This window comes from Geodermatophilus sp. SYSU D01036, assembly GCF_054050435.1.
Genome location: NZ_JBJGZJ010000003.1, coordinates 113,904 through 169,888 on the forward strand (window position 1 = coordinate 113,904; position 55,985 = coordinate 169,888).

Annotated in this window: 57 protein-coding genes (1 of these 57 only partly in view); 29 read left to right on the forward strand and 28 right to left on the reverse strand. The window is 76.2% G+C overall.

The genetic code is table 11. The features are described 5' to 3' along the window. From ACI8AR_RS05065 to ACI8AR_RS05080, 4 genes are all read left to right on the forward strand, one after another. Positions 1 to 1,174, forward strand: partial view of a sugar transferase gene (locus tag ACI8AR_RS05065; RefSeq protein WP_457050001.1) — the 3' portion only. It extends 185 nt beyond the left edge of the window; the window shows 1,174 of its 1,359 coding nt (coding positions 186–1,359); the start codon falls outside the window, past its left edge; the stop codon is at positions 1,172 to 1,174. A 76-nt stretch (positions 1,175 to 1,250) separates the two neighbouring features. Then, positions 1,251 to 2,510 (forward strand): hypothetical protein, encoded by a 1,260-nt coding sequence (locus tag ACI8AR_RS05070; RefSeq protein ID WP_457050002.1) that lies wholly within the window; start codon positions 1,251 to 1,253, stop codon positions 2,508 to 2,510. 114 nt (positions 2,511 to 2,624) lie between these two features. After that, positions 2,625 to 3,857 carry an O-antigen ligase family protein gene (locus ACI8AR_RS05075; RefSeq protein WP_457050003.1) on the forward strand — a complete coding sequence of 411 codons (1,233 nt, stop codon included), beginning with the start codon at positions 2,625 to 2,627 and terminating at the stop codon, positions 3,855 to 3,857. A gap of 103 nt (positions 3,858 to 3,960) precedes the next feature. Beyond that, positions 3,961 to 5,376, forward strand: a complete 1,416-nt coding sequence (locus ACI8AR_RS05080) for a flippase (RefSeq protein ID WP_457050004.1) — start codon at positions 3,961 to 3,963, stop codon at positions 5,374 to 5,376. On the opposite strand, the gene ACI8AR_RS05085 is transcribed toward ACI8AR_RS05080, so the two are convergent. Next, entirely contained in the window at positions 5,360 to 6,526 is a 1,167-nt protein-coding gene (locus tag ACI8AR_RS05085; RefSeq protein ID WP_457050005.1) for a glycosyltransferase, read from the reverse strand. The two genes, ACI8AR_RS05080 and ACI8AR_RS05085, sit on opposite strands and share 17 nt — an antisense overlap. Positions 6,527 to 6,895: 369 nt before the next feature. On the opposite strand from ACI8AR_RS05085, the gene ACI8AR_RS05090 reads away from it, so the two are divergent. Further along, positions 6,896 to 8,671 (forward strand): PKD domain-containing protein, encoded by a 1,776-nt coding sequence (locus ACI8AR_RS05090; RefSeq protein WP_457050006.1) that lies wholly within the window; start codon positions 6,896 to 6,898, stop codon positions 8,669 to 8,671. A gap of 98 nt (positions 8,672 to 8,769) precedes the next feature. On the opposite strand, the gene ACI8AR_RS05095 is transcribed toward ACI8AR_RS05090, so the two are convergent. The 3 genes from ACI8AR_RS05095 to ACI8AR_RS05105 are packed head-to-tail and all read right to left on the reverse strand — an operon-like array spanning position 8,770 to position 12,333. Then, positions 8,770 to 9,519 carry a hypothetical protein gene (locus tag ACI8AR_RS05095; RefSeq protein ID WP_457050007.1) on the reverse strand — a complete coding sequence of 250 codons (750 nt, stop codon included), beginning with the start codon at positions 9,517 to 9,519 and terminating at the stop codon, positions 8,770 to 8,772. Next, positions 9,516 to 11,042: a hypothetical protein gene (locus ACI8AR_RS05100; protein WP_457050008.1), complete on the reverse strand. Its 1,527-nt coding sequence runs from the start codon at positions 11,040 to 11,042 to the stop codon at positions 9,516 to 9,518. Before ACI8AR_RS05100 ends, ACI8AR_RS05095 begins: the two co-directional genes overlap by 4 nt. A 19-nt stretch (positions 11,043 to 11,061) precedes the next feature. Beyond that, a complete protein-coding gene (locus tag ACI8AR_RS05105; protein ID WP_457050009.1) occupies positions 11,062 to 12,333 on the reverse strand; it encodes a hypothetical protein in 1,272 nt (423 codons plus the stop codon). Positions 12,334 to 12,603: 270 nt separating this feature from the next. Here ACI8AR_RS05105 and ACI8AR_RS05110 point away from each other — a divergent pair, with 270 nt between their 5' ends. The 5 genes from ACI8AR_RS05110 (at position 12,604) to ACI8AR_RS05130 (ending at position 15,489) form a co-directional block, all read left to right on the forward strand. After that, the gene (locus ACI8AR_RS05110) at positions 12,604 to 12,855 is read left to right on the forward strand and encodes a hypothetical protein (protein ID WP_457050010.1); all 252 of its coding nucleotides are present in this window, start codon (positions 12,604 to 12,606) and stop codon (positions 12,853 to 12,855) included. Positions 12,856 to 12,925: 70 nt separating this feature from the next. Then, positions 12,926 to 13,429, forward strand: coding sequence for a copper chaperone PCu(A)C (locus ACI8AR_RS05115; RefSeq protein WP_457050011.1), 504 nt, complete (start codon positions 12,926 to 12,928; stop codon positions 13,427 to 13,429). 90 nt (positions 13,430 to 13,519) lie between these two features. After that, positions 13,520 to 14,488 carry an NADPH:quinone oxidoreductase family protein gene (locus ACI8AR_RS05120; RefSeq protein ID WP_457050012.1) on the forward strand — a complete coding sequence of 323 codons (969 nt, stop codon included), beginning with the start codon at positions 13,520 to 13,522 and terminating at the stop codon, positions 14,486 to 14,488. Positions 14,489 to 14,594: 106 nt separating this feature from the next. Beyond that, positions 14,595 to 15,050 (forward strand): RDD family protein, encoded by a 456-nt coding sequence (locus ACI8AR_RS05125; RefSeq protein ID WP_457050013.1) that lies wholly within the window; start codon positions 14,595 to 14,597, stop codon positions 15,048 to 15,050. A 19-nt stretch (positions 15,051 to 15,069) separates the two neighbouring features. After that, positions 15,070 to 15,489 carry a hypothetical protein gene (locus tag ACI8AR_RS05130; protein ID WP_457050014.1) on the forward strand — a complete coding sequence of 140 codons (420 nt, stop codon included), beginning with the start codon at positions 15,070 to 15,072 and terminating at the stop codon, positions 15,487 to 15,489. Here ACI8AR_RS05130 and ACI8AR_RS05135 read toward each other — a convergent pair. From ACI8AR_RS05135 to ACI8AR_RS05145, 3 genes are all read right to left on the reverse strand, one after another. After that, a complete protein-coding gene (locus tag ACI8AR_RS05135) occupies positions 15,443 to 16,273 on the reverse strand; it encodes an MBL fold metallo-hydrolase (RefSeq protein WP_457050015.1) in 831 nt (276 codons plus the stop codon). The two genes, ACI8AR_RS05130 and ACI8AR_RS05135, sit on opposite strands and share 47 nt — an antisense overlap. Then, positions 16,270 to 16,986, reverse strand: coding sequence for a hypothetical protein (locus tag ACI8AR_RS05140; protein ID WP_457050016.1), 717 nt, complete (start codon positions 16,984 to 16,986; stop codon positions 16,270 to 16,272). The genes ACI8AR_RS05135 and ACI8AR_RS05140 overlap by 4 nt, the downstream gene beginning before the upstream one ends. Positions 16,987 to 17,073: 87 nt before the next feature. Further along, on the reverse strand, positions 17,074 to 17,772 hold the full coding sequence (locus ACI8AR_RS05145; RefSeq protein WP_457050017.1) for a hypothetical protein: 699 nt from the start codon (positions 17,770 to 17,772) through the stop codon (positions 17,074 to 17,076). A gap of 196 nt (positions 17,773 to 17,968) precedes the next feature. Here ACI8AR_RS05145 and ACI8AR_RS05150 point away from each other — a divergent pair, with 196 nt between their 5' ends. Next, positions 17,969 to 18,220 (forward strand): lipopolysaccharide assembly protein LapA domain-containing protein, encoded by a 252-nt coding sequence (locus ACI8AR_RS05150; protein WP_457050018.1) that lies wholly within the window; start codon positions 17,969 to 17,971, stop codon positions 18,218 to 18,220. A gap of 7 nt (positions 18,221 to 18,227) precedes the next feature. Next, positions 18,228 to 18,656, forward strand: a complete 429-nt coding sequence (locus ACI8AR_RS05155) for an ester cyclase (RefSeq protein WP_457050019.1) — start codon at positions 18,228 to 18,230, stop codon at positions 18,654 to 18,656. 10 nt (positions 18,657 to 18,666) lie between these two features. Here ACI8AR_RS05155 and ACI8AR_RS05160 read toward each other — a convergent pair whose 3' ends face one another. Both ACI8AR_RS05160 and ACI8AR_RS05165 read right to left on the reverse strand, forming a co-directional pair. Continuing rightward, positions 18,667 to 19,347: a response regulator gene (locus ACI8AR_RS05160; RefSeq protein WP_457050020.1), complete on the reverse strand. Its 681-nt coding sequence runs from the start codon at positions 19,345 to 19,347 to the stop codon at positions 18,667 to 18,669. Further along, positions 19,344 to 20,516 (reverse strand): sensor histidine kinase, encoded by a 1,173-nt coding sequence (locus ACI8AR_RS05165; protein WP_457050021.1) that lies wholly within the window; start codon positions 20,514 to 20,516, stop codon positions 19,344 to 19,346. Before ACI8AR_RS05165 ends, ACI8AR_RS05160 begins: the two co-directional genes overlap by 4 nt. 202 nt (positions 20,517 to 20,718) lie before the next feature. On the opposite strand from ACI8AR_RS05165, the gene ACI8AR_RS05170 reads away from it, so the two are divergent. From ACI8AR_RS05170 to ACI8AR_RS05225, 12 genes are all read left to right on the forward strand, one after another. Then, complete coding sequence (locus tag ACI8AR_RS05170) at positions 20,719 to 21,552, forward strand: hypothetical protein (RefSeq protein ID WP_457050022.1); 834 nt, start codon at positions 20,719 to 20,721, stop codon at positions 21,550 to 21,552. Between the two features lie 134 nt (positions 21,553 to 21,686). Next, the gene (locus tag ACI8AR_RS05175; RefSeq protein WP_457050023.1) at positions 21,687 to 22,523 is read left to right on the forward strand and encodes an MEDS domain-containing protein; all 837 of its coding nucleotides are present in this window, start codon (positions 21,687 to 21,689) and stop codon (positions 22,521 to 22,523) included. Beyond that, positions 22,520 to 23,455 carry an anti-sigma factor RsbA family regulatory protein gene (locus ACI8AR_RS05180; RefSeq protein ID WP_457050024.1) on the forward strand — a complete coding sequence of 312 codons (936 nt, stop codon included), beginning with the start codon at positions 22,520 to 22,522 and terminating at the stop codon, positions 23,453 to 23,455. The genes ACI8AR_RS05175 and ACI8AR_RS05180 overlap by 4 nt, the downstream gene beginning before the upstream one ends. Positions 23,456 to 23,561: 106 nt before the next feature. Beyond that, entirely contained in the window at positions 23,562 to 24,779 is a 1,218-nt protein-coding gene (locus ACI8AR_RS05185) for a Gfo/Idh/MocA family protein (RefSeq protein WP_457050025.1), read from the forward strand. Positions 24,780 to 24,912: 133 nt separating this feature from the next. Continuing rightward, complete coding sequence (locus ACI8AR_RS05190) at positions 24,913 to 25,887, forward strand: substrate-binding domain-containing protein (RefSeq protein ID WP_457050026.1); 975 nt, start codon at positions 24,913 to 24,915, stop codon at positions 25,885 to 25,887. 62 nt (positions 25,888 to 25,949) lie between these two features. Beyond that, complete coding sequence (locus tag ACI8AR_RS05195) at positions 25,950 to 27,014, forward strand: ABC transporter permease (RefSeq protein WP_457050027.1); 1,065 nt, start codon at positions 25,950 to 25,952, stop codon at positions 27,012 to 27,014. 5 nt (positions 27,015 to 27,019) lie between these two features. After that, positions 27,020 to 27,835 carry an ATP-binding cassette domain-containing protein gene (locus ACI8AR_RS05200; protein ID WP_456928826.1) on the forward strand — a complete coding sequence of 272 codons (816 nt, stop codon included), beginning with the start codon at positions 27,020 to 27,022 and terminating at the stop codon, positions 27,833 to 27,835. 187 nt (positions 27,836 to 28,022) lie between these two features. Continuing rightward, the gene (locus ACI8AR_RS05205; RefSeq protein WP_457050189.1) at positions 28,023 to 28,226 is read left to right on the forward strand and encodes a hypothetical protein; all 204 of its coding nucleotides are present in this window, start codon (positions 28,023 to 28,025) and stop codon (positions 28,224 to 28,226) included. Further along, a complete protein-coding gene (locus ACI8AR_RS05210) occupies positions 28,223 to 29,242 on the forward strand; it encodes a Gfo/Idh/MocA family oxidoreductase (protein WP_457050028.1) in 1,020 nt (339 codons plus the stop codon). Before ACI8AR_RS05205 ends, ACI8AR_RS05210 begins: the two co-directional genes overlap by 4 nt. Continuing rightward, positions 29,239 to 30,015 carry a TIM barrel protein gene (locus ACI8AR_RS05215; protein WP_457050029.1) on the forward strand — a complete coding sequence of 259 codons (777 nt, stop codon included), beginning with the start codon at positions 29,239 to 29,241 and terminating at the stop codon, positions 30,013 to 30,015. Before ACI8AR_RS05210 ends, ACI8AR_RS05215 begins: the two co-directional genes overlap by 4 nt. Positions 30,016 to 30,155: 140 nt before the next feature. After that, positions 30,156 to 30,884, forward strand: coding sequence for a GntR family transcriptional regulator (locus tag ACI8AR_RS05220; protein WP_456936042.1), 729 nt, complete (start codon positions 30,156 to 30,158; stop codon positions 30,882 to 30,884). Positions 30,885 to 31,013: 129 nt separating this feature from the next. Then, complete coding sequence (locus tag ACI8AR_RS05225; protein WP_457050030.1) at positions 31,014 to 31,217, forward strand: hypothetical protein; 204 nt, start codon at positions 31,014 to 31,016, stop codon at positions 31,215 to 31,217. 9 nt (positions 31,218 to 31,226) lie between these two features. Here the strand turns inward: ACI8AR_RS05225 and ACI8AR_RS05230 are convergent, their stop codons facing one another. Together ACI8AR_RS05230 and ACI8AR_RS05235 are read right to left on the reverse strand one after the other, a co-directional pair. Next, positions 31,227 to 31,820: a hypothetical protein gene (locus ACI8AR_RS05230; RefSeq protein WP_457050031.1), complete on the reverse strand. Its 594-nt coding sequence runs from the start codon at positions 31,818 to 31,820 to the stop codon at positions 31,227 to 31,229. Between the two features lie 74 nt (positions 31,821 to 31,894). Continuing rightward, complete coding sequence (locus tag ACI8AR_RS05235) at positions 31,895 to 32,155, reverse strand: hypothetical protein (RefSeq protein ID WP_456928833.1); 261 nt, start codon at positions 32,153 to 32,155, stop codon at positions 31,895 to 31,897. Between the two features lie 97 nt (positions 32,156 to 32,252). Between ACI8AR_RS05235 and ACI8AR_RS05240 the strand changes: the two genes are divergently transcribed. Together ACI8AR_RS05240 and ACI8AR_RS05245 are read left to right on the forward strand one after the other, a co-directional pair. Then, complete coding sequence (locus tag ACI8AR_RS05240; protein ID WP_457050032.1) at positions 32,253 to 33,008, forward strand: MBL fold metallo-hydrolase; 756 nt, start codon at positions 32,253 to 32,255, stop codon at positions 33,006 to 33,008. Between the two features lie 78 nt (positions 33,009 to 33,086). Continuing rightward, positions 33,087 to 33,902, forward strand: a complete 816-nt coding sequence (locus ACI8AR_RS05245) for a DUF899 family protein (protein WP_457050033.1) — start codon at positions 33,087 to 33,089, stop codon at positions 33,900 to 33,902. A 12-nt stretch (positions 33,903 to 33,914) separates the two neighbouring features. On the opposite strand, the gene ACI8AR_RS05250 is transcribed toward ACI8AR_RS05245, so the two are convergent. The 12 genes from ACI8AR_RS05250 to ACI8AR_RS05305 all read right to left on the reverse strand — a co-directional run bounded on the left by ACI8AR_RS05250 (position 33,915) and on the right by ACI8AR_RS05305 (position 46,294). After that, positions 33,915 to 35,408: a CoA-acylating methylmalonate-semialdehyde dehydrogenase gene (locus ACI8AR_RS05250; protein ID WP_457050034.1), complete on the reverse strand. Its 1,494-nt coding sequence runs from the start codon at positions 35,406 to 35,408 to the stop codon at positions 33,915 to 33,917. A 27-nt stretch (positions 35,409 to 35,435) separates the two neighbouring features. Next, a complete protein-coding gene (locus tag ACI8AR_RS05255) occupies positions 35,436 to 36,311 on the reverse strand; it encodes a sugar phosphate isomerase/epimerase family protein (RefSeq protein ID WP_457050035.1) in 876 nt (291 codons plus the stop codon). Further along, positions 36,308 to 37,381 (reverse strand): Gfo/Idh/MocA family protein, encoded by a 1,074-nt coding sequence (locus ACI8AR_RS05260; protein WP_457050036.1) that lies wholly within the window; start codon positions 37,379 to 37,381, stop codon positions 36,308 to 36,310. The genes ACI8AR_RS05255 and ACI8AR_RS05260 overlap by 4 nt, the downstream gene beginning before the upstream one ends. Beyond that, positions 37,378 to 38,340, reverse strand: a complete 963-nt coding sequence (locus ACI8AR_RS05265) for a sugar phosphate isomerase/epimerase family protein (RefSeq protein WP_457050037.1) — start codon at positions 38,338 to 38,340, stop codon at positions 37,378 to 37,380. Before ACI8AR_RS05265 ends, ACI8AR_RS05260 begins: the two co-directional genes overlap by 4 nt. 22 nt (positions 38,341 to 38,362) lie before the next feature. Beyond that, entirely contained in the window at positions 38,363 to 40,294 is a 1,932-nt protein-coding gene (gene iolD, locus ACI8AR_RS05270; RefSeq protein WP_457050038.1) for a 3D-(3,5/4)-trihydroxycyclohexane-1,2-dione acylhydrolase (decyclizing), read from the reverse strand. Beyond that, the gene (gene iolB, locus ACI8AR_RS05275) at positions 40,291 to 41,283 is read right to left on the reverse strand and encodes a 5-deoxy-glucuronate isomerase (protein ID WP_457050039.1); all 993 of its coding nucleotides are present in this window, start codon (positions 41,281 to 41,283) and stop codon (positions 40,291 to 40,293) included. The genes iolD and iolB overlap by 4 nt, the downstream gene beginning before the upstream one ends. Then, entirely contained in the window at positions 41,280 to 42,215 is a 936-nt protein-coding gene (locus tag ACI8AR_RS05280) for a class I fructose-bisphosphate aldolase (protein ID WP_457050040.1), read from the reverse strand. The genes iolB and ACI8AR_RS05280 overlap by 4 nt, the downstream gene beginning before the upstream one ends. Further along, positions 42,208 to 43,209 carry a 5-dehydro-2-deoxygluconokinase gene (gene iolC, locus ACI8AR_RS05285; protein WP_457050041.1) on the reverse strand — a complete coding sequence of 334 codons (1,002 nt, stop codon included), beginning with the start codon at positions 43,207 to 43,209 and terminating at the stop codon, positions 42,208 to 42,210. Before iolC ends, ACI8AR_RS05280 begins: the two co-directional genes overlap by 8 nt. A gap of 129 nt (positions 43,210 to 43,338) precedes the next feature. Next, positions 43,339 to 43,731, reverse strand: coding sequence for a hypothetical protein (locus ACI8AR_RS05290; protein ID WP_457050042.1), 393 nt, complete (start codon positions 43,729 to 43,731; stop codon positions 43,339 to 43,341). A 192-nt stretch (positions 43,732 to 43,923) separates the two neighbouring features. Further along, entirely contained in the window at positions 43,924 to 45,123 is a 1,200-nt protein-coding gene (locus ACI8AR_RS05295; protein WP_457050043.1) for an MFS transporter, read from the reverse strand. 29 nt (positions 45,124 to 45,152) lie between these two features. After that, entirely contained in the window at positions 45,153 to 45,707 is a 555-nt protein-coding gene (locus tag ACI8AR_RS05300; RefSeq protein ID WP_457050044.1) for a TetR/AcrR family transcriptional regulator, read from the reverse strand. Next, positions 45,704 to 46,294: a sugar O-acetyltransferase gene (locus tag ACI8AR_RS05305; RefSeq protein ID WP_457050045.1), complete on the reverse strand. Its 591-nt coding sequence runs from the start codon at positions 46,292 to 46,294 to the stop codon at positions 45,704 to 45,706. The genes ACI8AR_RS05300 and ACI8AR_RS05305 overlap by 4 nt, the downstream gene beginning before the upstream one ends. A 118-nt stretch (positions 46,295 to 46,412) precedes the next feature. On the opposite strand from ACI8AR_RS05305, the gene ACI8AR_RS05310 reads away from it, so the two are divergent. Next, complete coding sequence (locus ACI8AR_RS05310; RefSeq protein WP_457050046.1) at positions 46,413 to 47,291, forward strand: alpha/beta fold hydrolase; 879 nt, start codon at positions 46,413 to 46,415, stop codon at positions 47,289 to 47,291. A gap of 86 nt (positions 47,292 to 47,377) precedes the next feature. Further along, entirely contained in the window at positions 47,378 to 47,575 is a 198-nt protein-coding gene (locus ACI8AR_RS05315; RefSeq protein ID WP_457050047.1) for a DUF1918 domain-containing protein, read from the forward strand. A gap of 327 nt (positions 47,576 to 47,902) precedes the next feature. Here the strand turns inward: ACI8AR_RS05315 and ACI8AR_RS05320 are convergent, their stop codons facing one another. The 3 genes from ACI8AR_RS05320 to ACI8AR_RS05330 form a co-directional block, all read right to left on the reverse strand. Beyond that, on the reverse strand, positions 47,903 to 48,664 hold the full coding sequence (locus ACI8AR_RS05320; protein ID WP_457050048.1) for a PadR family transcriptional regulator: 762 nt from the start codon (positions 48,662 to 48,664) through the stop codon (positions 47,903 to 47,905). A gap of 56 nt (positions 48,665 to 48,720) precedes the next feature. Then, positions 48,721 to 49,176 (reverse strand): hypothetical protein, encoded by a 456-nt coding sequence (locus ACI8AR_RS05325; RefSeq protein WP_457050049.1) that lies wholly within the window; start codon positions 49,174 to 49,176, stop codon positions 48,721 to 48,723. A 64-nt stretch (positions 49,177 to 49,240) separates the two neighbouring features. Then, positions 49,241 to 50,233, reverse strand: a complete 993-nt coding sequence (locus ACI8AR_RS05330) for a serine hydrolase (protein ID WP_457050050.1) — start codon at positions 50,231 to 50,233, stop codon at positions 49,241 to 49,243. A gap of 44 nt (positions 50,234 to 50,277) precedes the next feature. Here ACI8AR_RS05330 and ACI8AR_RS05335 point away from each other — a divergent pair, with 44 nt between their 5' ends. Then, complete coding sequence (locus ACI8AR_RS05335) at positions 50,278 to 50,637, forward strand: hypothetical protein (protein ID WP_457050051.1); 360 nt, start codon at positions 50,278 to 50,280, stop codon at positions 50,635 to 50,637. Positions 50,638 to 51,155: 518 nt separating this feature from the next. Here the strand turns inward: ACI8AR_RS05335 and ACI8AR_RS05340 are convergent. Together ACI8AR_RS05340 and ACI8AR_RS05345 are read right to left on the reverse strand one after the other, a co-directional pair. Further along, entirely contained in the window at positions 51,156 to 53,021 is a 1,866-nt protein-coding gene (locus tag ACI8AR_RS05340; protein ID WP_457050052.1) for a PAS domain-containing protein, read from the reverse strand. 638 nt (positions 53,022 to 53,659) lie between these two features. Beyond that, the gene (locus ACI8AR_RS05345; RefSeq protein WP_457050053.1) at positions 53,660 to 55,900 is read right to left on the reverse strand and encodes a PKD domain-containing protein; all 2,241 of its coding nucleotides are present in this window, start codon (positions 55,898 to 55,900) and stop codon (positions 53,660 to 53,662) included. Positions 55,901 to 55,985 lie beyond the last annotated feature (85 nt).

The window sequence follows — 55,985 nt, forward strand, 5'->3', positions numbered from 1 at the left end:
GCCGGGCCTGTCGCTGTCGGTCCTCGACGACATGCCCGCGCTGGTCGGGCGGTCCCTGGCCGCGGGGGCCGGCGCGATGGTCCTCGGCGGGCTCGGTGACGGCGTGGCGGGCACAGCCCGGCTGGGGACGGCGGCCCTCTTCGCCGGCCTGTGCACGGGTGGGCGTGCGGTCGCCTACGCCGGGATCCGCTTCGCGCGCCGCCGTCGCCGGCTGCAGCAGCGGGTCCTGCTCCTCGGAGCCGGCGCGGTGGCGGGGACCCTGGCGCAGAACCTGCTCGACCACCCCGAGTACGGGCTGCGCCCCGTGGGTCTGCTCGACGACGAGCCGCTGCTGTGTCTGGAGGAGCGGCCCGTGCCGGTGCTCGGCCGGTACGCCGACCTCAGCCGGGTGCTGGTCGAGGAGTCCGTCGACGTCGTGATCGTGTCCTACGGCCGGGTCCGCGAGCCCCTGATGGTGGACATGCTCCGGGCCTGCGACCACCTGGCGTGCGAGATCTACTTCGTCCCGCGGCTGTACGAGCTGCACGCCGTGACCAAGGACACCGAGGTCCTCTGGGGCGTGCCGCTGGTGCGCCTGCGGCGGGCCCCGTTCCGCAGCGTGACCTGGGCGGTCAAGCGGCTCACCGACGTGGTCCTCGCCGCCGTCGCCCTCGTGGTCCTCCTGCCCGTCCTCGTGCTGTGCGCGCTGCTCGTGCGCTGGGAGACCGGAACGGTGTTGTTCCGGCAGATCCGCATCGGGCTCGACGGCCGTCCGTTCACCCTGCTGAAGTTCTGCTCGATGCGACCGGCCGGGGAGACGGAGTCCGGCACCCGCTGGAACATCGCCGACGACGAGCGGCTCGGTCCGGTCGGCAAGCTCCTGCGGCGTACCTCCCTGGACGAGATCCCGCAGCTGTGGAACGTCCTGCGGGGGGACATGAGCCTGGTGGGACCCCGGCCGGAGCGCCCGTTCTTCGTCGGCGAGTTCACCCGCCAGTTCCCCTGGTACATGGCCCGGCACCGCGTGCCCGTGGGGCTGACCGGATGGGCGCAGATCCACGGGCTGCGCGGCAACACGTCGATCGCCGACCGGGCGCGCTTCGACAACTTCTACATCGAGAACTGGTCGATCTGGGGCGACGTCAAGATCATGATCCGCACCGTCGGCCAGGTGCTGTCGGCGGGTGGCCGGTGAACACCGGTCGCCGGCGGACGGCGTCCCGCACCCGGGTCGCGGACGCGGCCCGGCACGGAGGAACAGGACGACGAACGTGGACTTGAACCTGGTTGCCCAGCGCATCCTCCGGCGGCACTGGGCGGTGATCCTGCTGCTCGTGCTCGTCGGGATCTCCGTGCCGGTGGCGCTCGACCGCATGCAGGAACCGAGATACGAGGCCAGCGCCCGTTTCACCATCGGCTCCTGGGACGCCCGGGACGCCCAGGAAGCGAGCGCCCTGGCCGACACGGCCCTGGCGCTGGCCACCAGCCCCGAGGCGGTGGAGCGCTCCCTCGCGCAGGTCGGCATCGTCCGCGACCCGGTCGCCGTCGTCGAGGCGGTCCAGGTCGCCCCGGTGGGGACCTCCGGCGTGCTGCAGCTGACCGCGACCGACGCCGACGCCACGGCGTCCGCGGTCATCACCAACGCCCTCGCCGCCGAGGTCGTGCGCAGCCGGGACGAGGCCATCCTCGGCGACACCCGGCAGGCGATCACCCGGGTCGACGAGCAGATCGCCGCGCTGTCGCAGGAGATCGTCCGGATCGAGGACCAGGCGGACAGGACCGTGGCGAGGTTGGCGAGCGTCGAGGCCCTCGCCCTGCGACACTCCGAGGCGGTCGAGCAGCGGACCCGGCTGGAGAACCAGCGCCAGGAACTGGCCAGCATCCTGTCGGCCACCGAGGCGCCGCGCATCATCGACGCCTCGGCGACCCGCGGCCTGCCCGTCCCCACGGCCCTGCCCACCCGGCTGGTGATCGGCGCGCTGCTGGGCCTGGTCCTCGGCGTCGCCCTGGCCGCGACGCTGGAGTCGTGGCGGCCGACGCTCACCGGTCCCGGCATCGCCCACCACCTCGGCGCCCCCCTGCTCGACCGGCTGCCGAGTCCGCCTCGGCACGACACCGAGCTGCAGAACCCCTGGCTGGTCAACTACCTGACCCTCGCCGCCGACGCCGCCGGCGTGCGGTCGGTCCAGATGGTGCCGGTCCGCCGCGACATCGACGTCTCGGGGCTGGCCCACGAGCTCGACGACGCCGGCGGGCTGCGCGTCGTCCCGTTCTACCTCGACGCCAGAACCCCGCAGGACGCGTCGCACCCCTCGCGCCCCGGCACGGGCATCGTCGCGGTGGTCCCGGACCTGGTGAAGGGGACGGCGGTGTTCGAGCGCCTGGAGCGGCACGCGGAGCTGACCCGCCAGCCCATCGTCGGCGTCCTGACCTACAGCGGCCGGTCGGGGAGAGCCGGCGGCCGATCCGTCACCCGCCGCCAGGCGGCGGCCGAGACCGACACCGACCGGTCCACGGCCCCGACGCCCTGACGCGAGACGATGGCGCGAGAACAGGGGAACCTGACCGCCCCTCCGCCTGCCCCGGCCCGCTGGGGGCTGGCGGAGGCCCAGCCCTGGCAGAGGGGACCGCACGAGCCAGGGCGGGTGCCGCTCGCGGTGGTCGCACTGTGCATCGCGCTCACCCCGCTGGTGAGCCCCAAGGGACCGGGCAACGGCGCACCGATCGACCTGTTCGTCGCGATCGGGGTCGTCACCGCGATCCTCTGGGCGGTCCGGCGCCGGGCCCGGCTCCACTTCCCCTACTTCGTGCCCATGACCGCCTACGTGGTCGCCGGCCTCGTCGCGGCCATGCTGTCGGACGTCCCCTTCCGCGGCGGGATCGCCGCGGGGCAGGAGATCTTCCTGTTCCTGTGGTGCGCGGCGCTGGCCACGATCTGCCGGACCCCGCGGGCGCTGGCCGTGATCCTCCGGGCCTGGGCGGTCAGCGCGACGGCCTGGGCGGGGGTGATGGTGGCCGGGGTCGTGGGCGGTGTCCCCGCCCTGTCCGGGGCGAGCCAGTGGGGGCGTCGGGCCCAGCTGTTCTTCGACCACCCCAACATGGCCGGCAACTACTTCATGATCGCCATCTTCGTCGTCGTGGCGTCCGGGTTCCCGCGCCGCCGCTGGATGCGGGTCGGCGCGTGCCTCCTGCTGCTCACCGCGATGTTCTTCACCGGGTCCAACGCGGCGCTGCTGTCCCTCGTCGGCGGGAGCCTGGTGGCGGCGTTCCTGCACGTGCGGGTGCGCAGGGGGCTGATGCCGGCGATCGCGGCACTCACCTCGCTGGTCCTCGTCCTCGGGGTCGGCTGGACCACCGTCGTCCCCCCGCTGGTCGCCGCGGCCGAGCAGAGCGACGACCCGCTGCTGCGGTACACCGTCGGGCGCAGCCCGGAGAGCGCGGACAAGCGGGAGGTCCTCTTCATCCAGCAGTACGAGCTGTTCGAGAGCGGCAACGTGCTCGGGGTCGGCCCGGCGGCGACCAAGCACGAGCTCGGCACCGGGTTCTCCCGCCTGGACAAGGAGGCCCACAACGACTACCTCGCGACGCTGGTCGAGCGCGGCCCGCTGGGAGTGCTCGCCCTCGTGGCGCTCATCGGCGCCGTCGGTACGCGGCTCGTCAGGATCACCCGGCGCCGGCTGCCGCCACAGCTGGCCGCCGCCGTCCCCGTCCCCGCGGCACTGGCCGGGGCGTGCGCGGCGTTCGCCCTCACCGCGGTGACCCACGAGGTGCTGCACTACCGCTGGTTCTGGGCGCTGATGGGGCTCCTGGCCGCCACGTACCTGCTCGCCCGGCCGGTGGAGGACGCGGCGGGACGGCACGCGGGGTCGGCCCGGTGACCGCCGCGCCGGGCCCGGTCGCCGTCGTGCGGGCGCCGGTGCCGTGACCGCCCGGGTGGAGGCGGGGGCCGGTGCGGACCGTCCCCGGCAGGGCCGGAGGGTGGTGGCCAACTCGACGGCGCAGCTGCTCACCTTCGCCGCCCGCGCCGTCGCGTCGGTCGGGGTCGTCGTGCTCCTGGCCAGGTCGGGCGGACCCGTCGCCCTGGGCGTCGTGCAGTTCGCGCTGGTCCTGAGCGGCCTGCTGCCCTTCTACTACGGCGTCCCCACGCTCCTGGCCCGGGAGGTCGCCCGGCGGCCGGAGGACGGACGGCGCTGGGTGGAGACCGGGCTGCTGCTGGCGGTCGTCCTCGGAGTGGCGTTCACCGCGCTGATCCCGGCCGCGGCGCTGGCGGTCGGGGCGTCCCGCGAGACGGCGCTGGCCCTGGCCGTCGCGTCGGTCGGGATGACCTTCGACGGGATCGCGCGGGTGCTGTTCGCCGCCTTCTGGGCGTGGGAGCGGCTGGGGCTCGAGACCGGGGTCACCGCTGTCCAGGAGGCCGTGTACCTCCTCGGCACCGCGGTCGCCCTGTGGCAGGGCGGGGGCCCGGTCGCGGTGCTCGCGGTGTTCGCCGGATCACGCGCGCTGGGTGCCGGCTGCGCGTGGCTGATCGTCGGCCGCCACCTCGCCGGGCTGCCCCTCCCGCGAGCCGGTCGGCGGACCCTCTGGTCGACCGCCCGGCGGTGTACGCCCTTCGCCGTCAGCGACACGTGGATGCTGACCTATGCGCGCATCGACGCGGTGCTCCTCGGGGTCTGGAAGGGCCCGGCGGCGGTGGGCCTCTACCAGGCGGCCACCAACCTCGTCCTGTACTTCACCGTGGTCCCGCGCAGCATCAACCGGGCGCTGTTCCCCCGCATGGGGCGCGCCTGGCCGGCCCGTCCCGACGAGTTCCGCCGGCTGCGGGACCTCTCGCTGCGACTGGTCGCACTCGTCGGCGTGCCGGTGACCGTGGGGTCGCTGGTCCTGGCGCCGCGCACCATCGACTTCCTCTACGGCCCCGGGTTCGCGGCGGTCGTCCTCACCTACCAGCTGCTCGTCCTCGTCATCCCGCTGCGGATGCTGGGCCACACGCTGAGCCTCTCGCTCGCGGCGGTGGACCGGCAGAACGGGCGCACGGTCGCCGTCACCGTGGTCGCCGTGCTCAACGTCGGGATGAACTGCTGGGCCATCCCGCGGTGGTCCTACCTCGGCGCTGCGGTCACCTCGGTGGTCTGCGAGGTGCTGTTGCTGGGCGCCTATGCCGTCCTGCTCCGCCGGGCCACCGGCCCCTCGCAGATCCTGCGCTCGAACGCCTGGCCGCTGCTGGCCAGTGCGCCGATGGCCGCGGTGCTCGTGGGGACGGCGGGACGTCCGCTGCTGGTGTCCGTGGCCGCCGGCGCCGCGGTCTACGCCGCGTCCGTCCTCGTCCTCGCGGTGCTCCGGGCGCGCGACCGGCGACCGGCCCGAGCGCTGGCCGGGCTGGTCACGCCGTCGCGCTGACCGCGCCGGCGGGCCGGCGGGCCGGCGGGGCCGTGCCGAGCAGCGGCTCGAACACCGACCGGTAGGAGGCGGCGATCGACCGCTCCGACCAGCTGGACAGGTCCGTCACCGGCTCGCGGTCCCCTGCGGGGGCGGCCACCAGCCAACGCTCCGCGGCTGCCACCACGTCGCCGAGCCGGCCCGGGGGGACGGCGGACCCGCGAGCGCCCAGCGCGAGGACCTCGCGGACGCCCTCCACGTCGTGGGCGACGAACGGCGTGCCTGCAGCGGCCGCCTGCACGAGCACCTGGGGAAGCCCCTCGGTCGCGCTGAGCAGCACGACGAGGTCGGCGCCCCGGAGGGCGTCGAACACGTCCTCGGGGTCGGCCAGGTGCCCGGTGAGGACCGCGTGCCGCGCCATCCCCAGGTCCTCGAGCCGGGCGCCGAGCCGGCCCCGCTCCGGGCCGTCCCCGACGACCAGCAGGCAAGGGCCCTCGGAGGCGGCGCGGTCGTGCAGGCCCCGGAGGAGGTCGGCCAGCAGGAGCGGGTTCTTCCGCGGCTCGAGGCTGCCGACGTAGCAGATCAGCCGTCGGCCGCGGGGCGTGCCGTGACGGGCGTCCAGGAGGTTCCGTGCCTCCTCCCGGGGCCGCAGCCGGGAGGGCAGGGGGACACCGGAGCGGACCACCTGCAGCCGGTCCGGCGGCACCCCGATGCCCCGGTAGCGCCGGGCGAGGTCGTGCCCGACCACGCAGTAGGCGGCGGTCCGGCGACCGAGTGCCCGCTCCAGCCGCGGGAAGAGCGCGTTCTCCACCCGGCCGTAGCCGGGACCGAAGCTGGCCATGGACAGCGAGTGGACGGTGGCCGGCCCCCCGGTGGCAACGGCAGCCAGCCGGGCCAGCACCCCCGCCTTGGACTGGTGGGAGACGACGACCGGGTAGTCGGAACCGCGGAGCAGCCGCCACAGCGAGACCAGGGCGGCGACGTCCCGGACCGGGTCGACCTGGCGGACCAGCGTGGGCAGCACCCACACCCGGTCGGCACCGGTCTGCTCACGGGCGAGCTCCACGTCGGAGTCCGCACCGAGCAGCACGTGGTGCCGCACCTCCGGCAGGGCCCGGATGCTGTCGCGCAGCCGGCGCTCGGACCCGCCCCGCTGGTAGCGCGTGCACACGTGCAGCACGGCCGCCGGTGCCGTCCGCTGTCGCCCCGTCCCGTCCACACGTTCCTCCCGACCCGGGCCCGGTCGGCATCGGTCGGGCCGCCGGGACCAGGGGAGTGTGCGGCACCGCGGCGCGTGTGGTCCGACCGTTCTGCGTGACGGTCCGAATGGTCTCGGACGTCTACCTCACGTGCACGGGACGACCTCGTGTGAATGGCGGGCGGCCACCGCCGCGGATTTCTTCGGCGAACCATTCGCGGAAACACCGTGAACGTCTTCGCACACAATGCGTCAATTCTCATCGATCTGCCCGGGATCCCATTGACACCGCCTCGGATCGCGTATTCCCTGTCGGCGTTCGCGCTCCGGAGGGAGACCGCCATGTCGCTGCCGCGCCGTCTGGGCCTCGTCGCCACGGCACTGCTGGTGGGGGGCGGGGTCGTCGCCGTGCCCGCCGGGGAGGCCCAGGCGGCCACGGTCTCGGCCACCCTCGTCGCGACCCGGCCCACCCACGGCTGGGCGCGGCCGAGTCCGGATCCGGCGGGGATCACCTACGACCCGGCGAGCGGCCGGCTGATCATCAGCGACTGCGAGGTCGACGAGACGCCGCTGTACGCGGGGACCAACCTGTTCCGCTCCACGCTGGACGGCGCGCAGTCGGCCGACGACCCCGGTGGCACCACGCTGCCCTGGTCACGCGAGCCGACCGGGGTGGGCTACCGGGCCTCGGACGGCCGGCTGTTCGTCTCCGACGACGACGCGGACCGGATCTTCGAGGTCCGGGCGGGGGCCGACGGCCGGCACGGCACCCCCGACGACGGCGTCACGTCGTTCTCCGTGCGCTCGCTGGGCAGCGGGGACCCGGAGGACGTGGCCATCGACATGGAACTGACGTCGGACAACCACCTGCTGGTCGTCGACGGCGGGACCAAGAAGATCTACGACTTCGGTCCCGGCGCGAACGGGGTGTTCGACGGCCAGCCCGCCGACGGCGGGGACGACACGGTGACGGCGATCGACGTCGGCCGTCACGGCGCCCTCGACCCGGAGGGGGTGGCCTTCCACGCCGGCCGCAACACGATCCTGGCCCTCGACGGTCCCAGCAAGCGTGTCTACGAGCTCAACCGCCAGGGACAGCTGCTCAACATCGTGGACATCCGGGCGGCCCAGCCACGCAAGGCGGCCGGCATCACGCTCGCGCCCGCGAGCAACGGCTCCGGCGCGCTCAACTGGTACATCGTGGACCGCGGGGTCGACAACGACAGCAACCCGCAGGAGAACGACGGGCGCTTCTACGAGATGGCCGTGGACCTGCCGCCGGTCGGCGCGCCCACGAACGCCGCGCCGCGGGTCTCCGCGGGGCCGGATCAGAGGACCGGCGTCGCCACCCCGGCGTCACTGGCCGGGACGGCCGACGACGACGGGCTGCCCAGCCCGCCGGCGGCGGTGTCGGTGACGTGGTCCGCGGTCTCCGGCCCGGGAACGGTCACCTTCGCGAACGCGAGCGCGGCGGCGACCACCGCCACCTTCTCCGCGCCGGGTACCTACGTCCTCCGCCTCACGGCGAGCGACGGCGAGCTCCAGGCGTCCGACGACGTCACGCTCGTGGTGGACCCGGCGGGATCCGGAGTGGTGGACGTGCCGGTGGCAGCCGGCACCGACGACGCCGAGGAACGGTCGTCGACCGTCTCGCTCACGGGTACCGACCTGGAACTGGTGGTCGACGGCACCACGACGCAGACCGTCGGGCTCCGGTTCGCCGGTCTGTCCGTGCCGCCGGGGGCCACGCTCACGGCGGCCCATGTCCAGTTCTCGGTCGACGAGGCGACGACGGCACCCGCGAGCCTGGTGGTGGCCGGGCAGGCCGCCGACAACGCACCGACGTTCGCCGCGGTGTCCAAGAACGTCTCCTCCCGGCCCCGCACGGCGGCGCAGGTCTCCTGGGTGCCGCCGTCGTGGCCCACCGCCGGTGCCCGGGGCGCCGAGCAGCGGACCCCGAGCCTGGTCCCGGTGCTCCAGGAGATCGTCGGTCGGCCGGGCTGGGCCAGCGGCAACGCCGTCGTCCTCGTGGTCACCGGGAGCGGCACCCGGAACGCCTCGGCCTCCGAGCGTGGCGCGGCCAAGGCGCCCGTCCTGCACGTCGAGTGGACCCTGTGAGGCATCGGGCACCGCCGCTCCGCCGGGAGCACGACGCGGGGTGAGGTCGCCGGGGGCGCCGGGCCGGCGCCCCCGGCCGCGCCGCCCGCCCGTCCCGCTCAGCCGGAGCCGTGGGTCCCGGCGACGCGGGCACGGATACGGCTGACCAGCGCCTCGTGGTCGGCCCCGTCGTCGGCGGTGCCGTCCAGGGTCAGGACCTCGTGGCAGCCGGGCACCCGCCCGGGCCACCAGTCCACCAGGCGGTCGAGCAGCCGGGCGCCGCGCACCAGCTCGGCCAGCCGATCCCGCTCGTCGAGCAGCTGGACCCGGCTGTGCCGGGACGATCGGTGGGCCAGCCGGTCCAGCGCGATCTCCGGGGGCACCCGGACGACGACGAGCAGGTCCGCCGTGGGGCGCCGGGGGGTCGCGTCGAGGGCGGCGAGCACCGGTGCGACGTCGCCGCGCAGGCCGATCGACCACAGGGCCTGGACCAGGCCCTCGTCGACCAGGCTGACCCCGCCCGGGCCGGCGGCCCTGGCGGCCACGCCCTGACCGACGAGCACCTGGACGACCCGGCCGGCGAGGTCGGCCGGTGCGGGCTGGTGGGAGCGGAGGACCCCGCCGACCAGTCGGGCGGTCGCTGCGGGGGCCCGGACCACGGCCCTCGCCGAGGCGAGGGACTTGCCGACCAGCCGGCGGGCGGTCGGCACGGACGGCGCGAAGCGCGCCTGGGGCTGGGTCACCACGATCCCGCAGTCGGCGAGCCGCGCGGCCAGCAGCCGCGCCCGGCGGCTCTTCCCGGAGCCGGGGATCCCGGCCAGCTCCACGTACGGTCCCCGCCGGCCGATGTCGCCGGCGGGGACCGTCACAGCCGCGCCCACACCACGGCTCGCGCCTCCGCGAGCACGTCGGCAGCCGGTCGCGCCGCGTCGAGCACCACCGCGCCGGTGTCCGCCCACTCCGCGGTGAAGACCTCCTCCGACCGCGGCCGGACGAACTCCGCCGGGTCGACCCCGTGCTTGCGCAGCACGGCGGTGTCGGGATCGACGCGCAGCACGAGGAGGACGTCGGGCGGGGCGATCGCTGCGTACGCCCGCTGCTCGGCGGCGACCAGCCGGCGGACCAGCGGGGAGGCGTCCCCGAGGGGCACCCACCGGGTGCGGGCGCCGTCCATCAGCGTCACCTGCTCGAGCGGATAGCGGTCGCACACGACGAGCACGCCGCGGCCGGCGAGGCGGCGGACCCGACGGTGCAGCCGGCGACGGTCGGTGGCCGTGACCAGCTGCCACAGCAGCCACGCGGCTCCGGGGTGCGCGTCGCGGCGCTCCGCGGGGGTGGGGTGGTTGGGCAGCCACCCGCGGACCAGTCCCGCCCGGCGGGCCACGGTGACGCCGCCCTTGACCACGACGTTGGCGACGGAGCGCGGGGGCTTGCCCAGGTGCACCACCCGGGTGTCGAAGGGGCCCTGCAGCCACTCCGCCAGGCCGGCCACGACGGTGGACTTGCCGGCTCCGTCCCCGCCCACGACGGCGACGACGCCGCCACCACCGACCGGCCGCTTGGTGCTGTGCTGCCCCAGGACGACGTGGCGGAACCCCCACTGCACCCGCCGCCCGCAGCGCAGGGCGGTGTCCACCGCCGGCCGGTGCCGCATGAGGTCGGTGACCCCCGCGACGACCCGCCGTCCCGCCGCCAGCCGGGTGGTCAGTGGTGCGTCGTCGAGCAGCGCCCGGTGGTACTGCGACCAGGACGCCCAGCCGATCCACGGCAGTCGCGCCTCGACGACCCGGCGCAGCTCGGCGGGGTCGGCCCGAGCGGTGAGGTACGCCAGCTCGCGCCGTTCGCCGTCGCCGAGCGCGGCCAGGCCGAAGGCGGCGGCGTCCCACGTGCCGTGCTTGAGGGCCAGGCGTACGCCGAGCACGGCGAGCTCGAGCTCGGGTGCCGGCACGGGGAACAGCGCTCCGGGGCGGCAGGAGGCGAGGTAGGCCTCCTCGATCGGCAGCCGGACGTTCTTGGTGGTGTCGTCCCCGAGCACCAGCTGGGCCTGGGCGTCGACGTGGACGACCCGGCCCGTGGCGGCGTCCAGGCCGTAGAGGTGCAGGACGCCCGGCACCCGGCGGCCCCGCCGGACGGGCACGGCCTGCCGGAAGCCGCAATCCGCGAGGACGCCGAGGAACGTCGGCAGGTGCCGCCGGTCCACGAGCAGGTCGAGGTCGTTCACCCCGGAGGCGGACAGGTGGAGCACGTCGGTGCTCTTCCAGTGGCAGTAGGCCACGCCCGCCTCCCGGAGTCGGGCACACAGCTGCTCCACCAGCGCCAGAGGCGGCGGGTGGGCGGCGGCCGCGGACACGTCGTCGGGAAGCGTCGGGGACGCCTGCGGGGGAACCGGCACTGATCCTCCTGGATGTGGACTAGCGGGAGGCGGGCTCGGGCCAGAGCACGCGGTCCATCTGCACCTCGCCGGCCGGACCGACGCCGTGGCGCGCCTTCCAGTCCTCGACGGCGCGCTCGTAGACGGCCCGATCGGTCGTGAGGCGGCACCCGTCGGGCACGTTGCCGGGATAGGGGCCGGGGCCGAGCCAGACCAGGGTGACGTCCTGGTAGCGGTCGACCAGGCGGCCGCGGCGCTCGGGCAGCCGCGGGCCGTCGCCGTCCGGGTCCCGGAACCGCTCCGACGCGATGACGACGTTCCGCAGGACGAGCGGGGGGGCGTTGTCCTGGCTCTTGTAGATCTGCCCGTGGACCGCGTCGGTCGAGTGGGTCTTGTAGCCGCCGGGGAAGGGACGCAGCCGGACGACGCTGTCCTGCACGGTGACGGTCGAGGTCGGCTCCGTGTCGTCGAGCGCGTGGTTCTGGCAGGACAGGAACGTGTACGTCCCCTCCACGAGGGTGTCGAGGACGTCGAGCGAGTGCCAGTCGTCGTTCTCGATCGCGTCGTCGTGGACGTCGCGCAGCCAGCAGTTGCGGATGTAGCAGGCACCGGGGCCGGCCGCGGCGTCGCCGTAGACCCCGATGCCGTCGTGGGTGTTGCGGACCCGGACGCCGTCCCACACCGCCCAGCCGCCGGACCGGACGTACACCCGCGGGTCACCGTCCTGGTTGCGGTTGCCGACCTGGCTGCGCAGCGGGTCGACGTCCTCCGGCCGCCCCGCCTCCACCCACCGGTCGGTGTCGTCCTGGACCTGCTGGCCGTACTTCATCCGCTCCCAGGTGAGGGTCTCGGGCTGGGCGCCCTCGACGACCCCTCCGATGACCGCGGCCCCGCTCACCGGCCGCCGGTGGCCGATGCGGATGGGCCGGTTGTTCTTCTGCTGCTCGGTGGAGCCGCCGGCGTACTCGCCCATCTCGTACAGCGCGTCGGCGTCGAACCAGCCGACGAAGCGCGCTCCGCGCATGTCCCACGTCGTGTCCTCCCGCGGGCGTGGCTCCTCGAACGGCGTGGTGAACACCCCCGCGGGCGCGACGAGCGAGGTGCCGGTACGCGCCAGCAGGTCCTCGGTGGGGGCGCCCAGCGAGTAGTCGGCGGCGGGGAAGCCGGGGTCGGCCGGCGGCGACCCGGTCCCCGGGGATCCCGTCCCCGGAGGCGTGCCGGTGTCGTCGGTCAGCGCGTCGACGCCCACCCAGACCGCGACCGGAGCGGCCACCGCGGCCCCTGCGAGGGTCAGGAACTGGCGTCGGTTCATGACGGCGTCCTCCGTCGTGCGCGCACGCTGTCGGCGTGCCGGGACCCTAGGTCCTCGGCGTGGCCGCCGAGAAGGACATGGCCGACGGCCGCCGGGAAACGCGCCGGACGCGGTCGTCGGTGTCCCCCGGGAGGCGCAGGCGCGGTCGTGCGGACGGCGGACCCGCGGCCGGCCGGGGAGACGCCGGAACGGGGGGGCGACGGGACCCGGCCACCGTCGCCCGGGGGGTGCCTCGTTGCCGCGAGGACCGGAGCGCGGCAGCCTCGACACATGACGCGGAGCGGGACGTCCACCGGCACCGTGGTCCGCTGGGACGAGCAGGCGCGCGGCGCCGTCGTCGAGGTGCCCGGCCTGGCCGGCGACTGCTGGGCCGACGCCGCCGCCGTCGACCCGGCCGGCGCCGTGCTGCGCGCCGGGCAGGTGGTCACCGTCGACTGGGTCGAGGAGCCGGCGCACGGGCGGCCGTTCCGCGCGGTGCGCGTCCGGCGGCGGGAGGACCTGCAGGCCACCCCCGGCGCCTGAGCCCGGACCCGGCGCGCGACCGGCAGCGGGGAGCACGGCGACCGCTCCGCCCCGACGTCAGGAGGAGACCGTGGAGCAGCGGACCGGAGCACGCACACCCCTCGGGACGGCGACCGGCGCGGCGGTCCTCGTCCTCCTCGTGGCCGCGTGCGGCACGGGGCAGGACGCGGAGACCGCCCGGGAGACGCCGGACACCCCGGGCGTCGACGGCTCGGTCGGGCAGGTCGCGCTGAGCGACGTGTACCTCGACGCCGACGCGACGGTCGCGGCGGGCGACTCGGTCGCCCTGCGCGGCGCGCTGACCAACGACGGGGACACCGACGACTGGCTGGTCTCGGTGAGCACCCCCGCCGCCCGGTCGGTCGCGCTCCTCGACGAGCAGGGCGACAGCAGCCCCGACGGCATCGACCTGCCCGCCGACGGCTCGGTCGACGCGACGGAGGGCCAGGCGCGGATGCAGCTCGACGACGTGACCGCCGACATCACCACCTCGGACACGGTGCAGGTCACGTTCGCCTTCCAGGAGGCCGGGGAGGTGCAGCTCGACGTGCCCGTCGGGACGGCGGGCACGTAGCGACTCCGGGGCACCCGCCGCGGCCGGCGGGGCCGCGGGCCTGCTCTGACACACTCGCCGCACCGTCTCCCGAGCCCCCCAGGAGGACCCGTGCGCGCCGCGCAGATCACCCGCCTCGACGGCCCCTCGGCCATCTCCGTGGCCGACGTCCCCGAGCCCGACGCCGACGGCAAGGTCGTGATCGACGTGCACGTCGCCGGCGTGACCTTCCCCGAGGTGCTGCTCAGCCGCGGCGAGTACCAGCTCAAGCCGCCGGTGCCGTTCGTGCCCGGCAGCGAGGTGGCCGGCGTGGTGCGCAGCGCCCCGGAGGGCAGCGGGCTCACCGCCGGCCGGCGGGTGGCCGCCTTCCCCGGGTTCGGCGGCTTCGCCGAGGTGGCCGTGGCCGACCCGGGCTTCGTCTTCCCGCTGCCCGACGCGGTCTCCTTCGAGCAGGGCGCCGCGCTGCCGATGAACTACCTGACCATGCACTTCGCGCTGCGCCGGCGCGGGCAGCTGCGCGAGGGCGAGACGGTGCTCGTGCACGGCGCCGCCGGCGGGCTGGGGACGGCGGGCGTCCAGCTCGCCAAGGCCTACGGCGCGCGGGTGCTCGCGGTGGTGTCCAGCGAGGCCAAGGGCGAGGTGGCCCGCGCCGCCGGCGCCGACGAGGTCGTGCTCGCCGACGGGTTCCGCGAGCGGGTGAAGGAGCTGACCGGCGGCCGCGGCGTCGACGTCGTCGCCGACCCGGTCGGCGGGGACCGGTTCACCGACTCGCTGCGCAGCCTCGGCCGCGAGGGCCGGCTGCTGGTGCTCGGCTTCACCGGCGGCGAAATCCCCACCGTCAAGGTCAACCGGCTGCTGCTCAACAACGTCTCGGTGGTCGGCGTCGGCTGGGGCGCGTTCTGGGCGGGCGACCCCGGCTTCGTGCGCGAGCAGTGGGCCGACCTGCTGCCGCTGCTCGAGCAGGGCCGCCTGCAGCCGGTGCTCGGCACGGTGCACGACCTCGCCGACGCCGCGGCCGCGGTCGCCGAGCTCGACGAGCGCCGCGCCACCGGCAAGGTCCTGCTGCGCGTGCGGGACTGATCCGGGGCCGAAGGGCCCCGGGCGCCCGGGCCGTCCGGGCGTGGGGCCGGGCCGGGCCGCCCCGCGAGGCTGGGGCGGTCCGTCCCGCACCCCGCAGGAGGCAGCCATGACGGCGCTCCACCCCCCGTACGCCGCGACCACCGACGTCCACGTCACCGGCCGGCGCGTCGTCGCCACGCTCATCGACAGCGTGATCGTCGGCGCCGCCTTCACCCTGCTGGCCGCGGGCACCGACTCCATCGAGCAGGTCGGCCCGTGGGAGTGGGTGTCCGACGCCCCGCCGTGGGCCAGCGTGCTCTACGCCGTGGCGGCCCTCGCCTACTTCGTCCTCATGGAGGGCGGGCTCGGGCAGACGCTGGGCAAGATGGCGACCGGGATCCGGGTGATCGACGAGCGGACCGGCGCCACGCCGCCGGGCTACGCCGCCGCGGCGATCCGCACCGTGCTGCGGGTGGTCGACGGCCTCCTCGGCTACCTGGTGGCCTTCGTCGTCGTCCTCTCCAACCCCCGCCGGCAGCGGCTCGGGGACATGGCCGCGCACACCCTCGTCGTCCGGACCTGACCCGGGCGGGGAGGACGCGGTGTCCGCCCGGGCCCGGGCCGGGCGCCTTCCGGCCGACGCCGAGGCCGACGAGCGGTCCCGGCGCCTGGCCGGGCTGGTGGGTCCGGCGCTGCTCGCGATCTCCGCGTCGGAGGCGGTGAACCTCGACCTGGTGCGGGAGCAGTACCGCTCGGTCAGCTACCTCGACGGCTCGCTGGTGTTCGTCGCCGGGCTGTCCCTCGTGCGCGCCCACGACCGGTGGGTGGCCGGCTGGCCGGTCGTGCTCACGCTGACCGGCTGGACGGCCCTGCTCGGTGGCCTGCTCCGGATGTTCGCGCCCCGTCCCGACCGGTCGGGGGCGGGTCCCGGCGCCCGCGCCGGGACGGCGGTCGCGTTCGGGGCCGGCGTCCTCCTCACGGCCGAGGCGTACGCGCCCGGGCCGCGCCGGGCCGCCGGCTGACCGGCTCCGCGTCCTCCCCGGCCAGCGCGGCCAGGACCCCGGCCGCGTCCCCGGTCAGCGGCTCGCCGTGCCCGGGGGCGACGACGCGGGGGCCCAGCGCGGCCAGCGCGGCGATCGAGCGCCGCGCCGCCGGGCGGTCCCAGGTCGTGTACCACGGCGGGCCGGCCGGCCGGCGCCGGCCGAGCAGGAGCCCGGCGGGTGAGCCCAGGTCGACGGTGACGACGGCGTCGCCGGTGACGAGGACGCCGTCGGCGGGGCGCAGGTAGGCCACGGACCCGGGGGTGTGCCCGGGCGCGGGGACCACCCGCCAGCCGGGCAGGCCGGGCACCCCGGCCGCGGGGTCGAGGGGCCGCGTGACGTCGCTGATGTCACCGGCCGCGGTGATCCGCTCCCGCACCGCCCGCGGCAGCAGGCGCAGCAGCGGGACGACGACCCAGTGGTCGAGGGGCATGTCGAACCCGGGCACGTACGCGCCCCGCGCCAGCGGCAGGTCGGCCGGGTGCGCGTACACCGGCACCCGCCAGGACCGCGCCAGCACGCCGGCGGAGCCGGAGTGGTCGGGGTGGACGTGGGTGAGCAGGATCGCCGCCGGCCGCGTGCCCGGCCCGAACAGCGACCCCGCGGCGGTCCGGACGGCCCGCGCGCTGCCGGGCCACCCGGCGTCGACGAGCACCCAGGCGGGTCCGGAGCGGACCAGGTAGACGTTCGGGGCGAGGGCACCCCGTCCCACGCGCAGCAGGTGGACGCCCGGGGCGACCTCCCGCGCGACCGGCGCGCTCCTCATCCCCGCCCCGCCGCCGCGCCGGCCGCCACGCCGGCCGCCACGAGGTCGGCCGGCGTGGTCCGCTCCGCGCGGGACCGCACCCCGCGCAGCATCTGCCGCGACATGACCAGGTCGGCGGGTACGACGGCGAGCCGGTACGCCGCGGCGACCCACCACGGCCGCAGCCGCGCGCGGGTCCGGAACAGGAACCGGGTGCGCCCGCCCTCGAGCGGGTCCAGCACGAACGCCCAGGACCAGTCGATCCCGGCACCGAACCGCTCCGCCCACCCCGGCGGCAGGTGCTCACGGGAGTGCAGCACCAGGTGACGGGGCGGTGCGAGCTCGGCGACGGTGAAGGCGCAGTGCGCCTCCGGCGGGCCGTCGAGGACCCGGTCGCCGACGGCGAGGTGCTGCCACTCCGGGACGAGCCGGTCGGCGGAGGGGCCGTTGCGCGGGAACAGCAGCCGGTCCACCCAGCGGGCGGTGTACCACTGTCCGCGGCCCCAGCCCATCTGCACCAGCCAGGGCCACACGCGCTCCGGAGGCGCGTCGACGGTCGTCGCGTGCGTGGTCACGATCTGCGGATCGCGACAGAGGCCGTCCCCGGGCAGCAGCCGGTGGCGCTCGGCGCGGTGGGTGCCGGCGGTCCGGCCCAGCCACTGCAGGGCCGCGTACCCGGCTCCCCCTGCCGCGAGCAGGGCGTGCCGGCGCCGGGCGCTCCTCGAGGCGGTCACGGTCCCACCGTCGGCCCCTCCCGGTCGCCGGGTCAGGGGCGGACGTCCCGGGCGGCCCGGCGGAGGTCGCGCGGTCGCGCGCCGCCGTCACAGCAGCTTCGGGAAGGCCGCGAGCAGGCAGACGCCGACCAGGCCGAGCGCCACGGCGGTCCCGAGCAGCACCCACTGCGAGCGGGCGGCCCGCACCCGCGCGGACATGGCCGCGAAGAACAGCACCGCGGCGAAAAGCACCGTGAGGACGGTGTAGTCGTCGCCGGGCTGGTCGTCGGTGAGGGCGGTGTCGAAGGCCTCCGACGCCTGCGCGTCGAGGTCGGCGGCGACCTGCTGCTCCGGCAGGGCGTAGGAGGGCATCTCGAACGGGGAGCCCGGGGCGCCCGCGGCGGCCCCGCCGGCCGCCAGCCAGTCCCCGTGGGCGGTCGCCAGCGGCTCGGGGAACCGCGCGACGAGGAAGTCAGCCAGCTCCGGCTCCCCGGAGCCCTGCGCGACGACCCACTGGGTCCACAGCCCGATCTGGTTGGTCAGCCGGGCGTTGGCCAGGGCGGCCGCGCGGGCCGCCTCGATCCGGTCGGCCGAGGCCCGGCTGAACGCGATCGACGTCTCCCCGCCCCACTGGCTGGCCTGGAAGGCCGACCAGGCGGTGAGCAGGGTGGTGATCGACAGGACGACGACGGCCACGAACTCGAGCACCGGGCCCGGGCCCGGGCGCGGCGGGGCCGGGCGTGCCGGCTCGGGCGTCGCCGCCTCCTCCTCGGGGGCGGCCGGGCCCCGCTCGTCGACTCGGCTCACCGGGGACCCCCGATCTGCGGCGGGCGTCCAGGGTGCCCGCGGGGCCGCGCCCCCGGGGTCATCCCGGCGGGACGGTGGGGCGCCGCCCGCCGCCGGTCCCGCCTCGTCCGTCCGGGGTGAGGCGGCGCCCGCCGCCGCGGCGGGACGGTGGCGCATCCGGCCTCGTCCGTGCGACTCCCGACCGGCGGAGGACCCCATGGCCAAGACGTCACCCGCCAGCACCCGACCCGCGGCCCCCTCGTCCCGGCCGGCCCGGCGCCGGATCCGGCCGGGGCAGGTCCTCGCGCTGGTCCTCGCCGTCGTGACGGTCGCGTTCATCGTGCAGAACCGCGACCGCGTCACCGTCGACCTGTTCACCGTCGACGTCTCGTCGCCGCTGTGGCTGATCCTCACGATCGTGCTGCTGATCGGCGTGCTCCTGGGGATGATCCTGCGCTCCCGGCGGTGACGGCCCGATGGCCTTCGACGTCGACCGGCTGCTGCGGCTGTGGACCGAGCCGCTGCCCGGCGGACCCGCCGCGGAGGAGGCGTTCCGCGCCGTCTACACCGACCCCGTCACGGTCAACGGCCGGCCGCTGACCGCCGCCGACCTGGTCGCCCGCGCCCGGGCGGTGCAGCACACCTTCGCGCGGGTGGAGCGGCAGGTCGTCGCCGTGGTCGAGGACGGCGACCGGGTGGCGCTCGCCTTCCGGATGGGCGGCCGGCAGGTGGGGCCGCTGCAGACCACGGCCGGCCCGCTCCCACCCACCGGCCGGGACCTGTGGCTGCGGGTGGTCGACGTCCTCACCCTCGACGGCGGCCGGATCGCCGACATCTGGATGGTCGCCGACGAGCTCGGCGCGCTGGCCGCCGTCGACGCCGTCCGGCTGGCCGCACCCGCCTGAGGAGCGCGGGTCAGGGCCCCTCGGACCGGGCCCCGGCCGCCGACGGGTCGACGAACCCCGTCCGGTAGGCCCACACGACGGCCTGCGTGCGGTCGCGGACCCCGAGCTTGGCCAGGATCGCCTTCACGTGCGTCTTGACCGTCTCCGGCGACAGCCACACCCGGCGCGCGATCTCGGCGTTGGACAGCCCGTCGGCCATGGCGCGCAGCACCTCGGCCTCCCGCCCGGTCAGCTGCGCGGCCAGCCGCAGCCGTTCCCGGTCGGGCGCGCGCCGGCCGGCGTACGCGGCGAGCAGCCGCCGGGTGACGGCCGGCGCGACGAGGGCGTCCCCCGTGGCGACCGTGCGGATGCCGTCGACGAGCTGCTCCGGCGTCGCCCGCTTGAGGAGGAAGCCGTCGGCGCCGGCCTCCAGGGCGTCGTCGACCACCTCGTCGAGGTCGAAGGTGGTCAGGACGAGCACCCGGGGCCGCCGCGGCCAGGAGGTGATCTCCCGGGTCGCCGCGACCCCGTCCAGCCGCGGCATGCGGACGTCCATGAGCACCACGTCCGGGTGCAGGGCGCGGGCCCGCTCGACCGCCTCCCGGCCGTCGGCCGCCTCGCCGACGACGGCGAGGTCCTCCTCGGCGTCGAGCAGCGCCCGCAGCCCGCTGCGCACGAGGACGTCGTCGTCGGCCAGCAGCACCCGGATCACGACGGCACCTCCGCGCCCACCGGCAGCACCGCGCGCACCCGGAAGCCGCCGTCCACCGGGCCGGCCTCGAGCTCGCCGCCCTCCAGCCGCGCCCGCTCCCGCATGTTGGCCAGCCCGTGCCCCGGCACCGGGGCGGCCGCCGGCTCGCACTCGTTGAGGACCTCGACCAGGACCTGCGGGCCGGTGCGCCGCACCTCCACCCGGATCCGGCCACCCGGCGTGTGACGGACGGCGTTGGTCAGCGCCTCCTGCACGATGCGGTACACCGCCCGGGCGGTCCCCGCGGGCAGTTCGGCGCCGTCGGTGCGCAGCTCCACCTCGCGGCCGGTCGCGCGGACCCGCTCGGCCATCGCCGCCAGGTCGGCGGGCGTCGGCGCGGACGGCTCCGGGGCCCCGCCGCCGTCGGGCCCGAGCACCCGGAGCAGCCGGCCGAGCTCGTCGAGGGCCGACCGCCCGGCCGTCTCGATCGACGCCAGCGCCTCCTGCGCGTAGGCCGGGTTGGCGGCGAACACCCGGCGCCCGACCCCGGCCTGCAGCACCACCACGTTGACCGTGTGTCCCAGCGAGTCGTGCAGCTCGCGGGCCAGCCGGCCGCGCTCCTCGGCGAGCAGGCGCTCGGCCGCCAGCGCCCGGCGGCGGCTCTCCGCCTCCCGCGACGCCCCGGCGGCCACCGCGCGGGTCATCCGGCTGCTGAGGACCCCGGCGACGGTGGCGACGAGGAAGCTCAGGGCGATCGAGGGCAGCGCGTCCAGGGGATCGCCGCGGTCGAGGGCCACGTAGCCGGCGACGCCCAGCCCCGCGACGACGGTGGCGGCCACGCGGAGCCGGGTGCCGCCGACGGCGAAGCAGCTGAACAGGGCGAACCACGCCGGCCAGGCAAGGACGTCGATCGGCGAGCCGGCGGCCGCCGTCGCCACGATGGCCAGGGCGGTCCCGGCCATGGACGCCAGCGGCGCCGTCTGGCGCCACAGCAGCGCGAGCGGGCCGGCGGCCGCGGCGGCCAGCGTGAGCGCGTCCGGCGGCTGGTACGGCGGCTCGGCCGGCACGGCGAGGGCGAGGCCGACCGCGACGACGGCCACGCAGCCGGCGAGCACCGCGTCCAGGCGGGTGCCGGCCCACGGGCGGCGGACGTGCGCCCCGGACCGGGGCACGGCGGTCGACGGCGACACCTCCCATCGTCCCGCTCACGGGCGTCCGGGCGGGAGACCCGCGGGAGTCGTGCGGGTCCCTCGCGCGAGTGAGGTGCGCCGCCGGGAGGACCACCCGCGCGGGAGCCGGACCGCCCCCGCGCGGGGCTCGTGCGCACCCCGGCACCGGGCCGACGCTCGTCCCGCACACAGCAGGACCCGCCGACAGCGAACGAGGGACGTCATGGACACCCAGCGCGCACCCGGATGGCCGGCCCCGCGGGACCGGCACGCTCCCGTCCGGCGGAGGACCCGGGCCCGGCGCGTCGGCGCCGGCGTCGCCGGCGCCCTCCTCCTGGTCCCCGGCCTCGCCCTGGCCGCCGGGGGCGGGACCGTCGTCTGGGCGCACGCCCACGAGCGGTCCGACGGCTTCGTCGTCTCGCCGTGGGAGGGGTTCCGCTCCGACGGCTCCGCCCTGGTGAGCGACCGCGTCGACCCGGCCGCCGCGCCGGACTGGCTGCCACTGCCGGAGTCCCTGGGCGACGCCCGCCTCGAGGTGACCGCGACCGGCGCCGCCGACGTCTTCGTGGGGGTCGCCCCCGCCGACGACGCCGAGCGGTACCTCGACGGCGTCGCCCGGACCGTCGTCGACGGGCTGGGCTTCGACGGACCCGCGACCGGCGGCGACCCGCTGCCGGGGGGCACGCCGGCGGAGCCCCCTGCCGGGCAGGACCTCTGGACCGCGCAGGCCTCCGGCACCGGCACCCAGGCGGTGACCTGGGACCCGGCCGACGGCGACTGGGTGTTCGTGGTGATGAACGCCGACGGCTCGCCGGGGGTGGACGTCGAGGCCCGGATCGGCGCGGAGGCGCCCGTGCTGGGCGGCATCGGGTGGGCGGCCCTGGTCGTCGGCGTGCTGCTCACCGCCGGCGGGGCACGGCTCCTCACCCGGGCCGCCCGGCGGCCGCAGGACCGGGCGGGCGTGTACCGGCAGCCGCAGCGGGACTGGACGACACCCCGGCCGGTGGTCCCCGTCCGGCTCCCGGGACGCGAGGAGCCCCCGGTGCCCACGCCGTGAGCCCGGCCGCCCGGGCTCCCGCGGGACGGCGCCCCTCCGGTCGACGGCCGGAGGGGCGCCGCCGTGTCCGCCGGCGGAACGGATCCGTCCGGGGGGGCCTGACAGCGGGTGCCCGGGTGGGTAGCGTCGGGGGGGTGACCGCCCCCCACGGTCTGGACACCCCGACCGGACTCCGGCCGGGGGACCACGCCTGCTGGTCCTTCGGCGACGGCGCCGACCTGGCCGCGGCGGTCGTGCCCTTCCTCGAGGAGGGCCGCCGGCGCGGCGAGCAACTGGTCGTGGTCGGCCCCTCGCGGTCCGCCCTGCTCGCCGCGGTGTCGGGGCTGCCGCAGCGGGACGAACTCCTCGCCGACGGCCGGCTCGACCTGCAGACCACCGGCGACAGCTACACCTCCGCGGGCGGCCTCACCCCCGCCGGGCAGGTGGAGCACTACCGCGCCGCGACGCGGGCGGCGCTCGCCGCGGGGCGCAGCGGCCTGCGGGTGGCCGCGGACGTCACCGAGCTGGTCCGCGGCGGGCGGCCCGGCCGCCGCCTGCTGCACGCCTACGAGCAGCTCGCCGACGAGCTCATGGGCGCGGTCCCGATGACCGCGCTGTGCCTCTACGACGCGTCGGTGGGCCCGGAGGTCCTCGGGCCGGTCGCCGTGCTCCACCCGGTGCAGCACCTCGGCGACCGGCTGCCGCTGGCGCACCTCTCCGGCCGGGGCCCCCGGCTGGCGCTGCACGGGGAGGTGGACCTCACCGAGGCCGCACACGTGGCGACCGCCCTGGTCGACGTCGCCGGCGACACCCCCGGCGAGCTGGTGCTGGACCTCGCGGACCTCGACTTCCTCGACGTCGCGGGCGCCCGGGCCCTGGCCGGCGCGGCCCAGGAGCTGGCCGCCCGCGGGATCGAGCTGCGGCCGGTGGCGGCGCGGCGGCACGTGCGCCGCTGCCTGGCGCTGTTCGACCTCGTCCCGGAGGAGCCGTGACCTGGCTGCGCCCGACCGGTGACTGGGACGGCACCGGCCTCGCCCACGAGGGGTTCGTGTTCTCCTCCGACGCCGAGGTGGTCGAGCGGGTGGTGCCGTTCCTCCTCGAGGGCTTCCGCCGGGACGAGCCGGTGCTCGTGGTCGCCGGGGAGCGGGTGCGCGGCCTGCTCGTCGGGCAGCTGGGGACCGACCTCGGCCGGCTGGCGGTCTTCGCCGCCGCCGAGACCTGGTGGCGCGGCGGCCACGGCACGCTGCAGGCCTACGACCACGACCTGCGCGCCCTCCGCGCCGAGGCGCCGCGCTGGCGGCTGGCCGCCGAGCCGGTGTGGCTGGCCCGCGAGGACGGGCGGGAGTGGAGCCGCTTCGAGGCGGTGGCCAACCGCTGCTACGACACGATGCCGTACTACAGCCTGTGCCTGCACGACGCCCAGCGGCTGCCCGCCGACGTCCTCGCCGCCGTCGCGCGCACCCACCCGATGACCTGGGACGGCGTCGCCCCGGTGCCCCAGCCGGCGTACGAGGACCCGGCCGGCTTCCTCCGCACGGTGCAGCCGGCCTGGACCCGGCGCCCCGCGGCCGCCGCCGTCCTCCCCGTGACGTCGCCGACGCAGGGCCGCCGCGCGCTGAGCGTGCTGCTGCCGGCCGGCCGGCGCGCGCGGCTGGGCGACGTCGTCCTGGCCGCCCACGAGCTGCTGGTCAACGCGCTGCGCGCCGCACCCTTCGCGGAGCTGTCGACCTGGACCGACGGCGACGCGTTCGTCGTCGAGGTGGCCGACGGCGGGCCGGGCCTGGCCGACGAGACGCTCGGCTACGTGCCCCCCGACCCCGCCGGCGGCGCGCGGGGGATGTGGCTGGCGTGGAGCCTGGCCGACGACGCCGCCGTCCGCACCGGGCCGGCCGGCACCACGGTCCGGCTGTTCTTCCGCTCCTGACCCGGCGGCCCCGACCCGGCGGCCCCGACCCGGCGGCGCCGAGGGGTCCCGGCGGGTCGCTCCGGGCCTACGCTCGCTCCCACTCACGGGGCCGAGGGGGCGTGCCGTGGGCGGGAACGGGCCGGGGACCGGGCGTCCGGTCGGGGTCGCGGTCGTCGGGTTCGGCTGGATGGGCACCGTGCACGCCCGCGCGCACGCCCGGGTCGGGCACCACTTCCCCGACCTGCCCGTCGTCCCGCGGCTGGTGACCGTCGCCGACGACGTCCCCGGCCGCGCCGAGACCGCCGCCGCCCGCTACGGCTTCGCGACGGCGACCACGGACTGGCGCGCGGTGCTGGCCGACCCGCGCGTGGAACTCGTGTCGGTCACCGCGCCCAACTGGCTGCACCGGGAGGTCGGCGCCGCGGTCGCGGGGTCCGGCCGGCACCTGTGGATCGAGAAGCCGGTGGGCCTGACCGCCGACGACGCCCGCGCGGTGGCCGGCGCGGCCGCCGCGGCGGGGGTGCAGGGCGTCGTCGGGCTCAGCTACCGGAACGTGCCCGCGGTCGCGCTGGCGCGGGAGATGGTCGCCGCGGGCGAGATCGGCCGGGTGACCCACGCCCGCGTGGCCTTCCTCAGCGACTACGCCGCCGCGCCGGAGGGGGCGCTGACCTGGCGGTACGAGCGGGCCCGCGGCGGCAGCGGGGTCCTCGCCGACCTCGGCTCGCACGCCGTCGACCTGGTCCGCCACCTGCTCGGCGACGAGGTCGAGTCCGTGCTCGCCGACACGGCGGTGTTCGTGCCGCAGCGGCCCCGCCCGGCCGGGCCGACGTCGGGGCACGCGCTGGCGGCCGGCGGCGTCCCGGGGCCGGTGGAGAACGACGACCACGTCGCCGCCCTGCTGCGGCTGTCCTCCGGCGCGCGGGTGGCGCTGGAGGCCAGCCGGGTGGCGGCGGGGGAGCAGAACGCCTACGGCTTCGAGGTGCACGGCAGCGCCGGGCGCCTGGCGTGGGACTTCCGCCGGATGGGCGAGCTGCAGGTCAGCCGCGGCCCGCTCGCGCAGGACCAGCCCGTGGCCACCGTGCTGGTCGGTCCCGGGGCGGGGGAGTACGCGGCCTTCCAGCCCGGGCCCGCCAACCCGATGGGCTTCGACGACCTCAAGGTCGTCGAGGCCCGCGACGCGCTGCTGGCGGCCGCGACCGGCGAGCCGCACGGCGCGACCCTGGCCGACGCGGTGCGGGCGGCGGACGTGCTCGACGCGATCGCGGAGTCCGCCGCCCGGGGGGAGCGGGTGGCGGTCCGCGCGGACCGGGCGGTCCCGGTCGGGGGCACGCCGGGCCCTTGACGCCCCTGGTGGCCCATGTCACATTCCACATGTCACTATGTCCAGACATAAGGACGTCGTCGCAGTAGGGGGTCCGGTGTCTGGACCGGCCGACGGCCGCCGGCAGGGTGGCCATCCCGACGAGGAGACGCCCATGAGGAGGACCCGCAGGTCGCTGCAGCTGGCGGTGGCGGTGAGCGTGACGGCCGTGGTCGCGAGCGCGTGCAGCAGCGAGGGCGGCGCCCGGAACGAGGGCGGCGGTGCGGACCAGGGCGACTACACCATCGCGATGATCACGCACGAGACCCCGGGGGACACCTTCTGGGACAAGATCCGCGCCGGTGCGGAGGCCGCCGCCGAGGCTCACGGCCTCACGCTCAACTACTCGAACGACCCGGACTCCAGCGACGAGGCCACCCTCGTCCAGAACGCCGTGGACCAGGGCGTCGACGGCATCGCGGTCACCCTCGCCTTCCCCGATGCGGTGGGGCCGGCGGCGCGGTCGGCCATGGACGCCGGCATCCCCGTCGTCGCCTTCAACTCGGGGATCAACGACTACCAGAACTACGGCGTGCCGATGTACTTCGGGTCCAACGAGGACCTCGCCGGCCAGACCGTCGGCACCCGCATCGCCGAGGACGGCGGCGGCAAGGCCCTCTGCGTGATCCAGGAGCAGGGGCAGATCGCCCTCGAGACCCGCTGCGCGGGCGTCGCCAAGACCTTCCCCACCACCGAGAACATCAACGTCCCCGGCGCCGACCTGCCCGCCGTGCAGCAGACGATCGGGGCGAAGCTCCAGCAGGACGCCGCGATCACGCACGTCGTCACGCTGGGCGCCCCGGTCGCGCTCGCAGCGCAGCAGGCCAAGAGCGACACCGGCAGCCAGGCCGAGGTCGTCACCTTCGACCTCAACGCCGACGTCGCCGCGGCGATCCAGAGCGGGGACATCGCCTTCTCGGTCGACCAGCAGCCCTACGTGCAGGGCTACATGGCCGTCACCGCGCTGTGGCTGAACATCACCAACGGCAACGACATCGGCGGCGGCGGCCCCGTCCTCACCGGCCCGTCGATCGTCGACGAGGAGAACATCGGCCCGATCGTCGAGTACGCGAACAACAACACCCGGTAAGCCCCGCTCGGGGGGAGCCGGGGCCGCCCGGCTCCCCCCGCCCTCCCTCCAGGAGTGCAGACATGAGCTCATCCGTGGCGACACCCCCGTCGGCGGCGCCGCCGTCGGCCGCCGTCCAGTCGCGCCCCCAGCGGTCGCTGCTCTCCCGCCTGCTGGCGCGCCCCGAGGTCGGCGCCCTGGCCGCCGCGATCGCGATCTTCGCCTTCTTCTACGCGGTGGCCCCGTCTTTCCGGACCCTGCCCGCCTTCGCCACCGTCCTGTACGCCAGCTCGACCATCGGCATCGTCGCGGTGGGGGTCGCGCTGCTGATGATCGGCGGCGAGTTCGACCTGTCCTCCGGCGTCACGGTGACCACGGCCGCGCTCGCCTCGGCGATGCTCTCCTACCAGTACAGCCTGAACATGTGGGTGGGCGTCGTCTTCAGCCTCGCCGTCGCGCTCGTCATCGGGTTCGTCAACGGCTACCTGGTGGTGCGGACGGGGATACCCAGCTTCCTCATCACCCTGAGCACCTTCTTCATCCTCCAGGGCGTCAACCTCGGCGTCACCAAGATCGTCACGGGCACCGTGGCGACGCCCAACGTGAGCGACATCGACGGCTTCGACGCCGCGAGGACGGTCTTCGCCAGCGACATCGACCTCGGCTTCATGACGGTGAAGATCACGGTGCTGTGGTGGCTGCTGTTCGTGGCCGTGGGCACCTGGCTGCTGCTGCGGACCCGCACCGGCAACTGGATCACCGCCTCGGGCGGCAACCCGGCCAGCGCCCGCGCGGTCGGCGTCCCGGTGCGCAAGGTCAAGATCGGCCTGTTCATGGGCGTCTCGTTCCTGGCCTGGTTCCTCGGGATGCACCTGCTGTTCAACTTCAGCTCGGTCCAGTCCGGCCTCGGCATCGGCAACGAGTTCATCTACATCATCGCCGCGGTCGTCGGCGGGGCGCTGCTCACCGGTGGCTACGGCTCGGCGGTGGGGTCGGCCCTCGGGGCCTTCATCTTCGGCATGACGACGCAGGGGATCGTCTTCGCCGGCTGGGACCCGAACTGGTTCCGGACCTTCCTCGGCGTCATGCTCCTGCTCGCCGTGATGGTCAACCTCTACGTCAAGAACTACGCCGAGCGCAGGAAGTGACGACGATGACCGACACCATCACCGAACACGCCGCGCCCGACCTGAAGGCCGGCACGCCGCTGGTCGAGATGCACGACGTCGGCAAGTCCTACGGCGCCATCCGGGCCCTCGAGGGCATCGACCTGACCGTCAACGCGGGGGAGGTGGCCTGCGTCCTCGGGGACAACGGCGCCGGCAAGTCGACGCTCATCAAGATCATCTCGGGGCTGCACCCGCACACGGAGGGCACGCTGCGGGTCGACGGCCAGGAGCGGCACTTCAGCTCGCCGCGGGAGGCGCTCGACGCCGGCATCGCGACCGTCTACCAGGACCTGGCGGTCGTGAGCCTCATGGAGGTCTGGCGCAACTTCTTCCTCGGCTCGGAGATCCGCAAGGGCAAGTACCCGATGGCGCCGCTCGACATCAAGGCCATGCGGGAGATCGCCGACACCGAGCTGCAGAAGATGGGCATCGTCGTCAAGGACATCAACCAGCCGATCGGCACGCTGTCGGGCGGTCAGCGCCAGTGCGTGGCCATCGCCCGGGCGGTGTACTTCGGCGCGCGCGTGCTCATCCTCGACGAGCCGACCGCCGCGCTCGGCGTCAAGCAGTCCGGCGTGGTGCTCAAGTACACGGCCGCGGCCCGCGACGCCGGCCTCGGGGTCGTGTTCATCACCCACAACCCGCACCACGCCTTCATGGTCGGGGACCACTTCGTGATCCTGAAGCTGGGCCGGCGGGTGCTGGACAAGAAGCGCGCCGAGGTCACCCTCGAGGAGCTCACCGGCGAGATGGCCGGCGGCCAGGAGCTGGCCGAGCTCTCGCACGAGCTCAAGCGCTGACGGCACCCCGGCTCCCCTCCGCGCGGTCCCGCGCGGGGGGAGGGCCGGCCCGTGCCCGCCTCCCCCCGCCGCCGGACGACGGGGCGACGCCGGACGCCGGGGCGATGCCGGACGCCCGCGTCGGGCCGGCGGGACCGGCGACGGCACCGCCCGCACGACGCCCACCGCACGAGGCAGGGAGCCCGCCGTGACGACCACCGCCGCCCGCACCGCCACCGCGATCGACTACGACCCCTTCCGGCCGGACTTCTACACGGCCGACCCCTTCGGGCTGTACCGCCGGATGCGCGACGAGGCGCCGGTGTGGCACAGCGAGCGCTGGGGCTGGTACGTGCTCACTCGCTTCGAGGACGTCCGCGCCGCGGGCCCGCGTCTGGTGCTGGACCTGTGACCGCCGGCCCGCTGGGCGTCGCCCTCCTGGGGTCGGGGCGGATGGGCGCCTACCACGCGCAGACCCTGGCCAGGCGGCTGCCGTCCGCGCGGCTGGTGGCCGTGGCCGACCCCGCCCAGGGCGCCGCCGAGTACCTGACGGGCGTGCTCGGCGCGGGCCGGGCGTACACCGACGCGGCGCAGGTGTGGGACGACCCGGACGTCGACGCCGTCGTCGTCGCCGCGCCGGCCCGCGCGCACGCCGACCTCGTGGTCGCCGCCGCGGCCGCCGGCCGGCACGTGTTCTGCGAGAAGCCGATGGCGGTGACGCTGGCCGACGCCGACCGCGCGATCGACGCCGCCCGCGCCGCCGGCGTGGTGCTGCAGGTGGGCTTCAACCGCCGCTTCGCCGCGGACTGGGCCGCCGCCCGGGCGCTGCTGGACGACGGCACGCTCGGCACGCCGCGGCTGCTGCGCTCGCTCACCCGCGACCCGGGCGGCTTCGTCCCGGCCCGGGTGCGGCCGGACACCGTCTTCCTGGAGACCCTGATCCACGACTTCGACACGCTGCGGTTCCTGCACCCGGGCGCGGAGGTCGTGGAGGTGCACGCCGTCGCCGACGCGCTGGTCGAGCCCGCCTGGCGGGACCGGGGGCTGCTGGACACCGCGGTCGTCGTGGTCCGCTTCGACGACGGCGCGATGGGGGTCGCCGAGGCCTGCTTCGAGGCGGCCTACGGCTACGACGTCCGCGGCGAGGTGCTCGGCTCCGGCGGCATGGCCACCATGGGCGACGGCCGCCGCACCGGCATGGTGTTCTCCGGCGCCGGCGGCCGGCTCGTGGACACCGTGCGCGGCGACCAGGAGCTGTTCGGCGACGCCTACACCGCCGAGCTGGCGGCGTTCGTCGACGCCGTCCGCGGCCGGACGCGGCCACCGGTCACCGGGGAGGACGCCCGCGCGGCGCTGGCGATCGCGCTGGCCGCCGCGGCGTCGGTCCGGGCGGGCCGGCCGGTGCGGACCGCCGAGGTGGAGAAGTGAGCCGGTACCGGCTGGCGGCGTCGGCGGAGATGCTCTTCCTCGACCTGCCGTTCCCCGAGCGGGTGCGGCGGATCGCCGCCGCCGGCCTCGAGGTCGAGATCTGGGACTGGACGGCGAAGGACCTCGACGCGCTCGCCGCCACCGGCGCCACGTTCTCCTCCATGACCGGCTACGTCACCGGCACCCTCGCCGACGACGACGGCGCGGCCGAGCTGCTGCGCACCGCCGGGTGCGCGCTGGCCGCCGCCGAGCGGCTGGACTGCCCGCGGCTGAACGTGCACGGCACCGGGCTGGACGGCCGCGGGCTGCCCGTCGTCCCCGCGGCCGTGGTGACCCCGGCGATGTGGCTGACCGCCGCCCGCACCCTGACCCGGCTGGCGGAGCTCGGCGAGCGGGCCGGGCGGGTGTTCACGCTGGAGAACCTCAACACCGCCGTGGACCACCCGGGCACCCCGTTCGCCCGGGCCGCGGACACGATCGCGCTGGTCGAGGCGGTGGGCAGCCCGCACCTGCGGCTCAACCTCGACCTCTACCACGCGCAGATCGGCGAGGGGAACCTGGTCGCGCTGGTGGAGCGGGCGCTGCCGCTGGTCGGCGAGGTGCAGGTGGCCGACGTCCCGGGGCGGTGCGAGCCGGGCACGGGGGAGATCCGCCACGAGGCGGTCGCGTCGGCGCTGGACCGGCTCGGCTACGACGGCGTCGTCGCGCTGGAGGGCTGGGCGTCCGGCGACCCGGACGACGCGCTGGCGGCGTTCCGCGCCGCCTACGGCTGACCGTATTTGTCCGGACGTCCTGATGTCCGGCTCCCCCGATGAGGGGACGACAGGACGTACCCGGTCGGGTGCGATCATCGGGGACGCGGGAGGCGGGTCCTCCGGACCGACCCGCGGAACTCGCTTCCCGGGAGGCAGACGTGCTCACCTTCGACATCGACCGCTCGAGCCCCACGCCCCTGTACTTCCAGCTGGCGCAGGCCATCGAGGGGGCGATCACCGGCGGCTCGCTGCCCCCGGGCTCGCGGCTGGAGAACGAGCTGCTGCTCGCCCAGCGCTACGGGCTGTCCCGGCCGACGGTCCGCCGCGCGGTGCAGGAGCTGGTCGACAAGGGGCTGCTGGTCCGCAAGCGCGGCGTGGGCACCCAGGTGATCCAGCCGCACGTCCGCCGGTCGGTGGAGCTCACCAGCCTCTACGACGACCTGTCCCGCGCCGGCGAGGCGCCGACGACCGAGGTGCTGTCCCTGGAGCGGCGGCCCGCGCCGGCCGACGTCGCCGGGGAGCTCGACCTGGCGCCGGGGGAGGAGATCGTGGTGGTCCGCCGGCTGCGCCGCTCGCACGGCGAGCCGCTGGCGCTGATGACCAACCACCTGCCCGGCCGGTTCGACCCGTCGGTGGAGGACCTCACCGAGCGGGGCCTCTACCAGTACCTGCGCGCGCAGGGGGTGCACCTGCGGGTCGCCCACCAGCGGATCGGCGCGCGCCTGGCCCGCGCCGACGAGGCCCGGCTGCTGGAGGAGCCGCCGCGGGCGGCGCTGCTGACCATGGAGCGGACGGCGTTCGACGACAAGGGCGGGCCGGTGGAGCTCGGCCGGCACGTCTACCGCGCGTCCCGCTACGACTTCGAGACGACGCTCGTCGGCCGCTGACGGCCCCGCGGGTGCGTCCGGTCACGGTGCCGACACTCACAGCCCCGGAGGGGGTCCGGCGCGCCGCGCGCGAGGACGATGGAGTCGGTACGAAGAGACGACGACGCAGACGCAGCACGGAGAACCGCCATGACCTCCCTCCTCACCCCCTCCCGCCGCGGCTCGGTGTGGCAGCGGTCCCGCCGCGCCCTCGAGCGCGAGCTGGCCGACTACGCCACCACCGCCGACCGCGACGAGCTCGCCGCCCTGCTCGAGGGCCGCGGCGCCGGCGAGAGCCTCGCCGCCGAGATCCTCGGCCGCCAGGCGCACCGGGCGCTGTTCGCCTCCGCCTGACCGCCGGGTCTAGGGGAGCCGCTCGAGCTCCCCGCCGTCCCACTGCCAGCGGACGGTCATCCGCCCGGACGGCCCGCCGGCGTGGGTGTCGCCCGGCTCGTACACCCGCATGACCGCCACCACCCGGCCGTCCTCGACCGAGAGCCCGTCCGGGTCGTAGACCGGCGGCAGGACGTCGGCCCGCGGCAGCGTGCGCGGGCTCGGCAGCACGGCGAGCGGGCGGCCGTCGGCGTCGAGGACGTGCACCTCCTCGACGATCCCGTTCGACGGCTGCGGGGAGCACCGCAGCAGGACGACGGCATCCGGCCGGCCGTCGCCGTCGACGTCCCCGCTCACCGCGGCCCCGAGGGAGACGTCGAACCAGTCGTAGGGACCCGCCTCGGCGGGCACCCGCGCCGAGCCGTCCCGCAGGGGCGCCGCGAACCCGTCCGGGACGACGCCGTCGCAGGTCACGGTGTAGGTGGTGTTCCGCCAGTCGGGGGCGCGCGTCGCCGGAGCCGCCGCCGGGGCGGACGAGGCGCCCGGATCGCCGGCGCAGCCGGCCAGCAGGAGACAGGCCCCCACGCCGGCCGCGCTCAGCCGGCGGATCGCCGCGTCGGACATCGGGCCTCACCTCGGCCGGGGTGGAGGAACGGGGGAGCGCCCCTCCGGGAACGAGCGTCCCACCGTCCGGGCCCTCAGGCGAACGGGTTGTCGCCGGCCTCGACCTGCGCCGCGAGCTCCCGCAGCGCCGCCCGGTCCGGCGTGCCGCCGGCCTCCCGCACCGCGGCCTCCAGCGCGGCGGCCACCTCGTCGGCCGGCCGGCCCGACATCCGGTCGGCGACCGCGGCCAGCGTGGGCGCCACCCGCTCGCTCAGCAACCGCTCCCGCCGCGGGTCCGGCGGGCGCAGCAGCCGCAGCAACTCCTGCTGCAGCCCGCTGCGGGGTCGGCGTCCCACCGGCTCCCTCCCTCCGACGGTCCGGCCAGTCGACACCCCCGCCGGGCGGCCGGACAACCCCCGTGGCGCTACCGTCCGGGCGGGGGAGGGAGCGCCGGTGCACGAGGTCACCGAGGACGTCTTCTGGGTGCCGGGCACCGCGGTGAACCGGGTGCTGGTCCGCGACAGCCGCGACCTGACCGTGGTCGACGCCGGGTACCCGGGCGACGCCGCGAGCCTCGCCGACGCCGTCCGCGCCCTGGGCTCCCGCCCGGAGGACGTGCGCGCCGTCCTGGTCACGCACGCGCACGTCGACCACGTCGGCGGGCTGTCCGGCCTCGCGCCGGGCACCCCCGTGCTCGTGCACCCGGACGAGCTGCCGAACGCCCGCGGGGAGCGCCGCGAGCAGGCCACGCCGCTCGACGTCGCCGTCCGGGCCTGGCGGCCACGGGTCGCCCGGTGGGCGCTGTCGATCGTGCGGGCCGGGGCGACCGCGCACCCCGTCGTCGCCGCGGCGCGGCCGTTCCCCGGCGGCGGTACGGACGGCGGCACGGACGGCGGCCCGGGCGGCGGGCCGCTGGACCTCCCGGGCGGGCCGGTCCCCGTGCCCACGCCCGGCCACACGTCGGGCCACACCGCCTACCTGTTCCCCCGGCACGGGGTGGTGGCGACCGGCGACGCGCTGGTCACCGGCCACCCGACGTCGCGGGTGCGCGGGCCGCAGCTGCTGCCGGGGTTCTTCACCGCCTCCCCGGACCGCGCCCGGGACGCCCTCGGCGCCCTCGCCGCGCTGCCGGCCGACCTGCTCGTCCCCGGCCACGGCGACCCGTGGCGCGGCGACCTCGCCGACGCGGTGGCCCGCGCCCGCCGCTGAGGCGTCCCGCGATGAGTCCCGGCCGGGGCGCCGGTCCTCCCTGGGAAGCGTCGGTGACGAGATCCCCCGGAGGACGCCATGACGACCACCCCGGACCGCCCGGCCCCCGCGCCGGCCGGCCGCCCGCCCGTCGTCGACCGGGCCACCTGGCAGGCCGCGCGGGACGAGCTCCTGGTGCGCGAGAAGGCGCACACCCGCGAGGGCGACGCCATCGCCGCGGCCCGCCGCCGGCTGCCGATGGTGGAGGTCGACGGCACCGCCGAGCTCGTCGGACCCGGCGGCCCGGTCCCGTTCCCGGAGCTGTTCCGGGGCCGCGACGAGCTCCTCGTCTACCACTCCATGTGGTACGACGGCGCGCCGCACCAGGGGCAGTGCGAGGGCTGCACCTTCAACCTGTGGCACCTGCGCGACACCGTCTACCTCGCCGCCCGCGGCGTCTCGTTCGCCGTCCTCACCTCCGGTGCCTGGGACGAGGTGGCGCCCTTCGTCGGGTTCATGGGCTACACCCAGCCCTGGTTCTCGGTGCGGGGGGTGGAGGAGCGGATCGCCACGGAGGAGGGGCACCTGTCCTGCTACCTGCGCGACGGTGACCGGGTCTTCCTCACCTACTCCACGACCGGCCGGGGCAACGAGCCGGCCGACGGGACGCTCGGCCTGCTCGACATGACGCCCTACGGCCGCCGCGAGGCGTGGGAGGACGTCCCCGAGGGCTGGCCCGCGGCCCCGCAGGTGGGCTCACCGGTCGGCGGGCACGGCGCGCCGATCTGCTGGTACTGGCGCTCGGACGCCGACGGGAACGCCACCTGGGGCCCGACCAGCCGCCCGGTGCCGCAGTGGACCCGCCCCGGCGCGACCCCCGTGGACAGCCTCGGCCGGCACGCCTCCCACCACTGACCGGGCGCCCGCTCAGGCGTTCTGCGGGAAGCCCAGGTTCAGGCCGCCGTGGCTGGGGTCCAGCCAGCGGGAGGTGATGACCTTGCCGCGGGTGTAGAAGTGCACGCCCTCGGCGCCGTGGGCGTGGGAGTCGCCGAACAGGCTGTTCTTCCACCCGCCGAAGGAGTAGTAGGCCATCGGCACCGGGATCGGCACGTTGATGCCGATCATCCCCACCTCCACCTCGTGCTGGAACCGCCGGGCCGCCCCGCCGTCGTTGGTGAAGATCGCCGTCCCGTTGCCGTACTCGTTGCGGTTGACCAGCTCGACGGCGTGCTCGTAGCTGTCCACCCGCAGCACCGACAGCACCGGCCCGAAGATCTCGTCGGTGTAGACGCTCATGTGCGGCTCGACGTGGTCGACCAGCGTCGGCCCGAGCCAGAAGCCCTCCTCGGCGCCGTCGGGCTGCACCTGCCGGCCGTCGACGACGACCTTCGCGCCCTCCCGCTCGCCGGCCGCGACGTAGGACTCGACGCGGTCGCGGTGCCGCCTGCTGATCAGCGGGCCCATGTCGCAGCCCTTGCGGCCGTCCCCGGTCCGCAGTGTGCGGGTGCGCTCGGCGATCCGGGCCACCAGGTCGTCGCCGACCCCGCCGACGGCGAGCACGGCGCTGATCGCCATGCACCGCTCGCCGGCGGAGCCGAAGCCGGAGTTCACCGCCTGGTCGGCGGCGAGGTCGAGGTCGGCGTCGGGCAGCACGACCATGTGGTTCTTCGCGCCGCCGAGGGCCTGCACGCGCTTGCCGTGCCGGGTCCCGGTCTCGTAGACGTACCGGGCGATGGGCGTCGACCCGACGAAGGACACCGCCTTGACGTCGGGGTGCTCGAGCAGCCGGTCGACGGCGACCTTGTCGCCCTGGGCGACGTTGAACACGCCGTCGGGCAGGCCGGCCTCCTTCCACAGCTCGGCCATCCAGATCGCCGCGGAGGGGTCCTGCTCGCTGGGCTTGAGGACGACGGTGTTGCCGGTGGCGATCGCGATGGGGAAGAACCACATCGGGACCATCGCCGGGAAGTTGAACGGGCTGATCACCGCGACCGGGCCGAGCGGCTGGCGGACGGAGTGCACGTCGACGTCGGTCGAGGCGCTCTCGGTGAACCCGCCGCGGACCAGCGAGGGCACGCCGCAGGCGTACTCGACGACCTCCTGGCCGCGGGACACCTCGCCGAGGGCGTCGTCGAGGACCTTGCCGTGCTCGGCGGTGATGATCGCGGCGAGCTCGGGCTTGCGGGCGTTGAGCAGCTCGCGGAAGCGGAACAGCACCGCGGTCCGCTTGGCCAGCGAGGTGTCCCGCCAGGCGGGGAAGGCGGCGGCCGCCGCGGCGACGGCGGCGTCGACCTCCTCGACCGAGGCCAGGGCGACCGCGCCGGTGACCTCGCCGGTGGCGGAGTCGGTCACCTCGCCGGTGCGGCCGCTGGTCCCGTCGCGGCGGGCGCCGTCGATCCAGTGGGGGATGTGCGTGGGCATGGTCTCTGCTCCTCGAAGGAGGGCCCCTCAGGGGAGGGTGCCGTCGGGGAAGTGCTTGGTGACCAGCTCGCGGATCGCCGCGAGCATCCGGGTGCCGGACTCGCGGGCCTGGTCGTCCCACCCGAAGACGCAGGTGGTGAGGACGCCGTCGAAGCCGATCCCGGCCAGCGCGGCGAAGGCCGCGTCGAAGTCGACGTCGCCGCGCCCGATCTCCATGTGCTGGTGGACGCGGGTGGTGTTGCCCGGCGGGTTGGTGATGTAGCGCAGCCCGTCGGAGGCGCGGTGGTCCATCGAGTCGGCGACGTGCACGTGGGTGAGCAGGTCGCCGGCGTGCGCGACGATCCCGGCCGCGTCGTCGCCCTGGTGGAAGGTGTGCGGCGTGCAGTAGAGGAACGACACGCACGGCGAGTCGATGGCGCGGACCATGTCGACCGCCGGGTGGCCGAGCTCGATGAAGTCGTCGGGGTGCGGCTCGAGGGCGAGCCGGACGCCCTCCCGCTCGAGGACCGGCAGCAGCTCCTCCATCGACCGCCAGAACATCGCCTCGGCGAGCTCCGGCGCCTCGGGCCGGCCGTTGAACTCGGAGTTCACCGTGTCCACCCCGAGCTCGACGGTGATCTCGACCGCCCGCTTCCAGTACCGGACGGCGGCCTGCCGCTCGACCTCGCCCGGGCCCGACCAGCGCATGACCGGCAGCACCGAGGTGACGCCGACGCCGGCGTCGGCCAGCCGCGACCGGAACGCCCGCACGGTGGCGAGGTCGACGCGGGGGTGCTTGAAGAACGGGACGAAGTCCTCGCGGGGGGACAGCTCCATCCACTCGTAGCCCATCGCGGCCACGACGTCGGGCAGCTCCAGCAGCGGGGTGGTCCGCAGCATCTGCGGGTCCAGGGCGATCCTCACCGCGCCTCCAGCCGGACCTCGGTGCGCCGCCCCGTGCGCAGCGCCTCCACCCCCGCGGCGCACACCGCCTGGGCGGCGTAGCCGTCCCACGCGCCGGGGCCGTCGACGTCGCCGCGGCGGGCGGCGTCGGCCCACCGCTGCACCTCGATGTCGTAGGCCCGGCCGAACCGCTGCCGGAAGTCCGGCGCCACCCCGGTCGACCGGGTGGCGCCCGCCGGCCCGCCGCGCTGCCGCACCAGGCCGAGGTCGAGGCCGATCAGGGCGCTGCCGTCCTCGCCGACCACCTCGGTGCGCACCTCGTAGCCGACGCCGGTGCTGACGAAGCACTCGACGTCGACCAGCCGGCCGCCGGTGGTCTCCAGCAGCACCAGCAGCGGGTCGGACTGGCCCGGGACGGCGTGCCGGGTGGCCCGCGGCCGCAGCACGGTGACCGCGGCGATCTCCTCGGCGAGCAGGAACCGCGCGACGTCGACCTCGTGCACCACCGAGTCGTTGACCATCATCTCGCTGGTGAAGTGCGGCGGGACGGCCGCGTTGCGGTGCGCGCAGTGCACCACCAGCGGCTCGCCGAGCGCGCCGGAGCGGACCAGCGCCTCGAGCTCGGCGTACTCGGGGTCGAACCGGCGCATGAAGCCGACCTGCACCAGCCGCCGGCCGGTGCGGGCGGTGTACGCGTCCTCCGCCCGGACGACGGCCAGCGAGCTCCCGGCGTCCATGGTGAGCGGCTTCTCGCACAGCACCGGCTTGCCGTGCTCGATGCAGGCGAGCACCTGCTCCTCGTGGAACTGGCCGGGGGTGGCGACGAGGACGGCGTCGACGTCGTCGTCGGCGACGGCGGCCAGCGGGTCGCCGACCACCCGGCAGCCGGGCACCGTGCCGGCCACCTGCTCCGCCTTCTCCGGGAACGCGTCGCTGACCGCGGCCACCGTGGCGCCGGAGATGCGGCTGTGCAGCCGGGCGACGTGGTCGGCGCCCATCATCCCGACGCCGAGGACGGCGACCCGCAGGTCGCGGGCGGGGACGTCGGCGAGCTCCGGGAGCGCCCCGGCGCGGGTCTCGGCGGTGGTCACGCCCGGGCCTCCGATCCGGCGGCGGGGGCCTTCGGGGCGCCGATCCGCAGCGACGGGGACCCGCAGCTGCCGATGTAGCGGTGGGTGCGCCGCGCGATCGGCAGCGGCACGTCCGGCGGGCAGGGGTACAGGTCGTGCTCGACGATCGCGAACACGTCCAGCCCGTGCCGCTCGATCGCCTCGAACAGCGGCGGGTAGGCCGGGACGCCGTTCGGGGGCTCGGTCATCGCGCCCATCCGGACCGCCTGCGGCCAGTCGATGTCCTTCGCGAGCACCTCGTCGACGACGGCCGGGTCGACCTGCTTGAGGTGCAGGTAGCCGATCCGGTCCGGGTACGTCTCGATCAGCCCGAGGTTGTCCCCGCGGTAGTAGCTGACGTGCCCGGTGTCCAGGCACAGCGGCACGTACCGCGGGTCGGTGTCGGCGAGGAACCGCTCGATGTCCCGCTGCCAGCCGACGTGGGTCTCCGCGTGCGGGTGGAAGGCGATCGACAGGCCGTACTCCTCCTGCACCGCCCTCCCGAGCCGGGTCACGCCGGTCGTCTTCGCCGTCCACTGCTCGGGGGTGAGGTGCCGCGACTCGACGTCGGCGCCGGTCTTCTGGTCCCGGAAGGTGTCCGGGATGACGACGACGTGCGTGCCGCCCAGTGCCTTCGTCAGCGCGGCGACGTCGCGCACCTGGCTCCACACCGCGTCCCAGGAGCCGGGCCGGTGCAGGTGCTCGAAGACGGTGCCGGCCGACACCCGCAGGCCGCGGGCGGAGAGCTCGTCGGACAGCCGCGCGGGGTCGGTGGGCAGGTAGCCGTAGGGGCCGAGCTCGATCCACTCGAAGCCGCAGGCGCTGACCTCGTCGAGGAACTGCTGCCAGGGCACCTGGTCGGGGTCGTCGGGGAACCACACGCCCCAGGAGTCGGGGGCCGAGCCCACCCGGATCCGCGCGCCGCCGTGCTGCTGTGTCATCGGGTCTCCTCCGGTCTCGGGGTCAGGGCTGGGCGGGGACGAGGTGGGACCGCTGGCGCGCCTTCCGGCCCTCGTAGACGGCGCGGGCGCGCCGGGTGCTCTCGAGCGTGGCGACCTCGCTGACCGGCACGTCCCACCACGACTCGCTGGAGGGGGCGTCGACCAGCGGGTCGGTCTCGACGTGCACGACCGTCGTCCGGTCGCTCGCCTTGGCCTTGCGGAGGGCGGCCTCGAGGCTCGGGCCGTCCTGGGCGGAGAGGACGTCGACGCCGAGGCTGGCGGCGTTGGCGGCCAGGTCGACCGGCAGCACCCCGCCGTCGAGCCGGCCCGAGTCCGACCGGTAGCGGTACCGGGTGCCGAACCGCTGGGACCCGAGGGACTCCGACAGGGCGCCGATCGAGGCGAAGCCGTGGTTCTGCACCAGGACGACGACGATCTTGACGCCCTCCTGCACGGCGGTGACCAGCTCGGTCGGCATCATCAGGTAGGAGCCGTCGCCGACCATCACGAAGACGTCGCGGTCGGGGCTGGCCATCCGGATGCCGATGCCGCCGGGGATCTCGTAGCCCATGCACGAGTAGCCGTACTCGACGTGGTAGCCCTTCGGGTCCCGGACCCGCCACATCTTGTGCAGGTCCCCGGGCATGGAGCCGGCGGCGCACACCACCACGTCGCGCGGCGCGGACACCTCGTTGACGATCCCGATGACCTCGTTCTGGGTGAGCCGGCCGCCCTCGCCGGCGCTGGGGACCGCCGGGTGGTACGCCGCCTCGACGGTCGCCTCCCACGCGGCGGCGAGCTCGGCGGTGCGGGCCCGGTAGGCGTCGTCGACCGACCAGCCGGAAAGTGCCTCGCCGAGCGCGGTGAGCGCCTCGCGGGCGTCGGCCTGCACGGTGACGCCGGCGTGCTTGGCGGCGTCCATCCCCGCGACGTTGACGTTGACGAAGCGCACGCCGGGGTCGGCGAACGCGGTGCGGGAGGCGGTGGTGAAGTCCTGGTACCGGGTGCCGATGCCGATGACGACGTCGGCCTCGCGGGCCAGCGCGTTGGCGGCGGTGGTGCCGGTGGAGCCGATGGCGCCGACCGACTGCGGGTGGTCGAAGGGCAGCGCGCCCTTGCCGGCCTGGGTCTGCGCGACCGGGATGCCGGTGGCGGTGGCGAAGGCGTCCAGCGCCCCGGTGGCGGAGGAGTAGATGACGCCCCCGCCGGCGACGACCAGCGGTCGCCGGGCGGAGCGGACGACCTCGACGGCGCGCTGCAGCGCGGCACGCTCGGGCACCGGCCGGCCCACGTGCCAGGTGCGCGGGGCGAACAGCTCCACCGGCCAGTCGAAGGCCTCGGCCTGCACGTCCTGCGGGAAGCAGAGGGTGACCGCGCCGGTCTCGGCCGGGTCGGTGAGCACCCGCATCGCGCCGAGCAGCGCGCCGGGCAGCTGCTCGGGCCGCCAGATGCGGTCGAAGTACCGCGACACCGGGCGGAACGCGTCGTTGACCGTGACGTCGCCGCTGTCGGGGCGCTCGAGCTCCTGCAGCAGCGGGCCGGCCGCGCGGGTGGCGAACGTGTCGGCCGGCAGCAGCAGCACCGGCAGCCGGTTGATCGTCGCCAGCGCGGCGCCGGTGAGCATGTTGGTCGAGCCGGGGCCCACGCTGGGGGAGACCGCCCAGGTCTGCAGCCGGTCCTTCGCGCGGGCGTAGGCGACCGCGGTGTGCACCATCGCCTGCTCGTTGCGGCCGAGCACGTAGGGCAGCGCCCCCGGGGTGTCGACCTCGGCCTGCAGCAGGGCCTGGCCGAGGCCGGCGACGTTGCCGTGGCCGAAGATGCCCAGGCAGCCGGCGAACAGCCGCTGCCGTTGCCCGTCGCGCTCGGTGGACTGCTGGGCGAGGAACCGCACGACCGCCTGGGCGACGGTCATCCGGGCGGTCCCGGGACGGGGCTGCGGCGGGGTCTGGCTCACGACGGGGACGCTCCCTCCTGGTCGGGACGGGGGGTGGGCAGCGGCAGCCGCGGGTCGACGTCCTCGCCGGCCCACGTGCCGCGGACCCAGGCGTGCGCGGGGTCGTCGACGATCCGCCACGCCCGCTCGGGGCCGGGGCCGGCCATGACGTTGAGGTAGTAGAGGTCGTGCCCGGGGGCGGCGATCGAGGGGCCGTGCCAGCCGTGCGGCACGAGGACGACGTCGCGGTCGCGGACCTCGGCGAGCACGTCGATCGGCCGCTCGGCGGTGCCGTACACGCGGTGGTAGGCCAGGCCCGGCTGCCCCTCCGGGCCGGAGGCGACCTCGAAGTAGTAGACCTCCTCCAGCTCGCTCTCCTCGGCGGAGGTCTCGTCGTGCTTGTGCGGCGGCCAGCTCGACCAGTTGCCGCCCGGGGTGAGCACCTCGCAGGCGATCACCGAGTCGGCCTCGAACACCCCCGCGGTGGCGAAGTTGTGCACCTGCCGGCTGGACCGTCCCGCGCCGCGCAGCTCGACCGGGACGCCGGCGGCCGGGCCGTACCGGACGGGGAGCCGGCGGCGCGCCCGGGCGCTGCACAGCGCGAACCGCCCGCCGTTGCGGCTGGACAGCTCGGCGGTGGCCCCGAGGGGCAGGTAGGCGAAGTCGGTCGGCCCGGCGAAGACGCAGCTGCGGCCGGTGAGGGTCAGCACCTCCCCGTCGCAGGCGACGGTCACCCCGCCCTCCAGCGGGACGACGACGACCTCGTCGGGGCCGGTGTCGAGGACGTGCCGGCCCCCGGCGGGCAGCTCGAGCACGCGCAGGCCGGAGTGGCCCCAGCCGGCCGACTCGGGGGTGACCTCGAGGGCGTAGGGGCCGGTGGCGGCCGTCCCGGCGGGCAGGTGCAGGGACCGGGTGTCGGGCGCGGTGTTCCTGGGTGCGGTGTTCCTGGGTGTGGTGGTCCTGGGCGCGGGGGGCCTGGGTGCAGGGGCCCTGGGGGTGGTGGCGGTCACGGCCGGCTCCCTCCGTGGACGAGCGCGACGGCGGTGTCCACCGCGGCCTCGACGTCGTCGTCGGGCGGGTAGAGCAGCGTCCGGCCGACCACCAGCCCGCGCACCGGGGGCAGCGCGAGCGCGTCGCGCCACTGGGCGTAGGTCTCCTCGGGCCGGCGGGAGGGGTCGCCGCCGAGCAGCAGGGTCGGCAGCGTCGTCGCGTCCGCGACCCGCTCCATCTCCGCGACCACCGGCAGCTTGAGCCAGGTGTAGGCGGAGGTGGCGCCCAGGCCCTGGGCGACGTGCACGCTCTTGACGACCGCGTCGGTGGACAGGTCGTTGACCACCCGCCCGTCGACCCGCCGGGACAGGAACGGCTCGAGCACCGCCACCAGCCCGGCCCGCGCCAGGTCGGTCACCGCGCGGCCGGCCGCCTCCATCGACACGACCGTGGCCGGGTCGTCGAGGTCGAAGCGGTTGAGCATCTTGGCCGCGTCGAACCGGGCGTCGACGACGCCCTGCACGTCGTAGCCGGTCATCCGGTCGTCCATCTCGAACACCGAGCCGGCCAGGCCGCCCCGGTTCATCGACGCGACGACGACCTTGTCCTCCAGCGCGCCGAGCAGCAGCAGGTCCTCGGCGACGTCGGCGGTGGCCAGCAGCCCGTCGACGCCGGGGCGGGCCAGCGCTGCGCGCAGCCGGTCGAGCATCTCGGTGCGGCTGTGCATCGCGGTGGGCCGGCCCTGCGCCGACAGCGCCCCGCGGGCGGGGTGGTCGGCGGCGACGAGCATCAGCCGCCCGTCGTCGGGGAGGAAGGCGGGCCGCCGGCGGCGGGTGGCCAGGGCCCGGCCGATCGCCTGCGGGGTGCGGCTGCGCAGCTCGGTGACCTCGGCGTAGGTGGTGCACAGCGGCGGGGGCGTCCCGACGTCGGGGACCAGGGCGGTGTCAGACACGGGTGCCCTCCAGTCGGGGGGTGGGGACGGGCGAGCGGTGGGCGGCGAGGTGCGCGGCCACCTCGGCGGCCGTGGGCATCGCGGTCGAGCACTCCAGCCGCGAGGCGACGATCGCGCCGGCGGCGTTGGCCTCGCGCAGCAGCTGCTCCAGCGGAAGGCCGGTCAGGAGCCCGTGGACGAGGGAGCCGCCGAAGGCGTCGCCGGCGCCGAGGCCGTTGACGACGTCGACCGGGGTGGGCGGGACCACGACGCGCTCGGTACGCGTCCTGCCGAGCACGCCCGCCGACCCCTGCTTGACCACGGCCAGCTCGACCCCGGCGGCCAGGAGCGCGTCGGCGGCCCGGTCGGGGTCGGTCTCGCCGGTCGCGACCTCGCACTCCTCCCGGTTGCCGACGGCGACCGTGACGTGGGGGAGGGCGGCGCGGACCTGCCCGGCGGCCTCCTCCCGGGAGGACCAGAACACCGGCCGGTAGTCGAGGTCGAGCACGGTGTGCCGGCGGCGGCCCCGGGCCTCCCAGGCGGCGTGGTGCGCCGAGCGGCTCGGCTCCTCCGACAGCCCGGTGACCGTGGCCCAGAACAGCTGCGCGGCGCGGACCGCGTCGAGGTCCAGGTCCCCGGGACGCAGCTGCAGGTCCGGCGCGGTGGGGCGGCGGTAGAAGTACAGCGGGAAGTCGTCGGGCGGGAAGACCTCGCAGAAGGTGACCGGCGTCGGGTGGTCGGGGTCGACCACGACGAACCGGTCGTCCACCCCCAGCTCGCGCAGCGCCCGGCGCACGAAGCGGCCGAAGGGGTCGTCGCCGACGCCGGTGACCAGCGCCGGGGAGTGCCCGAGCCGGGCCGCGGCGACGGCGACGTTGGCCGCGCTGCCGCCCAGGTACTTGCCGAAGCTCTCGACGTCCTCGAGGCCCACCCCGACCTGCAGGGGATAGACGTCGACGCCGCTGCGCCCCATGACCACGACGTCCAGCGCCTGCGCGTCGGGGGTGTCGTCCACGGTCCGCTCCGTCCTGTGCGTCGTGCCCCGTGGGACCCGACTGTGCGCCGGGACACCTCACGACGTCAAGGCTTTGTCAGGACATAGCGACATCTTGTCGTGAACGCTGCGGAGCGGCGCCACCCCGGCTCAGCGGGGGTCGAACAGGACCACCTCGCCGGGCGTGACCTCGAACGGGTTGGCCCACCCCGAGGCGGTGCCGGTGATCGGCTGCGCGTCGGTGACCACGTGGTGGGGCGCCGCGGGGGAGGTGCCCGGGTAGACGGCGAGCACGCGGGCGGGGTCGGTGAGCTCCTCGGTGTGCTCGAGCCACTCCCCGCGGCGCAGCAGCCGCGTCGTCCGCCGCCCGCGCAGCTCGCGGCCCACCTCGGCGACCCACCGGGCGCCGTCCTGGTCGAAGGCGACCGAGCGGACCCGCGCCCCCGGCGGCGCGGGCGCGCAGCCGGCGAACTCGGCGAGGGCCTCGTAGAGCCGCTCGGCCTGGTCGTCGTCGGTGGCGCGGGGGAGGAAGAAGGCGGTCACCGGCCGATCCTGACCCCCGCCACCGACACTCCGGGATGCGGACCGTGCACGGGGAGTGCACCCTGGGTGGGCACACGCTCTGCCGCGGCCGAGTAGAGGGGGACTCCTCCGCCGGGCACCGGGCCAGGTTCCGAGCACCGCTCCCTGGCCCGGCTCCGGACAGGCCGGTCGTGCACCACCGGATGCCGGCCCTCAGGTCGCGCGGGTCACCGAGGCCTTCAGCACCCGGCCGCACACCACCGTGGCCACCCCGGCGACGACGACGGTCAGCAGCCCGACCCGCAGGCTCGTCGCGTCGGCGAGCGCGCCGACCAGCGGCGGGGACACCAGGAAGCCGATCCGCAGCAGCCAGTTGACCAGCGTCAGCCCCACGCCGTGCCGCAGCCCGGGCAGGTCGTCGGCGGCGGCGTAGACGGCCGGCACCAGGGTGGCGACGCCCAGCCCGGCCAGCGCGAACCCGACCAGCGTCGTCGCCAGCGACGGCACCGCCAGCGCCAGGCCCGTGCCCGCGGCCACCATCGCGCCGCCGACGCGGGCCACCCGGCGCTGCCCGAACCGGTCGACGACGCGGTCGCCGGTCAGCCGGCCGACGGTCATCGCCAGCGACAGCGCGACGAACCCCAGCCCCGCGGCCGCCGCGCCCGTCCCGACCTCGGTGCGCAGCCACAGTGCGCTCCACGAGGAGCCGGCGTCCTCGACGAACGCCCCGCACGCGGCGAGCACGCCGAGCGCGGCCAGCGGCAGCGCGACCGCCCGCACCGTCCCCCGCCCGCCGGCGGGCACGGCGTCGTCGGGCACCTCCTCCCGGTCCGGGCCCGGCAGCATCGACCGGTGCGCCACCAGCGCGACGACGGCGAAGACGGCCGCGACCACGCCCAGGTGCCACCCGAGCGGGACGCGCAGGCCCGCCGCGGCGGAGCCCAGCAGCCCGCCCGCCACCGCGCCGATGCTCCAGAGGCCGTGGAAGGCGTTGAGGATCGACCGGTCGTAGGCCCGCTGCACCCGCAGCCCGTGCGCGTTCTGCGCCACGTCGACGACGGCGTCCAGCGCGCCGGCGACGAACAGCGCCCCGGCGAACAGCCACCACGACGGCGCGACGGCGGCGCCCCAGACGGCGGCGGCCAGCGCCACCAGGCCCCAGGAGGCCACCCGCGCCGAGCCGAACCGGCGCATGAGCGCGGCCGACGCCAGCGCGGACACCAGCGCGCCGAGCGGCAGGGCGGCCAGCGCCGCGCCGAGCTCGGCGTTGGAGACGCCCAGCCGGTCCTTGACCTCGGGCAACCGCGGCACCAGGTCGGCGTAGAGCACCGCGTTGACGAAGAAGCAGGCGGCGACGGCGGCCCGGGCGGCGCGCAGCCGGGGCGGGGCGGGAACCGGGAGGGTGTCCGACACGGGCGTCCTGTCTGGAGGGGCGGGAGGGGTCAGGCGGCGAAGCGGAGGATGGCGGCCCGGATCTGGGCCCGGTCCATCGGGTCGGTGGACAGGGCGCTGTGCAGCACCAGCCCCTCGACCAGGGCGTCGAGCTCGCGGGCGGTGACCGGGTCGAAGTGGCGCTCCAGGCTCGCCCGGCTGCGCTGCATCCAGTCCTGGGTGACCGCGCGCAGCGCCGGCCGGCGGGCGGCGGCGACGTAGAGCTCGACGGCGAGCACCAGGTCCCGGCCGGAGCCCAGGAGGTCGCCGGTGAGGTGCTCGACCAGCGCGTCCAGGGCCGCGGCCCGGTCGGGCGCGGCGCGCATCCGCGCGTCGAGCCGGGTCGCCACCTCCTCGACGTGCCGGGTGAACGCCGCGGCGTGCAGCTCGTCCAGGCTCGCGAAGTGGTACGTCGTCGACCCCAGCGGCACGTCGGCGGCGCGGGCGATGGCCCGGTGCGTGGCGCCGGTGACGCCGGCGTCGGCGATGACGTCCAGCGCCGTGGCCACCAGCCGGTCGCGGCGGCCGGGATCGTGCCGCCGCGGCCGCCGGGCGGGGGCGGTCACCCCCGGTCCAGCTCGCGGACCACCCGGGCCGGGTTGCCGACGGCGACCACGCCGGCCGGCAGGTCGCGCGTCACCACCGAGCCGGCGCCGACGACGGTGTCGGCACCGATGGTCACGCCGGGCAGCACGACCACCCCGCCGCCGAGCCACACGTTGTCCCCGACGGTGATCGGCTCCGCGGCCTCCCACTTGTCCCGCCGCGGCCCGGGCTCGACCGGGTGGGTGGGGGTGAGCAGCTGGACGTTCGGGCCGATCTGCACGTCGTCGCCGATGGTGATCGCCGCGACGTCGAGGGCGACCAGCCCGAAGTTGGCGAAGCAGCGGGCCCCGACGCGGAGGTTGCTGCCGTAGTCGACGTACAGCGGCGGGCGGATCTCGGTGCCCTCACCGACCGCGCCGAGCAGCCGCCCGAGCAGCTCGCGGCGCAGTGACCGCTGGCGGGCCGAGGTGGCGTTGTAGACCGCCACCAGGTCGAGCGCCGCGGCGTTGGCCTCGGCGAGCTCCGGGTCGTCCGCGACGTAGAGGTCGCCGGCGAGCATCCGCTCGCGCATGGTGCGGGTGTCGTCCGGGGCGGGCGGCGAGGTCATGCGGACGAGCGTACACATCCATGCGGACACCCGTACGCATCGAACGGGCGGCGCACCGATGACTCCGGCCCGCCGCGGCGGTCCACCCGTCGACCCCACTCTCCCCGGGAGGCCCGAGATGACCAGCACCGCCCCCGCGCTCGAGACGCGCACCCTCGAGGTGCCCGGCGCCGTCCTCACCTACGACGTCCGTCCCGGTCCGGCCGGCGCGCCGGTGCTGCTGCTCGTCGGCTCGCCCATGGGCGCGGCCGGGTTCGGCACGCTGGCCGGGTACTTCGCCGACCGGACGGTGGTCACCTACGACCCACGCGGCTCCGAGCGCAGCCGGCGCACCGACGGCGCCGCCACGAGCACGCCCGAGGAGCACGCCGACGACCTGTCGCGCGTCGTCGCCGCGGTCGGCGGCGGCCCGGTCGACGTCTTCGCCAGCAGCGGCGGGGCGGTGAACGCGCTCACCCTCGTCGCCCGCCACCCGGAGCAGGTGCGCACGCTCGTCGCGCACGAGCCGCCGTCGGTGCCCTACCTGCCCGACGCCGCGGAGGCCTCGGTCGCCACCCACGCCGTCGGGGAGGCCTACCGGCGGTCCGGCTTCGGCGCCGGCATGGCGGCCTTCATCCGGCTGGTCGCCCACCGCGGCCCGGTGACGCCCGAGCTCACCGGTCCCGCACCCGACCCCGCCCTGTTCGGCCTGCCCACCGGGGACGACGGCTCGCGCGACGACGTCCTGCTCGGCCAGAACCTGATCACCTGCACCCACCACGAGCACGACGTCGCCGCGCTGCGGGCCGCGCCCACCCGGGTCGTGGTCGCCGTCGGCGCCGGGTCCGAGGGGGAGATCGCGCACCGCGGCGGCCTGGGCGTGGCCGCGGCGCTGGGGACCGAGCCGGTCGTCTTCCCCAGCGGGCACGCCGGCTTCCTCGGCGGCGAGTACGGCGAGACCGGGGAACCCGAGGCGTTCGCGGCCCGGCTGCGCGCGGTGCTCGACGGGGCGGCCTGAGGGCCTTGTCCCGCCCCGGCGGCAGCGGGAGGCTGGACCCGCCAGGACGAGCAGCGAACAGGGCCAGCCACCGCCGGGAGGTCGCCGTGGAAGCGCGCGTGGGGGACAGGATCGTCGTCCGCTCGACCCACCAGGGGGAGCCGGACCGCACGGGACGGGTGCTCGAGGTCCGCGGGCAGGGCGGGGCGCCGCCGTACGTCGTCCAGTGGGACGCCGACGGGCACACCGGCGTCTTCTACCCGGCGGGCACCTGCACGGTCATCCCCGAGCCGGCCGGGACCTGACCCGGGGGCCGTCCCCTGGGGGACGGCCCCCGGGTCAGCGGTGGGGGTGCATCCGGCGTGCCCCTCCGGTCCGACGGCGCCGGACCGCGTCCGCTTCTGCGGCCTCGCGCCCCTGCCGGGGCGGGTACGGGCGCGTCGTCCGGTGACCGTTATCCCCAACTGTTACCGAGACCGGGCGGACAGTGCTACACCGCACGCCGAGGCGGGCCCCGGCCTCTTGTGCACACCCCGACGCCCCGGCCGGGCGGCCGCGGTGGGAGCCGCCCCGTTCCGGGCGCGCGGAGGCCCCGCCGCGGGTGCGGCGGGGGCCGCTGCGCGCGGTGCGGGTCAGCCCTGCGGGGTCCCCGGCGCGCCGGCGTCCGGGGTGCCGTCGGGCCCCTCGGCGAGCAGCAGGTACAGCGCCCGGCGGGCCTCGGCGAGGACGCCGGCCGCGGCGGTGAGCTGCGCCTCGCTGCCGGTGCGCACCACCTGCCGGACCGCGCCGTGCAGCTGCTCGAGCAGGCCGCGCAGGTCGGCGGCGGGTGCGCCCTCGGGGCCGCCGGCGAACGGGTCGTTCCCCGTGCCGCGCAGCTCCTCCACCGCGCTGCGGCCGGCGTCGGTGAGCGTGGCGAGCTTGCGGCCCGCGTCGGCGGTCACCGTCACCAGGCCCTCGTCCTCGAGCTGGCTGAGGGTCGGGTAGATCGCGCCGGGGCTGGGTGTCCAGCGGCCGCCGCTGCGCTCGGCGATCGCCTGCATGAGCTGGTAGCCGTGCATGGGCTGCTCGGCCAGCAGTAGCAGGACGGCGGCGCGGACGTCGCCGCGCGGGGCCCGCCCGCGGCCGCCGCGGCGCCGCCACCCCGCCGCGGGGTCGAAACCGGGACCGGGACCGGGACCGAAGCCCGGGCCGAAGCCGGGACCGAAGCCGGGACCGAACCCGGGGCCGGACCGGGCGCCGGGCCCGCCCGGACCGCCGAAGCCGAAACCGAAGGGGCCGGCGCCCCCGGCGCCGGGCCCGCCCGGGCCGAACCCGTGCGGCCGGTGGCCGTGCGAGTGGTGTCCGTGGCCGCGACCCCCGGGCCGCCACCCCTCGAAGCGTGGGTCGTGGGTCATGACTGCCTCCTGACGTATCGGATGACAGTAACGATATATCGCGATAGGACGTCCGTCTAGGGCGGGAACGAGTCCGCGGCGATCGCCTGGACGGCCGCCTCGCCGAGCGCGTCGACCTCGGCGGCGAGCACGCGCAGGGGGACGGGCTCCCCGGAGCGGAGCAGGCCGCTGAGCCGGCCGGCCACCCGGCCGATCCGCCCGGCCGGCTCGAGGCCGGGCTCGGCGGGAGCCGGCGGGACGAGCGACCAGGGCTGGTCGATCTCCGCGCTGAGCGCCGGCAGCCGGCGCAGGAGGGCCGCGCTCTCGGCGGCCAGCCGCCACCAGGTGCCCGGCCGCAGCTCCGGGGGCCCGGACTCCCCGGCGGCCGCCCAGCGCAGCAGGCGCACCACCTCGCTCCAGACCACGTCGGAGACGACGTCGCCGACCGGCCCGTCGCCGGGGGAGCGCCGGGCCAGCACGAGGGCGCGGGTCGCGGCGGGGTCGAACAGCCAGGGCGCGGTGTCGCGGTCCATGACGGCACGCTGCCCCCGCACCCTCCGAGGGGCCTGGACCCGGCCTGTGAGCTCCCTGGGTGCCTCAGCCGAGCGTGGCGCGCACCGCCGCGGCGGCGGAGTCGAGGGCGGCGCGGGCGCGCCCCCACGGCGTCCCGGCGGGGAAGTCGCCGAGCAGGACGACGACGGTGCCCGACGGCAGCACGCCGGCCGAGTGCAGCTGCCGCCGGCCGTCGACGCAGCACATCCAGCCCTGCTTGGCCGCCACGCCGGTGCCGCCGGCGAGCAGGCCGAACGCCTGGTCGAACCCGTCGGCCGCGGTCGGCGCGGTGTCCCGCATCCAGCCGAGCAGCGTGGCGGCCGGCCCGTCGCCGAGCGTGTCGGCCAGCCCGGCGAGCAGGGCGGCGACGTCGGCCGCGCTGAGCGTCGCCTCGCCCCACTGGCCCGCGACCCGCGGCGGCGCGGTGGCGGTCAGGCCGGCGTCGGCGGCGGTCGCGGTGACCAGGCCGGCGCCGTCGTAGCGGTCCCACAGGGTGCTCATCGCGCCGTCGTCGGAGGTCACGATCGCCCGCTCCATCAGCGCCAGGTCGCCCTCGGAGAGGTCGAGCGCGCCCGCCGCGTCCAGGGCCAGGAGCCGGCCGACGACGAGCAGCTTGACCAGCGACGCCGAGAGGCGGACGTCCCCGGCGGCGGGACCGGTGACCAGGGGCCGGCCGAAAGCGTCGAGCACCGCCACCGCGACCGTGCCGTCCGCCTCCTGCGCGGCCGCGTCGACGGCGGCCAGCACCGCGGCGCCGTCGACGACGGGCGGCGGCGGGACGGGGACGGCGGACTCCCCGGCGGCGCCCGTGCCGCGGATCTCGGCGGCCGTGCCCGGCTCCGGCGCGACCGAGGCGGCCCGCACCGTGTCCGGCCCGGCCGCACGGTCCTCGCCGTCCCGGGCCCAGAGCACCACCGCCAGCACGCCCGCCGCGCTCACCACCAGCACCGACGCGAGCACGACCGCGAGCGCGCCGAGGACCAGCCGCTCCAGCGGGCCCCGGCGCGGGCGCCCGGGCGAGGGGCGGACGGCGCGCACGGGCACAGGGTGGACCCGATCGGTTGCGCGTGGGGAACGTCCGTGTGTCCTCCGCCGGACAAGCCGGCGACCGCGGCGCTGGTCAGGCGGGCGCGGAGCACCTCGACGAGCTCGGCCAGGCCCGGCGGCGGGCTGTCGGCCCACCGGGCCGGCCGGACCTCGACCGGCGGCGCGTCGCGCAGCAGCCGGTGCTCCCGCCGCGCGCGTTCGGCGTGCTGTGCGGTGCGCACCCGGTGTGGGCGGTGCCGGCCGGCGCGGTGCTGCTCGGGCAGGCGCTCGAGCGGCACGAGTGGGCCGGGATCGGCGTCGTGGTGCTGGCCGACGCCGCGGCGGCGCTGCTGCAGACGCCACGCCCGGCGGGCGCCGACCGCGGCGAGGTCCACAGTCCCGCCACGGCCGCCTGACAGGTCCGCCACAGGAACGGCCCGCACGGTCGGGAGGACGGCCGGACCTGCCGGCCGCCCGAGCGAGGAGAACCCCGTGCGCAAGAAGATCGTGCTCGCCACCACGGCAGGCGTCCTGGCCGTCGGCGGCCTCGCCCTCGCCGCCCCGGCCATGGCCGACGACGACACGACTCCCGACACCTCCGCGACCTCGGCCGTGGACCGCATCCGCGACGCCCTCACCGGCCTGGTCGACGACGGGTCGATCACCGCCGAGCAGGCCGACGAGGTCGCCACCACGCTGGGCGAGGCGGGCCTGGGCGACCGCGGCCACGGCGCCCCCGGCCACGGCCTGGACCTGTCGGTGGCGGCCGGGACGCTCGGCCTGTCCGAGGCTGACCTGCGCACCGCGCTCGAGGCCGACGGCGCCAGCCTCGCCTCGGTCGCCGGGGACCGGGGCGTGGCGGTCGAGGACCTCGTCGCCGCGCTCGTGCAGGCCGCGCAGGACCGGCTCGACGACGCCGTCGCCGACGGCCGGCTCACCCGGGAGGAGGCCGACGAGCGCGCGGCCGACCTGGAGAGCCGCGTGACGGACCTGGTGGAGAGCCCCGGCGTCGACCTCGACGGCCCCCGCGGCGGCCACAGCGGCCACAGCGGTCCCGACGGCGAGGGCCCGGATGGTGAGGGCCCGGATGGTGAGGGCCCGGATGGCGAGGGCCCGGATGGCGAGGGCCCGGACGGCGGGGGCGGCTGACCGTCCCGGCACCCCGGGGGGGGGGGGGGGGGGGGGGGGGGGGGGGGGGGGGGGGGGGGGGGGGGGGGGGGGCGGGCGCGGGGGCGGGGGGGGGGGGGGGGGGGGCGGGGGGGAGGGGGGTGGGGTGGGGGGGGGGGGGGGGGGGGGGGGGGGGGGGGGGGCGGCCCACGTCGCCGATGACGAGCGTGGTGGCGCCGTCGGCCTGCAGGAACGCGTCGTACCAGTCGCCGCCGACGGCGGCCGCCTCGGCGGCGGGGAGATACCGGACGACGATCTCGGCGTGGTCCGGCTCGGGTGGCGCGGTGAGCATCGAGCGTTGCAGCTGCAGGGCCAGGTGCCGCTGGGCGCCGTAGAGGCGGGCGTTGTCGAGGGCCATCCCGAGACGCTCGGCGACGTCGCGGAGGGTGGCGACCTCCTCCGCGGTCGGGACGCGGCCGTCGGTGTAGAGCAGCGAGAGCAGGCCCAGGGTGTGGCCACGTCCACGCAGGGGCAGGGCCACCGCGGCGCTGGGCGCCAGCCGGGACAGCAGCCCGTGGGGCTCGCCGGCCGGGGTGGTGGCGAGGGCCTCCTCGCCGGACAGCAGGAGCGGCTCGCCGGTGCTGAGCGTCCGGCTCACCGCGGGGAGGCTGGTCAGCGCGGCCGCGCGGGACCGGGCGTAGTCCTGCAGCAGCTCCCGCGACGCCTCGTCGGCGTGCCAGGAGCTCACGCCCCGGGTGTGGCCGTGCTCGTCGAGGACGCTGACGATGCACGCGTCGGCCAGCGCGGGGACGACCATGCGGGGCACCTGGCCGGTGGCGACCTCGGCGTCCATCGACCCGGCCAGCTCGGTGCTGATGCGGGCCACGGTGAGCGTCCGCTCGGCGGCGCGGCGCAGCTCCTGCTGCGCGCGGACCCGCTCGGTGACCTCGATGAAGTAGACCGACAGGCCCTCCGCGGTCGGCCAGGCGCGCAGCTCGTACCAGCCGTCGAGCGGGGCGGGGTAGTAGGCGTCGAAGGACACCGGCCGGCGGGTCTCCACCGCGCGGCGGTAGCTCTCCTCGAACACCGAGCTCACGGCGGCGGGGAAGGCCTCCCAGATGTCCTCGCCGAGCAGGTCCTCGCGGCGGCGGCCCAGCAGCCGCTCGGCCTCGGCGTTGAGGTGGGTGAAGCGCCAGTCGGGGCTCAGCGAGTAGAAGCCGGCCGGCATGGCCTCGAGGACCTGGGTGACGCCGAGGGCCTCGCCGCGCTGGCCGGTGACGTCGTAGGCGGCGCCGAGCAGCCGGGTGGCGCCCCCGTCCGGGCCGCTCAGCGCGCGGCCCTGGGCGGAGATCCAGCGGACGACGCCGCCGGGCAGGGCGATGCGGTACAGCGCGCTGAACTCGCCGCACTCGTCGACGGCGGCCTGCAGCGCGGCCAGGACCTCGTCGCGGTCGTCCGGGTGCAGCCGGGCGCTGAAGCCCTCGATGCTGCGGTCGAAGCCCGCGCCGTCGTACCCGAACAGCGCCACGAGGCGCTCGTCCCAGTCGAGGACGCCGGTGGTCAGGTCCCAGTCGAAGGTGCCGATGCCGGCGGCCTGCATGGCCAGTTCACCGCGCAGGGCCGAGGCGATCTCGTCGATGTGCCGCTGCTCCGGAGCGCTGCCGAGCCGCCCGGTCCTGCCTGGGTCCCCCACTGCCGCCTTCCCGGTCGTGCACCCGCTGCACGGGCGATCCCGTCCCGGTGGTTGGAGACGCGGTCGCACCATGTGTACCTGCCTGATCGCGTTGCGCGCAACGCATCCGACCGGGTGGTCCCGGGGCAGCCGCACGGACCGTACTCGTGGTGTCGGGTGCTGCGCAGTCGAGTCACGGTCCGTAATCTCCAGGGGGCAACATGCCACCGCGGGGGCCGTGATCGGCTGGGGGAGACGTGGCGTGGTGGGGCTGGGTCCTCGTCGCCTGGGTCGTCGTGGCCATCGGCGCGGCGGTCCTCCTCGGTCGGATGGTGCACGTCGCCGATCGGCGGCAGGAGGACTCCGGTCCCCCTGCCCTGAGCGCCCTGGACGACCCGTGCCCCGAGGGGCGACGGCCGGGTGAGCAGGGGGCAGGACCTCCGCCGCTACTCCGCCGGTCACCCGACCGGGCGCGGCATGGGTCCCGGCGTCCCCGTTCCCGGTGGCGCTGAGGTCGCCGGACGTCGCACCAGCGAACTCCGGTGTCCCCGGTCCGCACCCCGCCACCACAACGCCGGGACCGCCCGCGTGCGGGCTGGACCCCGGCGGCGGAGGCGACTCCCGCCGCCGGACACGGTGGGACGTCGTCTGGTCGGCGCTCAGGCCGGGCGGAGCGCCCGCATCCAGCCGGCCGACGCGGTCGATCTGGAGAACGTCCAGGTCTGCCCGCCGACGGCACCGGCGGTGGGCCGGCTCTGTCCCGCCAGTTCCGTGACCTGGGCTCCGGTGCCCTCGAACGCCTCGTTCCACGCCGTGGGCGGCGTGACCGTTGACGACGAGCTGTCGAGCCCCACTCCACCGACCACCAGGGCCCCTGCCGTCGTGGTGGTGACCCCGGGGACGGTCAACGTCGCGGCGGAGTAGGTGTTGTCCGAGGCGACGGTGGCCGGGGTGTCGAAGGGCGTGCTGGTGTCGACCCCACGGAAGGCCGACATGCCGGCGTTCCACTTCTGCCCGCTGGACAGTTGCCAGGTGTAGGACGCCGGCTCGGCGGCCGCCCTCGTGACGACGTGGTAGTAGACGAAGACCCGTGCTCCGCCGCCCATCCCGAGGTAGGCCGACGGCAGGACGTTCGACCAACCGGCCGGCGCGCTGGTGACCGTCGGGGTGTTGTCCGCGGTGATCTGCGCGATGAGCACGTCACCGTCCGCCACGCCGGCCGGGACGTTGACGGTGATCCCGGTGGCCGCCGTGGTGCTGGTGGCCGTGGTGACCGCTCCCGTGGTGACGCCACCGGGCGGGGGCGGCGGTGGCGGCGCCGAGACGGTGATCGTGCGCGTGGCGGGTGCGCTCGTCCCGGCGGAGTTGGTCGCTCGCAGGGTGGCCGTGTACGTACCGGCGGCGGCGTAGGTGTGCGACGGGTTCTGCGTGGTCGCCGTGCCCCCGTCGCCGAAGTCCCACGCCCAGGACGTCGGCGAGCCGGTCGACGTGTCGGTGAACTGGACCGCGAGAGGCGCGACCCCGCTGGTCGGCGAGGCCGTGAACCCGGCCGTGGGTGCCGGGGCCGGCGGCGGCGTGGTCCCGCCCAGGGAGAGGTCGGCGTGCCAGTAGCGCTTGGTCGTGGTGTTGGCCGCGAGCACCACCAGACCCGTGGCCCCGTTGACGCTCTGCTTCGTGGTGGTGGGGTCGTTCAGGCTCTCCGACGCGGCCTCGCGGATGATCGGCGTCCCCCGGCCGGGAGGGAAGACCGGGTCGTCCATGGACGCCGTCTTCTCGTAGACGGTGCCCGGGTAGCCGGAATAGGGGCACCCGGCGCCGGTCGGGGCGGCGGCGATCACGTGGACCATCGAGTGCTCCTCGTCGAGCACCACCTGCGGCCGGGTGTGACAGTCGGCCAGGGTCCCGAAGGTGGTCGAGGTCCACGCACCCGTACCCGGCTTGAACACCAGCAGGAGGATCTGCGGGGTCGACGCGGGTGCCCCGGCCGCGGTGTCGGCGCCGGTCTTCACGGCCGCGAACACCCGGCCGGCCTGATCAGCCTGGACCGCCTTGATGTTCACGTGGTCGTCGGCCTGGCGGTTGCCCCTGATCGCCGGCGATCCGCGCCAGTCGGTGACCGCGGCGCCGTCGTTGTGGACCGCCCAGTAGACCGTGTCGTCGACCTGGTTGCTCCACAGGACCCCGACCTTGTTCCGGCCGAAGGCGACCACCGCGGAGAGGTCGTCCGGTGCCGGGTTGGCCCCAGCCGTCGGCATCACGAACGGCGTTCCCCAGGAGTTGTCGCTCCCGTTCGTCGCGTTGACGTACACCCCGCTGGTGAAGCCCGCCGTGGAGTTGCCGCTGACCTGGGTCCACGTCGCCCAGACCCGCCCGGTGGAGTCCTTGTCGATCGTCATCGACTCACTCGAGTTGCCGGTGATCGTGGCGGGGAACCCGGGGTCGAGGGTGAAGGTCTTGCGGGCGCTGTCGTAGCTGTAGCGCATCAGCCGTGCCGGGCTGTTGGGGTCCGACGGCTTCGGTGTGGTGTCACTCGAGACCGTGACCACGTGGGAGGCGATGTAGAGACGGGAACCGTCCCACAGGGTGTCCGACAGCGTGTTCGGCCGGTCGTCGACCAGGACGCCGGTGTTGACCCAGGTCTGGGTCGCCCGGTCGAGGCGGAAGATGCGCCAGGTCCGCGATCCGGTGTCGAACATGGCGGCCCACCAGATGCCGTCGACGTGCCACAACTTGCTCTGTGGCTTGTCCGACGTCGGGGAGTTGATCGAGCCGTTGAACGCCGGGCCCTGGTACCCGATGTCGCCTTCGGCCGCTGTGGCGGTCCCTGCGCCGGCCACGAGCCCGAGACAGGTCGTCAGGGCCAGCAGGACGGCCGCGATCGCCTTCTGGATGCCGCGCATGGGACCCCCGCTCCCGCCGGAGGCTGGGAGCACCCCGTGCGACCCGGAAGGTAGGGGACGTCATCGGCGTCGCCAATACTCTTTC

Bases quoted from the DNA above. Each gene is read 5' to 3' on its own strand.
- ACI8AR_RS05090 (WP_457050006.1), top strand. From the start codon at position 6,896: ATGTCGCTGCCGCGCCGTCTGGGCCTCGTCGCCACGGCACTGCTGGTG.
- ACI8AR_RS05105 (WP_457050009.1), bottom strand. From the start codon at position 12,333: ATGAACCGACGCCAGTTCCTGACCCTCGCAGGGGCCGCGGTGGCCGCT.
- ACI8AR_RS05110 (WP_457050010.1), top strand. From the start codon at position 12,604: ATGACGCGGAGCGGGACGTCCACCGGCACCGTGGTCCGCTGGGACGAG.
- ACI8AR_RS05125 (WP_457050013.1), top strand. From the start codon at position 14,595: ATGACGGCGCTCCACCCCCCGTACGCCGCGACCACCGACGTCCACGTC.
- ACI8AR_RS05135 (WP_457050015.1), bottom strand. From the start codon at position 16,273: ATGAGGAGCGCGCCGGTCGCGCGGGAGGTCGCCCCGGGCGTCCACCTG.
- ACI8AR_RS05150 (WP_457050018.1), top strand. From the start codon at position 17,969: ATGGCCAAGACGTCACCCGCCAGCACCCGACCCGCGGCCCCCTCGTCC.
- ACI8AR_RS05155 (WP_457050019.1), top strand. From the start codon at position 18,228: ATGGCCTTCGACGTCGACCGGCTGCTGCGGCTGTGGACCGAGCCGCTG.
- ACI8AR_RS05170 (WP_457050022.1), top strand. From the start codon at position 20,719: ATGGACACCCAGCGCGCACCCGGATGGCCGGCCCCGCGGGACCGGCAC.
- ACI8AR_RS05190 (WP_457050026.1), top strand. From the start codon at position 24,913: ATGAGGAGGACCCGCAGGTCGCTGCAGCTGGCGGTGGCGGTGAGCGTG.
- ACI8AR_RS05195 (WP_457050027.1), top strand. From the start codon at position 25,950: ATGAGCTCATCCGTGGCGACACCCCCGTCGGCGGCGCCGCCGTCGGCC.
- ACI8AR_RS05200 (WP_456928826.1), top strand. From the start codon at position 27,020: ATGACCGACACCATCACCGAACACGCCGCGCCCGACCTGAAGGCCGGC.
- ACI8AR_RS05225 (WP_457050030.1), top strand. From the start codon at position 31,014: ATGACCTCCCTCCTCACCCCCTCCCGCCGCGGCTCGGTGTGGCAGCGG.
- ACI8AR_RS05230 (WP_457050031.1), bottom strand. From the start codon at position 31,820: ATGTCCGACGCGGCGATCCGCCGGCTGAGCGCGGCCGGCGTGGGGGCC.
- ACI8AR_RS05245 (WP_457050033.1), top strand. From the start codon at position 33,087: ATGACGACCACCCCGGACCGCCCGGCCCCCGCGCCGGCCGGCCGCCCG.
- ACI8AR_RS05250 (WP_457050034.1), bottom strand. From the start codon at position 35,408: ATGCCCACGCACATCCCCCACTGGATCGACGGCGCCCGCCGCGACGGG.
- ACI8AR_RS05265 (WP_457050037.1), bottom strand. From the start codon at position 38,340: ATGACACAGCAGCACGGCGGCGCGCGGATCCGGGTGGGCTCGGCCCCC.
- ACI8AR_RS05305 (WP_457050045.1), bottom strand. From the start codon at position 46,294: ATGACCTCGCCGCCCGCCCCGGACGACACCCGCACCATGCGCGAGCGG.
- ACI8AR_RS05310 (WP_457050046.1), top strand. From the start codon at position 46,413: ATGACCAGCACCGCCCCCGCGCTCGAGACGCGCACCCTCGAGGTGCCC.
- ACI8AR_RS05320 (WP_457050048.1), bottom strand. From the start codon at position 48,664: ATGACCCACGACCCACGCTTCGAGGGGTGGCGGCCCGGGGGTCGCGGC.
- ACI8AR_RS05325 (WP_457050049.1), bottom strand. From the start codon at position 49,176: ATGGACCGCGACACCGCGCCCTGGCTGTTCGACCCCGCCGCGACCCGC.
- ACI8AR_RS05345 (WP_457050053.1), bottom strand. From the start codon at position 55,900: ATGCGCGGCATCCAGAAGGCGATCGCGGCCGTCCTGCTGGCCCTGACG.